Annotated in this window: 40 protein-coding genes and 1 pseudogene (2 of these 41 running past the window's edge); 16 read left to right on the top strand and 25 right to left on the bottom strand. The window is 71.2% G+C overall.

Annotated elements, in window-relative coordinates:
• The 9 genes from WMF12_RS35170 to WMF12_RS35130 form a co-directional block, all read right to left on the bottom strand.
• On the bottom strand, positions 1-726 hold the 5' portion of the coding sequence (locus WMF12_RS35170) for a hypothetical protein (RefSeq protein WP_437852365.1). The gene continues 240 nt to the left of window position 1, outside the view; the window shows 726 of its 966 coding nt (coding positions 1-726); the start codon lies at positions 724-726; the stop codon falls past the left edge of the window.
• A gap of 129 nt (positions 727-855) precedes the next feature.
• A complete protein-coding gene (locus tag WMF12_RS35165) occupies positions 856-1,866 on the bottom strand; it encodes a UDP-glucuronic acid decarboxylase family protein (RefSeq protein WP_437741054.1) in 1,011 nt (336 codons plus the stop codon).
• Positions 1,863-3,026, bottom strand: coding sequence for a CgeB family protein (locus tag WMF12_RS35160; RefSeq protein WP_437852364.1), 1,164 nt, complete (start codon positions 3,024-3,026; stop codon positions 1,863-1,865). Before WMF12_RS35160 ends, WMF12_RS35165 begins: the two co-directional genes overlap by 4 nt.
• The gene (locus tag WMF12_RS35155) at positions 3,023-4,156 is read right to left on the bottom strand and encodes a CgeB family protein (protein ID WP_437852363.1); all 1,134 of its coding nucleotides are present in this window, start codon (positions 4,154-4,156) and stop codon (positions 3,023-3,025) included. Before WMF12_RS35155 ends, WMF12_RS35160 begins: the two co-directional genes overlap by 4 nt.
• The gene (locus WMF12_RS35150) at positions 4,153-5,289 is read right to left on the bottom strand and encodes a CgeB family protein (RefSeq protein WP_437852362.1); all 1,137 of its coding nucleotides are present in this window, start codon (positions 5,287-5,289) and stop codon (positions 4,153-4,155) included. Before WMF12_RS35150 ends, WMF12_RS35155 begins: the two co-directional genes overlap by 4 nt.
• Complete coding sequence (locus tag WMF12_RS35145; RefSeq protein ID WP_437852361.1) at positions 5,280-6,533, bottom strand: glycosyltransferase family 4 protein; 1,254 nt, start codon at positions 6,531-6,533, stop codon at positions 5,280-5,282. The genes WMF12_RS35150 and WMF12_RS35145 overlap by 10 nt, the downstream gene beginning before the upstream one ends.
• The gene (locus tag WMF12_RS35140; RefSeq protein ID WP_437873921.1) at positions 6,526-7,827 is read right to left on the bottom strand and encodes a TIGR04295 family B12-binding domain-containing radical SAM protein; all 1,302 of its coding nucleotides are present in this window, start codon (positions 7,825-7,827) and stop codon (positions 6,526-6,528) included. Before WMF12_RS35140 ends, WMF12_RS35145 begins: the two co-directional genes overlap by 8 nt.
• Entirely contained in the window at positions 7,824-8,957 is a 1,134-nt protein-coding gene (locus WMF12_RS35135; protein WP_437852360.1) for an SDR family NAD(P)-dependent oxidoreductase, read from the bottom strand. The genes WMF12_RS35140 and WMF12_RS35135 overlap by 4 nt, the downstream gene beginning before the upstream one ends.
• Positions 8,954-10,072 (bottom strand): NAD-dependent epimerase/dehydratase family protein, encoded by a 1,119-nt coding sequence (locus WMF12_RS35130; protein WP_437741047.1) that lies wholly within the window; start codon positions 10,070-10,072, stop codon positions 8,954-8,956. Before WMF12_RS35130 ends, WMF12_RS35135 begins: the two co-directional genes overlap by 4 nt.
• A gap of 619 nt (positions 10,073-10,691) precedes the next feature.
• Here WMF12_RS35130 and WMF12_RS35125 point away from each other — a divergent pair.
• From WMF12_RS35125 to pssA, 4 genes are all read left to right on the top strand, one after another.
• Positions 10,692-11,048, top strand: a complete 357-nt coding sequence (locus WMF12_RS35125; protein WP_437710456.1) for an antibiotic biosynthesis monooxygenase family protein — start codon at positions 10,692-10,694, stop codon at positions 11,046-11,048.
• Between the two features lie 75 nt (positions 11,049-11,123).
• Positions 11,124-12,527 carry a selenium-binding protein SBP56-related protein gene (locus tag WMF12_RS35120; protein WP_437852359.1) on the top strand — a complete coding sequence of 468 codons (1,404 nt, stop codon included), beginning with the start codon at positions 11,124-11,126 and terminating at the stop codon, positions 12,525-12,527.
• Positions 12,528-12,533: 6 nt separating this feature from the next.
• On the top strand, positions 12,534-13,172 hold the full coding sequence (locus WMF12_RS35115) for a hypothetical protein (RefSeq protein WP_437852358.1): 639 nt from the start codon (positions 12,534-12,536) through the stop codon (positions 13,170-13,172).
• 219 nt (positions 13,173-13,391) lie between these two features.
• On the top strand, positions 13,392-14,327 hold the full coding sequence (gene pssA / locus WMF12_RS35110; RefSeq protein ID WP_437852357.1) for a CDP-diacylglycerol--serine O-phosphatidyltransferase: 936 nt from the start codon (positions 13,392-13,394) through the stop codon (positions 14,325-14,327).
• Between the two features lie 13 nt (positions 14,328-14,340).
• Here the strand turns inward: pssA and WMF12_RS35105 are convergent, their stop codons facing one another.
• The 3 genes from WMF12_RS35105 to WMF12_RS35095 form a co-directional block, all read right to left on the bottom strand.
• Entirely contained in the window at positions 14,341-14,526 is a 186-nt protein-coding gene (locus WMF12_RS35105; protein WP_157907114.1) for a hypothetical protein, read from the bottom strand.
• 580 nt (positions 14,527-15,106) lie between these two features.
• Positions 15,107-16,636: a lamin tail domain-containing protein gene (locus WMF12_RS35100; protein ID WP_437852356.1), complete on the bottom strand. Its 1,530-nt coding sequence runs from the start codon at positions 16,634-16,636 to the stop codon at positions 15,107-15,109.
• 304 nt (positions 16,637-16,940) lie between these two features.
• Positions 16,941-18,278: an STAS domain-containing protein gene (locus WMF12_RS35095; protein ID WP_437852355.1), complete on the bottom strand. Its 1,338-nt coding sequence runs from the start codon at positions 18,276-18,278 to the stop codon at positions 16,941-16,943.
• 480 nt (positions 18,279-18,758) lie between these two features.
• Here WMF12_RS35095 and WMF12_RS35090 point away from each other — a divergent pair, with 480 nt between their 5' ends.
• Both WMF12_RS35090 and WMF12_RS35085 read left to right on the top strand, forming a co-directional pair.
• Positions 18,759-19,550: a tetratricopeptide repeat protein gene (locus WMF12_RS35090; protein WP_437852354.1), complete on the top strand. Its 792-nt coding sequence runs from the start codon at positions 18,759-18,761 to the stop codon at positions 19,548-19,550.
• Entirely contained in the window at positions 19,550-20,515 is a 966-nt protein-coding gene (locus WMF12_RS35085) for a glycoside hydrolase family 75 protein (RefSeq protein ID WP_437852353.1), read from the top strand. The genes WMF12_RS35090 and WMF12_RS35085 overlap by 1 nt, the downstream gene beginning before the upstream one ends.
• Positions 20,516-20,588: 73 nt before the next feature.
• Here WMF12_RS35085 and WMF12_RS35080 read toward each other — a convergent pair whose 3' ends face one another.
• Positions 20,589-21,839: a hypothetical protein gene (locus tag WMF12_RS35080; RefSeq protein ID WP_437852352.1), complete on the bottom strand. Its 1,251-nt coding sequence runs from the start codon at positions 21,837-21,839 to the stop codon at positions 20,589-20,591.
• 1,148 nt (positions 21,840-22,987) lie between these two features.
• On the opposite strand from WMF12_RS35080, the gene WMF12_RS35075 reads away from it, so the two are divergent.
• Together WMF12_RS35075 and WMF12_RS35070 are read left to right on the top strand one after the other, a co-directional pair.
• Positions 22,988-24,445 (top strand): formylglycine-generating enzyme family protein, encoded by a 1,458-nt coding sequence (locus tag WMF12_RS35075; RefSeq protein WP_437852351.1) that lies wholly within the window; start codon positions 22,988-22,990, stop codon positions 24,443-24,445.
• Between the two features lie 29 nt (positions 24,446-24,474).
• Entirely contained in the window at positions 24,475-27,462 is a 2,988-nt protein-coding gene (locus WMF12_RS35070; RefSeq protein ID WP_437852350.1) for a glycosyltransferase, read from the top strand.
• A gap of 83 nt (positions 27,463-27,545) precedes the next feature.
• On the opposite strand, the gene WMF12_RS35065 is transcribed toward WMF12_RS35070, so the two are convergent.
• The 7 genes from WMF12_RS35065 to WMF12_RS35035 all read right to left on the bottom strand — a co-directional run bounded on the left by WMF12_RS35065 (position 27,546) and on the right by WMF12_RS35035 (position 45,253).
• Complete coding sequence (locus WMF12_RS35065) at positions 27,546-30,284, bottom strand: Kelch repeat-containing protein (protein ID WP_437852349.1); 2,739 nt, start codon at positions 30,282-30,284, stop codon at positions 27,546-27,548.
• Between the two features lie 658 nt (positions 30,285-30,942).
• A complete protein-coding gene (locus WMF12_RS35060) occupies positions 30,943-31,716 on the bottom strand; it encodes a DUF6748 domain-containing protein (protein ID WP_437852348.1) in 774 nt (257 codons plus the stop codon).
• Between the two features lie 508 nt (positions 31,717-32,224).
• A complete protein-coding gene (locus WMF12_RS35055; protein WP_437852347.1) occupies positions 32,225-32,854 on the bottom strand; it encodes a class I SAM-dependent methyltransferase in 630 nt (209 codons plus the stop codon).
• Between the two features lie 14 nt (positions 32,855-32,868).
• Positions 32,869-33,822 (bottom strand): LysR family transcriptional regulator, encoded by a 954-nt coding sequence (locus WMF12_RS35050; RefSeq protein WP_437852346.1) that lies wholly within the window; start codon positions 33,820-33,822, stop codon positions 32,869-32,871.
• 109 nt (positions 33,823-33,931) lie between these two features.
• Positions 33,932-39,928 (bottom strand): AAA family ATPase, encoded by a 5,997-nt coding sequence (locus WMF12_RS35045; RefSeq protein ID WP_437852345.1) that lies wholly within the window; start codon positions 39,926-39,928, stop codon positions 33,932-33,934.
• 580 nt (positions 39,929-40,508) lie between these two features.
• Positions 40,509-41,747: a glycosyl hydrolase 53 family protein gene (locus tag WMF12_RS35040; protein WP_437852344.1), complete on the bottom strand. Its 1,239-nt coding sequence runs from the start codon at positions 41,745-41,747 to the stop codon at positions 40,509-40,511.
• Positions 41,748-41,968: 221 nt separating this feature from the next.
• On the bottom strand, positions 41,969-45,253 hold the full coding sequence (locus tag WMF12_RS35035; protein WP_437852343.1) for a glycosyl hydrolase 115 family protein: 3,285 nt from the start codon (positions 45,251-45,253) through the stop codon (positions 41,969-41,971).
• A 1,265-nt stretch (positions 45,254-46,518) separates the two neighbouring features.
• Here WMF12_RS35035 and WMF12_RS35030 point away from each other — a divergent pair.
• Positions 46,519-47,160, top strand: a complete 642-nt coding sequence (locus WMF12_RS35030) for a hypothetical protein (protein ID WP_437852342.1) — start codon at positions 46,519-46,521, stop codon at positions 47,158-47,160.
• Between the two features lie 41 nt (positions 47,161-47,201).
• Here the strand turns inward: WMF12_RS35030 and WMF12_RS35025 are convergent, their stop codons facing one another.
• Positions 47,202-48,185, bottom strand: coding sequence for a phosphotransferase family protein (locus tag WMF12_RS35025; RefSeq protein WP_437852341.1), 984 nt, complete (start codon positions 48,183-48,185; stop codon positions 47,202-47,204).
• A gap of 197 nt (positions 48,186-48,382) precedes the next feature.
• Here WMF12_RS35025 and WMF12_RS35020 point away from each other — a divergent pair, with 197 nt between their 5' ends.
• From WMF12_RS35020 to WMF12_RS34995, 6 genes are all read left to right on the top strand, one after another.
• Positions 48,383-48,514, top strand: a complete 132-nt coding sequence (locus WMF12_RS35020; RefSeq protein WP_437852340.1) for a hypothetical protein — start codon at positions 48,383-48,385, stop codon at positions 48,512-48,514.
• Positions 48,511-48,969 (top strand): hypothetical protein, encoded by a 459-nt coding sequence (locus tag WMF12_RS35015; RefSeq protein ID WP_437852339.1) that lies wholly within the window; start codon positions 48,511-48,513, stop codon positions 48,967-48,969. Before WMF12_RS35020 ends, WMF12_RS35015 begins: the two co-directional genes overlap by 4 nt.
• 124 nt (positions 48,970-49,093) lie before the next feature.
• Complete coding sequence (locus tag WMF12_RS35010) at positions 49,094-49,894, top strand: NmrA family NAD(P)-binding protein (protein WP_437852338.1); 801 nt, start codon at positions 49,094-49,096, stop codon at positions 49,892-49,894.
• An 82-nt stretch (positions 49,895-49,976) separates the two neighbouring features.
• A complete protein-coding gene (locus tag WMF12_RS35005; protein ID WP_437741025.1) occupies positions 49,977-50,975 on the top strand; it encodes an ABC transporter ATP-binding protein in 999 nt (332 codons plus the stop codon).
• Positions 50,972-51,808, top strand: a complete 837-nt coding sequence (locus WMF12_RS35000) for an ABC transporter permease (RefSeq protein ID WP_437852337.1) — start codon at positions 50,972-50,974, stop codon at positions 51,806-51,808. Before WMF12_RS35005 ends, WMF12_RS35000 begins: the two co-directional genes overlap by 4 nt.
• Before the next feature lie 38 nt (positions 51,809-51,846).
• On the top strand, positions 51,847-52,653 hold the full coding sequence (locus WMF12_RS34995) for an ABC transporter permease (RefSeq protein WP_437852336.1): 807 nt from the start codon (positions 51,847-51,849) through the stop codon (positions 52,651-52,653).
• A gap of 88 nt (positions 52,654-52,741) precedes the next feature.
• Here WMF12_RS34995 and WMF12_RS34990 read toward each other — a convergent pair.
• The 4 genes and pseudogenes from WMF12_RS34990 to WMF12_RS34975 form a co-directional block, all read right to left on the bottom strand.
• Positions 52,742-52,990, bottom strand: a pseudogene (locus tag WMF12_RS34990) (serine/threonine-protein kinase); the annotation flags it as partial.
• 142 nt (positions 52,991-53,132) lie between these two features.
• Complete coding sequence (locus tag WMF12_RS34985) at positions 53,133-55,292, bottom strand: RICIN domain-containing protein (RefSeq protein ID WP_437852335.1); 2,160 nt, start codon at positions 55,290-55,292, stop codon at positions 53,133-53,135.
• A gap of 189 nt (positions 55,293-55,481) precedes the next feature.
• The gene (locus WMF12_RS34980) at positions 55,482-56,111 is read right to left on the bottom strand and encodes a response regulator (protein WP_437852334.1); all 630 of its coding nucleotides are present in this window, start codon (positions 56,109-56,111) and stop codon (positions 55,482-55,484) included.
• The gene (locus tag WMF12_RS34975) at positions 56,108-57,307 is read right to left on the bottom strand and encodes a sensor histidine kinase (protein WP_437852333.1); all 1,200 of its coding nucleotides are present in this window, start codon (positions 57,305-57,307) and stop codon (positions 56,108-56,110) included. The genes WMF12_RS34980 and WMF12_RS34975 overlap by 4 nt, the downstream gene beginning before the upstream one ends.
• Positions 57,308-57,561: 254 nt before the next feature.
• On the opposite strand from WMF12_RS34975, the gene WMF12_RS34970 reads away from it, so the two are divergent.
• Positions 57,562-57,671: the beginning of a pseudouridine-5'-phosphate glycosidase gene (locus WMF12_RS34970; RefSeq protein WP_437852332.1), read on the top strand. The gene runs 886 nt beyond the window's last position; 110 of the gene's 996 nt are visible here — the first part of the coding sequence; the start codon lies at positions 57,562-57,564; the stop codon falls past the right edge of the window.

Here is a 57,671-nt window from a genome sequence, read left to right as displayed (position 1 = left end):
CAGCCGATCGTGGATCTGCTGCGGCGTCTGGCGCGGGACGGGCTGCTCGTCCTCGTCGGTGATCGCCACCACCACGAGCAGGGCGTCGTCGCGGAGGAACCCCGCGTTCTCGGCGGTCGAGAACGGCGGCTCCAGCGCGGCGGCGACGGCGGACGCGGGCTGCTCGTCGTCGCTGTCGCCGGTGCACTCGACGTCGTCCCCATAGAGATCTGCAGCGCACTGGAACTCGCTCGTGAGCGCGGTGCTCGTGCTCTCCATCCACGCCTTGCCGCTCTGGAACGAGCACTCGCCCGCGGCGCCGCGCGTGTGGAAGGTGGCGGGAAGGGGGCAGGCGTCCATCACGGCCGCGCGGAAGTCGAGGATGCTATCGATATTGAGCAACGCCTGCGCGAACGCCGGGAACACGACGTCGCGCATCGTTGCCTTCTCCTCATCCATGCTCGAGGAGTTGTCGAGCGCGAACACGACATCGACGTGCTCGCACCCCGAGGAGGCCGCGCCGCTGCCTCCTCCCCCGCTGGTCCCGCTGCCGGACCCGCTGCCGGAGCCGACCCCCTCGCCGAAGGAACCCCCTTGGCCGCTCGAGCCACTCCCCTGCCCGCTGCCCGCGCCCGAGCCCGAGCCGCCCGGCGAACCGCTGGTATCGCTCGTGCCCGAGTCCCCGCCGCAGCCCACGAGACCCACCGTCGCCGCGCAGAGCGCCGCGCACCATGCCCTGAGATCCATGCCGCTCTCCTTCGCTCTAAGTTAAGGGCGCAGTGCCCCTGCCGTTCGCCGCACGGCCCTGTGCGACAATCGGGCGTCAGAGAGCTGACGGTATCACGAGCGCCGCAGCGACTCCACGGTCGGCTCGGCTCAGCCGTTCGCGGCCCGGGGCAACGGTGCGTCATCGTCCGACACCGGGAGCCCAGGTGCGCGGTGGCCCAGCCCGAGCGCGCTCCGGAAACCCTCGATCGTGCGGCGCAGACCCGTGCGCAACGGCACCTTCGGCTCGAACCCGAGCACCCGCCTCGCGCGATCGATGACCGGCTGCCGCTGCCTCGGATCGTCCTCGGGCAGCGGACGGAACACCACCCGACCCCGGCTCCCGGTCAGGTGGAGCACCTCCTCGGCGAGCTCCAGCACCGTGAACTCCTCGGGATTGCCCAGGTTCACCGGGCCCGTCTCGGCCGGGTGCTCCATCAGCCGGACGATCCCGTCGATGAGGTCCTCCACGTAGCAGAAGCTCCGTGTCTGGGAGCCATCGCCGTACACTGTGAGATCCTCACCCCGGAGCGCCTGCACGATGAAGTTCGACACCACCCGACCGTCATCGAGCGCCATCCGCGGACCGTACGTGTTGAAGATCCGCGCCAGGCGTACTTCGACCCCGCGACGGCGGTGGAAGTCCATCATCAGCGACTCGGCGCAGCGCTTCCCCTCGTCATAACAGGAGCGGATCCCGATCGGGTTCACCGCGCCTCGGTAGCCCTCCGGCTGCGGGTGGACCTCGGGATCGCCGTAGACCTCGCTGGTCGACGCCTGGAAGACCCGCGCCCCGCAGCCCTCGGCGAGCTCCAGCGCGTGGAGCGCGCCGAGCACGTTGACCATCGTGGTCCGGACCGGATCGCGCTGGTAATGCGGCGGGCTCGCCGGCGAGGCGAGGTTGTAGATGCGGTCGACCTCCCGCTCGTACGGCTGCATGACGTCGTGCTCCACCAGCCGGAAGCGCCGGTGAGAGAGGAGATGGGCGACGTTGTCCCGGGAGCCCGTCGAGAGATCGTCGAGCGCGACGACCTCGTGGCCCTCCCGGATCAGCCGATCGCACAGGTGGGAGCCGACGAATCCGGCGCCCCCGGTCACCAGGATGCGGAGCGCTGCGCTCATGTCTCTCTGACCTCCTCTCCAGGTCGACTCCCCACGTCGACGTCATCGTCCCCGGTCTCTCGGGCGCTCCGGCGCTCCGGCGCGCCCTGCTCGTCGAGCAGCTCCCGGGTGTATCTCTCCAGCGCCTCGGCGCGGTGCGCCGCGGTGTGTCGGGCGAGCACGCGCTCGCGCGCCCGCTGGCCGATCGCGATCCGCTCCCGCTCGGGGAGCTCGCGGATCAGGTGGAGGACCTCCTCCGGGGAGCGGGCGACCAGGATCTCCTTGCCCGGCTCGAAGAGCTCGTCGAGGCCCGGCCAGTCGTCGCTGATCACCGGCACGCCGCACGCCGCCGCCTCGAAGAGGCGCACGCTCGGCGAGTACCCCGCCTCGATCATGTCCCGGCGGGTGACGTTGAGCGTGAAGCGCTGCGCGCCGTAAAAGCCGCGGTGCGCGCCCGGCGGGACGTGATCCGTGCGCTCGACGTTGGTGGGCCAGCCGATGTCCGCCGGGTACTGCGGGCCGGCGACCACGAAGCGGCCTCGCCCCCAGCGGCGCGCCGGCGCGACCAGGAGCCGGTCCAGCGTGGGCTGGCGATCGGCGCTGTACGTGCCGAGGTAGCCGAGATCCCACCGGAGCGGCGCGCGCTCCGGGAAATACTCGTCCGGATCCACCGCGCAGTAGAGCGGTCGCGCGCGCTTCGCCCCGTGGCGGCGCTCGAGCCGCTCGAGCGTCGGGCCGCCGGTGAACGAGAGGTACAGGTCGTACCGCGGGATCAGCGCCGGAGACAGGTACCCGGCGCCGCCCCGCTCGATCTGCTTGAGCGTCACCGGCGTGTCGATGTCGTAGAACGCGGTCTTCCCGCGCGCCGTCTCCGTCACCCAGGCGCCGACCTCGGCGCCGTCGGGCACGTAGGACCCGACGACCACCAGGTCCGCGTCGCGCACCGCGCCCCCGAAGCGCGCGCGGAGATCGTCGAGATCCCGGTAGAGCTCGGTCCGGCCGTAGGGCGGGCTCGGGAGATCGCGGTTCTCGGCGTAAAACGAGAGGTCCCGCTCCAGGAACAGCACGCTGTGCCCCCGCTGGGCCAGCCGCCTGAGCAGCCCGCGGTACGTCGTCGCGTGGCCGTTGCCCCACGACGAGGTGATCGACAGGCCCAGGAAGACGAAGGAGATGGGCTTCACGGCGGCGCGATCGCGGTGAGGGTTGCGCCGTCGGGGCGGGCCAGCAGGGCCTCGACCTGCCTCGCGCGCTCGGCGTAGGTGTGCCCCGCGAGCACGCGCTGCTTCGCCGCCCTGCCGATGGCGCGGGCCCGCTCGGGCGTGAGCGCCCGGAGGATCTCCGCGACGTCGTCGCCGCTCCTCGCGACCAGCACCTCGCGCCCGGGCTCGAGGAAGAGCTCGATCCCCTCCCACGCGTCCGTGACGAGGCACGCGGCCGCGCCCGCGGCCTCGAAGACCCGGGTCGCCGGGGAGAAGCCGACCGACGCCATGCTGTCGCGGGCCACGTTCAGCACCGCGCGGGCGCTGGCGTTGAAGGCGTTGTGATCCGCCGTGTAGACGTGCCCGACGTACCGGACGTTCGGGGGCATCCCCTTGTCCTGCCAGCCGCTGCCGCCAAGGAGGAACCGGAGCCCGGGGAGCGCGGCCGCGGGCCGCAGGAAGAACTCCTCCACGCGCCGCTCCCGGTCCGGCAGGCGGTTGGCGAGCAGCGCAAAATCACAATGAAATCGAGGGTCTGGCGCGACCTCGAAGTGGGTCTCGGGGTCGAGCGCGTTGTAGATCGGCGCGCAGCGCCGCGCGCCGAGCGCCTCGTAGCCGCGCACCACCGGGTCGCCGCCGCCGTAGGTGAAGACCAGGTTGTAGCGCGGGATCTGCGCGCGGAAGGGATCCGACGGCGCGGCGCGGACCCGCTCCAGCGTGGCCGGGGCGTCGACGTCCCAGAAGATCGTGGTGAGCCCCGGCCGATCGAGCGCGGCGACCTCGGCCTCGAGCAGCTCGTCGAAGACGCCGACGCCGCTGGCCTTGACGACCACGTCGGCGCTCCGGGCCTGCTCGACGAGCCGCCTGGGCTCCGCGGGGTCGGCGCCGGAGTAGACGACGACGCGGGCCCACGGCGGGTCCTCGATGTCGCGGTGCTTCTGGCGATCGTAGGCGTCCGGCTCGTGGAAGGTGATGCGGTGCCCTCGCGCCGCGAGCGCGCGGAGGATGCCGCGGTAGTAGGTGGCGGCTCCGTTCCAGTAGGCGGAGACGAGGCTCGATCCGAAGAAGGCGATGTCGAGCGATCGGCTCGGGGTCGGGCGTCGGTTCGTCATGACGTGGCTCGCTGGGGTGTGGCGGCGGGCGCGGGGCGGTCGACCTCGACGCCGAGCTCGGCGGCGATGGCGAGGAGCTCGTCGACCCGGTGGGCGCACGTGTGGCGCGCGAGGATCGTCGCGCGCCCCCGCTCCGCCAGCTCGGTGGCCATGGCGGGCTCGGCGAGGAGGGCCGCGAGGCGCCGCTTCATCTCGTCGCCGTCCCGGGCGACGAGGTAGTCGCGGCCGGGCGAGAACAGCCCCTCCGCGTCGCTCCACGGCGAGCAGACGAGCGGGATGGCGCAGGCCATGGCCTCGAACGGCCGGATGGTCGGGATCCCCGGGAGCGAGGCGACGTAGGGCCTCCTCGGGACGTGGACTGTCACCCTGGCCCGCGCGAACGCCTCGGGAGCGCGGTAGTTGGGGAGCCAGCCCCGGTGCTCGATCCCGGCCGCGTCGAGCGCGGCGCGGGCGTGGTCGGGGTAACGCACCCCGTGCACGCGGGCGGAGAGGCCGAGATCGCGCGCCGGGCCGATCAGGAACGCGTCGAGCTCGCGGGTGCGCTCCTCGTCGCCCCAGTTGCCGATCCACACGAGATCGCGCTCCGGCCGGGCCCCGCGGCGCGGGCGGAACACGCGGACGTCCGCTGCCTCGTGCCAGACGAAGGCCCGGCGGGCCCAGCGGCGCGCGAGGTAGAGGTCGCGGATCACCCGGCCGAAGGCGAGGACGCCGTCGTAGCGGGTGAGGTCGTAGCGGGCCATGGCCCCGGGATCCGTGACCGACCGGTGGTGTGTGTCGTGGAAGAGCAGCCGGTACGACGCGCGTGCCCGATGCGCGCCGACGCGGGCGACCAGCTCGGGCTCGCTCCACTCGTGGACGATGACGAGCGAGGTGCCCTCGAGCGCCTCGTCCAGGTCGAGCGAGGCAAGGTCGTACCGGATCGGATCGACGCGCGGGTAGACCTCCCTCACCTCGCGCAGGGGCGCCTCGCCGTGATCGGCGACGAGGTTCTGGAGGCTCCAGGCGTCCCTCGGCTCGAAGGCGCGGACCTCGTGCCCGCGCTCGGCGAGCTCGGTGACCACGCCGCGGAGGAAGTGCGCGTTCCCGTGGTTCCAGTCGGAGAGCAGGGAGTGGCAGAACAGGGCTATGCGCATGGCGCGCTCGCCTTCTTCACGGGGGGCGCGGCCGCCATGCCCGAGGTTTCGCGCAGCTCGAGCCTCTCGGCCGCCCCGCGCGCCGGCGCGTGCTCCCCCCTCGACGGCGGGCGCTCTTCGCTGGGCCCGCGACCGAGGAGCTCGCCGTAGAGGCGCAGGTAGCCCCGGGCCATCCGCCGCGGCGAGAAGCCGAGGGCGCGGGCGCGGGCGCGCGTGGCCATCTCGCGCCGCGCGCCGGGCGCGTCGATGAGCGCCCGGAGCGCGCGCCGGAGGGCCTCCGTGTCGCCGGGATCCACGTAGAGGGCCGCGTCCCCCCAGACCTCGCGCAGGCTGGGGATGTCGCCCAGGACGAGGGCGCACCCGGAGAGCGCCGCCTCCAGGACCGACAGGCCGAACGGCTCGTAGCGGGCCGGGTGAGCGTAGATCGACGCGCGGCCGAGCGCGGCGGCGACGGCGGACGGCGAGAGCACGCCGAGGTGTCCGAGCGAGGGGAGGGGCGAGGGGAGGGGTGTCGCGCCCGCGCCCCCGCCGGGGCGGACGTCGCTCCCGGCCACCTGGATCGGCCAGGGCAGGTGAGGGGCCACCTCGCCGAGCGCCTCGATGTTCTTGGCCTGGTCCCAGAGCCGCCCCACCGCGAGGACGAGCTCCTCCTTGGGGCGCGGGGCGAACCGCGCGGGGTCGGCGGCGTTGGGGATCACCTCCGCCCGCGCGCCCCCGGGGAGCGGGCCGTGGTGGCGCAGGAGGGCGTCGAGCATCGCCCGGGTCGGGGCCACCACCGCCGGCGCGGCGGCGAGCCCCCGGGCCACCTCGCGCCGGTAGCGATCGTACCGCGGCGGCGCCTCCCCGCCGAGGACCGCGGCCCACCAGGAGAGGACGCACGAGTGGGCCACCACGAGCTTCGGAGCGCGGAAGCCGAGGGCGCCGTGCGCATAGCCGTTCAGGTGGATGAGCGCCGGGCGGACGCGCTCCTCGAGCTCGAGGAGCCAGTCCCCGGCGCGCGCGACGTCGTCCCAGGGGTCCTCCATCCACTCGAGCCGGAAGGAGCTCTCGAAGACGGCGAGCCCGGGCACGCGGCCCGCGGCCTCGCGCTGGGGCGCGGAGAGCGGCCCCCCCAGGGTGGCGAGCGACGTCCGGATCCCGCGCGCCGCGAGCGCGCGCGCGAGCTCGATCGCGTAGGAGAAGACGCCCCCCACCGTGTCGGCGGTCATCAGGACGGAGCCGGGGGCGCGCGCGGCGTCAGCCATGGCCGGGGGGCGCGATCTCCAGCGCGGAGAGCGGTAGAGGGCGGCTGTCCTGGAGGTCGCTGAAGCGATCGAACCGATCGAGGTAGTGCGCGACCGAGCGCTCCCATGCCTCGTCGTCGGGGGTGCCCCAGCGCATCGTGTACTCGGGCGAGCCCGGGTAAGGGAACATCGGCACCGGCTCGTTCGCCCACACGCCGTGCTGCTGGAGCCGCTCCCGGAAGGCGGCGACGTCCGCGGGATCGTCGGTCGGCGACTGGATCAGGTTCGCCTGGACGAAGGGGACGCTCTTCTTGGCGTGGATCAGGAGATCGCCGAGCTGCTCGGTCGAGAGCCTGCAGCGCTTGGCCAGGAGGCTCCTGCCCTCCCGGGTGATGCTCTCCACCCCTGCCTCGATCGAGACGCACCCCGCTCTCCCGAGCAGGTCGAGCATCTCCCGGCTCCAGTTGTCGACGCGCATCTGGACGCCGAACGACACCGGGCGATCGACGAGCGCCTCGAGCAGCGGGCGATCCGGCAGGAAGATCTCGTCGATGAAATAGACGTAACGAACCCCCTGGGCGACGAGCCCGTCGAGCTCGTCGAGGAGCACCTCGAGGGGGCGCTTGCGGTAGCCGTCGCGGAAGTTGTCCTTCGCGCAGAAGGTGCAGTGGTAGGGGCACCCTCTCGACGCCTCGACCTCGGCGCCGGGGCCGATCGGCGTGGTGTCGAAGCGGTGGTGGTGGTGGGCGTGGCGCGCCACCGTGGCGTCGTCCCAGCGGAGGGCCGGCAGCCGGGCCATGTCCGACGCGCGCGGGCCGCCCTGCACGCGCGCCTCGTCGCCTTCCAGCCAGGCGATCGCATCGATCTCGCCCCAGCGCGATCGCGGGCGATCGGCGAGCTCCACCAGCACGTCCTCGCACTCGCCCATCACCACGGCGTCGACCCCGAGCTTGCGCAGGGTGGCGCGGGGGGTGGTGGAGGCGTGGGGGCCCACCGCGAGCCGGAGCCCTGGCAGCCCGTGGAGCGCGTGGAGCGCCTGCTGCGGGACGCGGAGCTCGGGCGGGGCGCAGCGCCAGAAGAGGTAGCTCGGCGCGGTGGTCACCACGATCGCGTCGGCGCGGAGCGCGGCGACCTCGTCGCGGAGGGCGCCGTCGGCGAGGCCCCGGGCCTGGGCGTCGACGAGGGTCGCCTCGTGCCCCGCGGCCTCGAGCAGCGCCCTGGCATAACCGTATTCGAGGGGCAGGTGAGGCTCGCGGCAGCCGAAATAGATGCTCCCCTCGAAGCTCCAGGCCGGGTTGACGAGCGCGAACCTCACCGGACGCCCCCCGCGCACGGCTCCTTCGCGGGCTGGCCGACGCCGGCGGCCTTCGCGGCGCCGGTCGCCTCCGTCATCTCCCGCAGCCAGCCGTGCAGCCTGCGCACCCCCTCGCGGACCCGGACGCGCGGCCACCACCCCGTGGCCGCGGAGAGCCGGCGGCAGTCGGAGACGTAGTACCGCTGATCGCCCGGCCGCCACCCCTCGAAGCCGATCAGGGGGCGCTTGCCGTCGAGCTCCTCGATGAGATCGAGCAGCTCGAGCAGGCTGAGGGTGTTCTCCGGGCCCCCGCCGACGTTGAACGCCGACGCCGAGATCTGCCGGATGTCCCTGCGGGCGAGGAGGAGCGCGTCGACGAGGTCGTCGATGAAGAGCACGTCCCGGACCTGCATCCCGTCGCCATAAAGGGTGATCGGCTCCCGCCGGAGCGCCTGGAGGAGGAAATGCGCGACCCACCCCTGGTCCTCGGTCCCGAACTGGCGAGGACCGTAGATACAGCTCATCCGGAACACCGCCGCGGGGAGCCCGAAGGTGCGGGCATAATCGATGACGTACTGGTCCGCCGCGCCCTTGGAGCAGCCGTAGGGGCTGTGGAAATCGAGCGGGCGGGCCTCGGAGACGCCGGAGGCCCGGAGCTCCGGATCCGAGGGCTCGTAGCGCCGGCCGCTGCACGAGAGCGGGACGTCGGGGAGGCCGCCGTACACCTTGTTGGTGGACGTGAGCAGGAGCGGCGGCGGGGCGCTCTCGGCGCGGATCGCCTCGAGCACATTGAGCGTCCCGCGGGCGTTGATCTCGAAGTCTTCCACCGGCTGGACGAGGCTCGTCGTCACGGCCACCTGGGCGGCGAAGTGGAAGACGCTGGAGGCGCGCCGGACTGCGGCCGCGACCGCGCGGGCGTCCCTCACGTCGCCGGTGATCAGCGTGACGCGGTCGCCGTGGGTGCGCCTCAACCACTCGACGTTGCGCGCCACCGAGGGGCGGGAGAGGTTGTCGAAGAGGATCACCGTCTCTCCCGCCTGGAGCAGGCGGTGGGCCAGGTTGGCCCCGATGAAGCCGGCGCCGCCGGTGATCAGCGCCGGGCGCCCCGGCGCTGCGGTCGCGCCGCCCGGGCCATCCGCCGCGGCGCTCATACCGTCAGCCCCCTGGATTCCAGCTCGGCGCGGGCCTGGGCGACAGCGTCCTTCGCCACCTGCCCCTCGAGCCAGTCGGCGAGATCGCGGAGCCCCTCCTCGAGCGAGACCCGGGGCGCATACCCGATCTTCTGCTGCGCCGCGCCGATGTCGGCGAAGCAGTGCCGGACGTCGCCCAGCCGGGATTTCCCGACGATCTCGGGCTCGATACCGCTCTTCCCCATCACCTCGCGGACGCGCTCGGCGACCTCGCGCACGGTGTACGACCGCCCGCTGCCGATGTTGAGCACCTGGCCCACCGCGGCGTCGGCGCCGAGGGCCCGGACGCAGGCGCGGGCGACGTCGGTGACGCTCACGAGATCGCGCCGCTGCAGCCCGTCCTCGAAGATCACGGGCGGACGGTCGTTGAGGAGCCTCGCGGCGAAGATGGCGAGGACGCCGGTGTACGGGTTGGAGAGGGCCTGGCGGCGGCCGTAGACGTTGAAGAAGCGGAGGGCGACGGTCGGGATCTGGTACGCGCGCCCGATCATCAGGCAGAGCCGCTCCTGGTCGTACTTGGAGAGCGCATAGACCGACTCGAGCGACGGGGGCTTGGACTCGGGCGTCGGGATGGGCACGAGCGCCTCGCCCGCCTCGCTCCGGACCTCCCAGTCGCCGCGCTTGAGCTGCTCGAGCGGCCGGCTCGCGCCGGGGACCACCGCGCCGGAGGCCGCCCGGTAGAGCCCCTCGCCATACACGCTCATGCTGGAGGCGACGAGCAGCCTCGAGACCGGCTTCGCGGCGAGCTCCTCGAGGAGCACGGCGGTGCCGACGTTGTTGATCGAGGTGTACTCCGCGATCTTGTACATGCTCTGTCCGACCCCGACCGCGGACGCGAAGTGGACAACCGCGTCCACGCCGCGGAGCGCCGATTTCACCGCGTCCCGGTCGCGGACATCGCCGACGATGAGCTCGACCTCCGGGTCGAGGTAGGCCGGGCGGCCGCGGTCGGGGCCGTGCACCTGAGGGACCAGGCTGTCGAGCGCCCGGACGCGGACCCCCTGGCGCAGGAGCTCGTCGGCCACGTGAGATCCGATAAACCCCGCTCCACCGGTGATGAGGACGTGACTCGTCATATCCCTCTGGTTCGATGATCAGCGCGCGGCGGAGGCGCCGCGAGCCCGGGCGGAACAGGCGAAGCGAGCGAAGCCAGATGAGGCCGGAGGACGAGGTTCCCTTGTGATGACATCGTGCTCCGGCGGATCGCTGCGCGTCGTGTTCGGCTCCGTTCGTTGCAAACAGGGCATGATCGTTGCCCCGGACGCCATCCGAGTACCATGCGACTCACGATCACGCAACACGGTTTGTGAGGTATTCAACAAGGGCCCGCTCCGTGCGATTCTCCGTGCTCCGCTGAGGAATGCTCGAGTCTGGCGAGCCCATAAGGGCTTTCCCGTCTGTCTTCCGGGCCAGTCTGTACCGTTCGAGTGCGAGAGATCCGCTGACGTCGGAGCGGTTAGGGTGAATCCGTAGCGATGGTTCTGATCGGTTGCGTGTCGCCAGCGGCATTGCGTTGAGCTCCGAGGGATTCTCAGGCATTCTGCCGGCGTGCGAGCGGCGCCAGCGCGGGAGCGCGCGAGCGGCGCCAGCGCCGCGCGGCCCCGGCCGGGCACAGGCGCTGCCAAGCTTGCCGCCGCCCGCAGGCCTCCCGTACGATCAAGAAGCAAGAAGCAAGAAGCAAGAAGGAGAGGAGCGATGATCGTCGTTACCAACCGCATCCCCGTCGCCGAGGGCCACGAGGCCGATTTCGAGGATCGCTTCAAGAACAGGGTCCACCTGGTCGATCAGGCGCCCGGCTTCATCCGGAACGAGGTCCACAGGCCGAAGCCGATGAAGCTGGACCACGCGACCGGCGCGTGGAGCCCGGACCCGGACGCGCAGGGGTTCTACGAGGTGAAGACCTGGTGGCGGTCCATGGACGATTTCATCGCCTGGACGAGGAGCCCCGCGTTCGCGGAGGCGCACCGGAACCGCGCGCCGAAGGAGATGTTCGCGGGCCCGAGCAAGCTCGATATCCACGAGGTGTTCCTCAGCACCGATCTGCCGGGGTAGGCTCGGAGCGCGCCGGTCCTCGCCGGCGGCGCCTGGAACAACACGCGAACGCCCAGAACCAAGGAGACGCAGCGCATGCGGTTTCGTCCGGATCCCACCTTTTACCCGTCGCCGCGCCTGGCGATGGAGGCGCCGCCCGAGCGGCTGGCCTACGTGACCGCGCTCGACGCGGGCGCCGCGCTGAAGCGCCCGGGCGAGCTGCGCCATGACGCGCTCACGGTCGTCGATCTCGATCCGAGGTCGCCGGCGTATGGCACCCTGGTCTCGGTCAACGAGCTGCCGACCTACGGCGACGAGCTGCACCATTCCGGCTGGAACGCGTGCAGCGCCGCCCTGTGCCCCTACGCGCCGCACCCCCACGTCGAGCGCCGCTTCCTCCTGCTCCCGGCGCTCCGCTCATCGAACATCTTCGTCTTCGACGTCAAGCCGGACCCGCGCCGCCCCGAGCTCGTCCACACGGTGCGCGCCGAGGAGATCGCGAAGCGGGCCGGCTACTCTCGCCCGCACACGCTGCACTGCGGCCCCGACGGCATCTACGTGAGCGCGCTCGGCGGCCCGGACGGCGACGGGCCCGGGGGCATCTTCGTGCTCGACTGCGAGAGCTTCGATGTGCTCGGCCGATGGGAGATCGATCGCGGGCCGCAGTTCCTCCACTACGACTTCTGGTGGCACCTCGGCCACGACACCCTCCTCACGAGCGAGTGGGGGACGCCGAAGATGATCGAGGACGGCGTGAATCCGGAGCTCCTGCTCGGCAAGAAGTACGGTCACCGCGTTCATGTATGGGACCTGCGGAAGCGCAAGCACCTCCAGGCGCTGGATCTGGGCGATGAGCACCAGATGGCGCTGGAGCTCCGCCCCGCCCACGACCCGACCAAGGCCTATGGCTTCGTCGGCGTCGTCGTGAGCGTCAAGGATCTCTCCGCCTCGATCTGGCTCTGGCATCGCGACGGCGACCGGTGGGCGATCCGCAAGGTGATCGAGGTGCCGGCCGAGCCCGCGGATCCCGACCTCTTGCCGCCGCTGCTCAAGGGCTTCAAGGCGGTGCCGCCGCTGATCACCGACATCAACCTCTCCCTCGACGACCGGTTCCTCTACGTGTCGTGCTGGGGCACAGGCGAGCTCCGCCAGTACGATGTATCGGACCCGTTCCACCCGAAGCTGGTTGGCTCGGTGCACCTCGGCGGCATCGTGCGCCGGGCGGCGCATCCGCGCTCCGGGCCGCTGCGGGGCGGGCCGCAGATGGTCGAGGTGAGCCGCGACGGCCGGCGCGTTTACTTCACCAACTCGCTTTATGCGTCGTGGGACGAGCAGTTCTATCCCGAGGGAGTCGGCGGCTGGATGGCCAAGGTCGATGTGGCGGCGGGCGGGGGCATCTCGGTCGATCCCGAGTTCTTCGTCGATTTTGGCTCGCTGCGCCCTCACCAGGTGCGGCTCGAGGGGGGCGACGCGTCGTCCGACTCGTTCTGCTATCCCTAGCCGGCCATGATGCCCTGGCTCACGCTGGCGCTCCTCGGCGCCTATCACGGCATCAACCCTGGCATGGGCTGGCTGTTCGCGGTCGCCCTGGGCCTGCAGGAGAAGAGCAGCGGCGCGGTGCGGCGGGCGCTCGTCCCGATCGCGCTCGGCCACGCGGCGTCGATCGGCCTCACGGTCGCGCTGCTCGGGATCGGGCTCGCGAGCGTCCCCGCCGCGGCGCTGCGGTGGCTCACGGCGGCCGCGCTTGTCGCGTTCGGCGTGCTCAAGCTGCTGAAGCCGCGCCACCCGAGGTGGGTCGGGATGCGCGTCGGCTTCCTCGACCTGACCTGGTGGTCCTTCCTGATGGCCACCGCGCACGGCGCGGGGCTCATGCTGCTCCCGGTCTTCCTGCTCGGCGCCGAGAGCCCCGCTCCGTGCCACGGCGGCGGGTGCCACAACGCGGCTGGCCTGTCGCTCGCGAGCCCGCTGGGCTACCTCGCCGCGGTCCTCGTCCACACGGCCGCCATGATGGGGGCGGCGGCCGCGGTCGCGCTCGTTGTCTATCACAAGCTCGGCGTCGCCATCCTTCGCACCGCCTGGTTCAACCTCGATCGGGCCTGGGCCGTCGCGCTCATCGGGGCCGGCGTCATCGCGGTGCTGCTCTGACGTCCAGGCCGTTGTGACAGGCGGCGGCCTGGCTGCCGAGCTCGCCCGCGCCCACCTCGACACCCCCGAGGGTCGACGGCGGCCCGCCTGCGCACCGCTGCGCCGCCGAGGGGTCTGCCGCTTGAACGCGAGCCGCCTCGTGTACTACGAGGCCGGCCGGGCGCGCTCATCGGTCAGCGGCCTTCAGCCGCGGCGCCCCTATCCCGCGGGATCGCCACCATGTCAGAACATCCTCCAGCAGCGTGGGACACCGGCGTCGGGCCGTGGTGTCCCGCGGGCCCGGGGCAGGCGACGAGCGCGCGCCCCGAGCGCCCTCGCGGCGAGGTGGCGCTGGAGCGGCCGCGGCCCGCGCCAAGGCGGGCCCTGTACCTCCTTCCCAACCTGATCACGCTGTCCTCGGTCTTCTGCGGCTTCGACGCGATACGGCTCTCGGCCTCCGCGCGGTCCGACGGCGACCACCAGCGCGCCGCGCTCCTCATCCTCGTCGCGATGCTCGCCGACACGCTCGACGGCCGCGTCGCGCGGATGACCCGGACCGAGAGCGCGTTCGGGGTCCAGCTCGACTCGCTGGCCGATCTCGTCTCCTTCGGCGTGGCCCCGGCGCTGCTCGTGTATCAGTGGTCGCTCCACCGCCTCGGTCTCGCCGGCGTGCTCGGCGGGTCCGTGTTCGCCGCGTGCGGCGCGATCCGGCTCGCCCGCTTCAACGTCCTCTCCATGGGCGAGGCGGGCGGGCCGCCGTCGCCCGCGAGGTACATCGTGGGCCTCCCTGTCACGGGCGCCGCGGGGATCCTGATAGCGATCGTCATGACCCGCCACGGCGCGGGCGGGCAACTGGGCGGCGCCGGCGTCGCGCCGGCGGTCCTCGCGACGACGCTGCTCCTCTCGATGCTGATGGTGTCGACCCTCCGGTTCCGCTCGTTCAAGGATCTCCGGCCGGGCCCCCGCACGCTGCTGGCCATCGCGCTCGCGCTCGGATCGAGCGCGCTCCTCTCCGTCCGCTGGGGGCCCGCGCTCGTCCTCGCCGGGGGGCTCGGCGTCTATGTCCTGCTCGGCGTCGTCGAGTCGCTCTGGCGGCTCCCGGCGCTGCGGCGCGGCGCTCCGGCTGCGCTCGAGGCGCGCGCCGCGCGCGCCGGGGGAGGCGAGGAGCGGCCGTAGCGCGGCCCGCCGATCACGGCCTCCCCGACTGCCAGTACCCGTTCCCCTGCTGCTTCCACCACTTCACCTCGGCGCTCGGGGACCCCGGCCACGCGCGATAGGTGTAGATCCCGTCGTCCAGGAGACAGATCGGGTCCTGGTGCTCGTGGCTCAAGCAGACCTTCCCGGGCCCTCTGTCGTACTCGAGGTAGTAATCCACCTGTTCGGGATCCTGTAGCCCATCACTCCAGATATTTTTCGTTCGTGCCTCCCATCTGCCCATCGACACATAGGTGAACGTTCGATGGGTGGTCCCGGTGACCCCTCCGGCCCTGGTGGTCGGCCCGGAATACGCATAGATCATCATCTGCGCATAGGCGGCCGCCGACGTGAGCGACACGACGGCCAGGGTAGCGAGACCGCGGCGTAGCCTGCTCATGGATCACCCCTCCTGCCATTGAGAGAACGATGCTCGTCTCGAACGATCGGCTGTACGTCAGGCCTCTCTCCGGCCTTGACGCGGTTCACCATCTAGAGCCCTGGCGCTGACCGTCAACCCTGTGTACCGGCCTCCGGGGTATACCCCTCGCGCGGCCGCGAGCAGGCTCGTGCTGGCGGCGCACGCGGCGCTTCAGCGCTCGACCTCGATGGGCTGTCGCGGAGATCTGGAGCGAAGGAGCTGGTTGGCCGCTCGGCGGGACCAGCCCGATCGACTCCTCTGCAAACGCTGGTTCAGGGGCGGCCATGGGTCACGACGACCTGGGGCCAGCGGGGCAATCCACGCTCGTCCGGGCGGCGCCTCAGAACGCCGAGCCGTTCGCGCGACGGCCCGGAGAGGCGCTCGCGCCAAGGGTGCTGTGCAGGGCGAAGGGCGCTCCCGGGGAGGCGTCGGGGCTGCGGTTCATCGAGACGCCGTCCTGCGCCGCGAGCCCGCTCGCGTAGGTGACGGTGTCCACGGTCGCGCCCGAGGCGTTTCGCAGCCTGACCGTGTCCCCGCTGTTGCCGAAGTTCAACGACCCCGTGGACGCCGCGACGGCCCCGCTGCCGCTCGGCACGGCGGAGGCGCCGCCATACACCACGATGGCCGTCGAGGGCGCGAGCGACGCGCCGGTCGGGAAGGTGTGGCGCGTCGACGTGCCGTCGGAGAGCGTCCACCCGGCGATGGCCGCCGCCGCCGTGCCGACATTGACGATCTCCACGAACTCGCCGGCCGTGTTGCTGCCCGGCTCGTTCGCGAGGACCTCGTTGATGATCACGGCGGCGGTGCCCGTGCCCCCGCCGCCGCCCGCCGCGCCGCCGCCGCCCGCCCCGCCGCTGCCGCCCGCCCCGCCGCTGCCGCCGGCCCCGCCGCTGCCGCCGGCCCCGCCGCTGCCGCCCGCCCCGCCGCCGCCGTCGGGGACCAGGAAGTCGCGCACGACGCCCATGTGCTGCATGTTCGAGGCGCCGCTGTCCGACGAGAGCGCGGGGCTGATCTCGGAGAGCGGCGAGTAGACGCGCGTGTCCGCCACCAGGCCGTTCGCGAAGCTGCTCCCGCCGATCACGACGGCCGTCTCGTACGCCTCCAGGTCGCCGTCGACGAGCACCCAGTCGTAGGGCTTCGTCCTGCCGGCGTTGGTGTTCGCGTTCCCGTTCCGGTCGGCGGGATAGGGCCCGGCCGTGACGACGACGTCCGAGAGGCTCGAGACGCACGCCTCGGTCCGGCTCCCCGTGTTGAAGTCGCCGCCGATCACCAGGTAATCGCCCTGGGCCACGTTCGCCTCGATGAACGAGACGAGGTTCTGCGCCTCCGTGTCGCGCGCCGCCGCGCTGGACGTCAGGAGGTGGACGCTGATCGCGAACACGTGGCCAGGGCCGGGGATATCGATGCGCGCCCACGCGAAGTCCCGGTTGCTCACCGACGTGTCGTCCCACTCGCCGGACGCCACGATCGGCCACCGGCTCACGATCCCGTTCGGGATCTGCGCCCCGCTCTCGCGGTAGTAGCTGAACCCGGCGCCGAACGTCGTGTCGACGAAGGCGCGGAGCTCGGAGGTGGTGTTGCCGCCGTAGTTGAACTCTTGCAGCAGGGTGATATCTGGCTTGATTCCCTGCAGGATGCGCTTGCCGTGCCCGGGATCGTAGCTCTGGTTGTTGCCGCTCGTGATGTTGGCGGCCATGAGCCGGACGCGCGTCGACAGCGCATCGCTGTGCTCGCCGAGGAGCTCCGCCTCCGCGCCCTCGTCCACGTCGAGCGGCGGATAGGCCGCGCACGCGGCCATGGCGAGCGCCGAGGCGAGCAGAGGCAGCCGAACCCATAAGCATCGCTTCAAGAGGGAAGACGTCGATCGCATGGCGCTGCACCGGACCTTTCTGGGGATCGTCTCCTGAAGCATCCCCTCGAATTTCCCGGGAAGATTCACAGGGAGTCGGGGAGACGGGGAGTGAAATACCACCGATCTCCCCGTCTCCCCGCCTCCCTGTTGAATTCTTCTCTGAAAATGCCAGCAAAACGAGGGGTTTGTCAGGAGCGCCTCATTACAGCACGGAACGAGGGCGCGGCGGTGTCGCGTTCGTCCCTGTTCCATGCAGTGATGATGCCGTTCCGGTCACGGACGGACGACACCCGACGTCGGGCGCGCTGGTCGGCTCAGCGGCTCAGCGGCTCGCCATCGCGAACGCGATCCCGCTCTGGAGGGAGCTCTTCACCGCGCAGCGGCCCATGTCCGCGCCGCGCTCGGCGAGGCGCTGGGCGACCTCGGGGCGGATCCCCGTGAGGACCACCCGCGCGCCGAGGAGGCCCGCGACCCGCACCGCCTCGAGCAGCGCCTCCATCGCCGGCGGATCGATCTCGTCCACGCCGGTCAGGTCGATGATGGCGATCCGCGTGCGGCGGTTCGCGATGCCGCGCGACAGCGCCTCGATCATGCGGCGCACCCGCCCGGCCTCGAGCGGGCCGATGAGCGGCACGACCACCACGTCGTCGCGGATGGGGATGAGCGGCACGGACAGCTTCGCCAGCGCGGCGTCCTGGGCCTTGATCACCTCCTCCTGCAGCCGCGCGCGCTCCTCCTCGGCGCGCTTGCGCTCCGTCAGATCGATGCCGGTCATGATGACGAACCGGCCCCTCTCGTCCCTGCCGCGCAGGACGGCGCCCGACCACGCCGTCACCCGGCGGGCGCCGTCTGCAGCCGTCCACGGCACCTCCACCTGCTTCTTCGACCCGCCCGCGCCGAGCTGCTCGAAGAGGCCTTTGAGCTGCGCCGACGCGCGCGGATCGGGCGTGAGATCCCAGAGGAACCGGGCCTCCCGGAGCCCCCGCGCGCTCCCCAGCGCCTGCTCGGCGGCGCTGTTCATGCGGACGATGCGGCCCCGCGCGTCGAGCACCACGATGAGGCCGTCGACGAGATCCATGACGGCCGCCATGAAGTCCCGCTCCCTGCTCAGCATCTCCTGCCCGTGCTTGCGCTCGAAGATGCGGCCGAGCTGCCGCGCGATTCGGCCGATGGTCGCCGTGAACTTCCCGTCGTCCGCGTGCTCGGCGTCGGAGAAGAACTCCAGCACGGCCACGACGTCCGCGCCGACCACCACGGGGAACGCGAACCCCGCCTTCACGCCCAGGTTCCTCGCGAGCCTGGCGCGCGGGAAATTGGCGTCCACCGTGACGTTGCGCACCCACGCCGGCTGCTTCGAGGCGAGCACCCTCCCGGGGAGACCGAGCCCCGCGGTGAACTGTGTCGCTTCCGTGACAGCCTTGAACGTCGCGAACTTTGCTTCATCGTTCAGGTGCCAGAGCGCCGTGGGAAGGAGCAGAGACGGATCGTCCGCGGCCGGCACGTACGCATGCCCGACCGGCCAGCCGAGGTGATTGCAGATGTGCGTGATGGTGCGATGCAGCGCCTCTTCGACGCTCGCTGCCTCGTGGACGTCGACGGTGACCACCCGGAGCAGGTCCACGAGCGACCGCTCATCCGTCAGGACATTGTCGAGCCTCAATCGAGCTCGCGCCGCCAGTTCATCCGAGCGTTTGAGGGGGCAAGTCATGCATGAAGCCGTACCATGCGCCATGTATCGAATCCGTTTCGACGCGGCGTCGTCGGCGGTCCGCTCGTTTCGCTCGTTCGCCATGGACCGGCGCGGCGCGCGCGGCCCCTGGCCAGCGCCGCGGCGCCGCGGTGACCTCGCCGGGCGGGCGGCGGGCGCGCCGGGGATGCTGGGAGATCACGGCGCTCGTCATCCGAGTCGTCGCTGGACGGTGGTGCGCTCTTCCCCTTAAGGTGTCGGCCGCCGCGGCGAGGCGGCGCGCGCGGGCGCGCGGGGCCGTGAAGCAGGCGACGGCCATGGCGCCCTCTCCGGCTTCTACTCCGGTTTCTGACCGCTTCTGACCGCTTCTGACCGCTTCTGACCGCTTCTGACCGCTTCTGACGGACAAGGATGATGATGCTCTCGAACTGTCTTCGCCGGTGTGCGTTCGTTGTGACGTTGCTGGCTGGCGTGCCGGCGCTCGGGGCGCCTCCGCCGGACGGCGCCGCGGCCGAGGCGCAGCAGGCCGCCCGGACCAAGGCGCACGAGGGGCTCAAGCTGTACGGCGCGGACCGCTGGCAGGAGGCGTTCGACGTCTTCCAGGAGGCGGATCGCCTCTTTCATGCGCCGACGCTGGTGCTCTACATGGCGCGGTGCCAGCGCAAGCTCGGCCGCCTGGAGGCCGCGCGCGACCTGTACGAGCAGGTCCTCGGCGAGCCGCTCCCGGAGGATCCGCCGACGGCGTTCCTCGAGGCGCGGAAGGACGCCGAGACCGAGCTCGCCGGCGTGCGCGCCGCGCTGGACGCGGCGGCGGTGAAGGCGCCCCCTCGCGCCGAGCCCGCGGCGCCGGCCGGGGCGGAGGGCGGCGGCTCGCTGGTCCCCGCCGGCGTCGCGTTCGGGCTCGGGGCGGTGGGCATCGGCGTCGGCGCCGTGACCGGCCTCATGTCGCTGTCGCAGGTCTCGGACATCAGGTCGCGCTGCGAGGGCCGGCGCTGCCCGGCCGAGCTGCAAGGCGACGCGGACGCAGCGGCCACGCTGGGCCATGTGTCCACCGTGGGCTTCGCCGTGGGCGCGGCGGCGGCCGCAGCGGGCGTCGTGCTGCTCGTGGTCCGGCCCGGCGGCGGCAGCGCGTCCGAGGCCGCGGGCGCGCCTGCGGCTGCGGGCGCGCCGCCGCGAGCGCCGCGCGGCGTGGTCTGGAGCGCCGGGGTGGGCCTCGGGCGGATCGAGCTCCAGGGGACGTTCTGATGCGAGCGCTGGCGCCAGGCGCGAGGAGGGCGTGGCTCGGGGGAGTGCTCGCGGCCTTGGCGCTCTCCGGCGGCGGCGCGTGTACGAGCCTCTCCGGGGTCGGCGATCTCGAGTTCGGCGCCGGCCAGGGCGGGGGAGGCGCAGGTCAGGGAGGCGTCGGCCAGGGAGGTGTCGGCCAGGGAGGCGCAGGCGGGAGCGGCGCCGGCGGCGGCAGCACAGGCGGGAGCGGCGCAAGCGAGGGAGGCGCTGGCGCCGGCGAGGGGGGCGCTGGCGAGGGCGGAGCCGGCGGGGGAGGCGACGGGGGCAGCGGCGGCGCCGGCGAGGGTGGCGCCGGCGAGGGCGGAGCCGGCGGGGGTCAGGCGCCGGGCCCTCCGACGGCGGCGGAGCTGCTCGCGCTCACGGCGTCGTGCCGCCCGGCCTCGTCGGGGCTCTTCAGGAACGCGTTTGACGGTAACGCGGAGCCCGGCATCCCTGTCTGCGGGCTGAACGGGGCGTACTTCTGGCAAGCCGGGATGGGGATCGACTGCGACGGTCTATCCCATGAGTCCTCCGAGTGTCCCTCGTCGACTGCTCACACGGCGCTGGCCGACTCGCAGGGAAACGCGCTCGACTCGGTCCATCTCCCGTTCGTCGTCGCCCCCAACAGCTGGCCTGACGAATGCGACGCGGTGGCGTGGAATCACAAAGACGCCGGTGTCGAGCTGGGGGCCGTGGTGGCGGTCATCCGCGGCGACACGGTCGCCTATGGCATCCTCGGCGATACCGGGGAGTGCGATACGATCGGGATGGGATCGTACGCGATGGCGCAGGCCGTAGGCATCGAGCGGCCGGGCGCCGGGGTGGAGAGCGGCGTCACCTACATCGCGTTCGCGGGGCCGCGGGCGGTCGTGGATCCTGTCGAGGACCACGCGAAGGCCGAGGAGCTGGGGATCCAGCTCGCGGCCGAGCTCCTCGCGGCTCCCTGAGCGAGCGGCACGGGAGCGGGAGGATCGCCGCGGGGTGGCGCAGGGCCGCCCCGCGGCGCCTGTCATCGCGACGTCAGTTGCACGTCGCGGTCTGGCAGACCTCCATCTCCGCGGCACACGCCTCGCCCACGCACGTGGTGCAGGCCTCGGCGTCCTCGCCGCTGCACGCCTCGATGCAGGCGCCGTTCCCCCCCGTCATCTGGCAGGCGAGCGCCGCCGAGAGCTGGGGCCCGACGCCCTCGCAGCTGTTCACCACGCAGCCGTAGACCGCGGCGTCATCCTGGGCGTTGCCGAGGCACTCGAACGCCTCGGCGCACGTGGTCTTCCCGTCGCCGAACCACGTCGCGGCGACCATGCCCTCCTCGGTGTCGCAGTTCTCGTAGGCCGGGGAGCGCGGGAAGTACGGCCCGATCAGCATGCACATCTCGTCGCGGCTGGTCAGGCCCTGCGCGATGTTGCGATCCTCGACGTTGTTGAACTCGCAGCGGTAGTCCAGGGACTCTCCCGCCTTGACCTCGAGGAACGGCGAGAACTCCTGCGACGGGACCCCCTCCCACCTATCGTGGGTATAGAGCTCCTCCATCTTGCCGTCGAGATCGACCTTGTGCGCGACGTAGCCGACGCCGCGGCGGTGCATGTGCGACTGGATCCTCACCACCGAGATGTCGTTCTCGGTGACGCAACGCATGCGCGCCGTGGACTTTCCGTGCGCTGGCACGCTGATGAAGGGGTTGTAATGGAAGAGCATGCCCGCCTCGACCTTCACCTCGTCGTCCGCGATCGTGTAGAGGTTGATGCGCGCGTCGGTCTCGATGGCCTCGGGCGACGCGTTCACGTAATGGGTGTTCATGAGGAGCACCGTGCCCGGCGCGACCTTGAGCGCCACGCCCTCCGGGAGCTCGCCCAGGAACGAGTTGCCGTCGGGCGACTGGGAGCCGGCGACCACGCCGGTGGCGTCCCAGTCAGCCTGGGGGCCGTCGTTGCAGTCGTGGACCTGGCTCGCGTCCAGGGCGACGCCCCGGCGCGTCTCGGTCGGGATCGACGTGTAGGGCGTCGCGTACAGGAGCACATGGTGGCTCCCGCCGGAGTACCGCACCATCTCCCGGTTGACGTTGAGCCCCTCCGGCGGCGCGACGAAGAGCTGGCAGCGCTCGATCTCCTGCCCCGGCTCGAGCGTGGAGACCATCCGATACTGCACGCCGGTGCCCTCGGCCGGCGGCGCCAGCAGCTCGTCCTCGGAGGGTTGAGGGCCGGAGTCCGAGGAAGAACAGCCGAAGAGCGCGGCTGCGCCGAGGAGAGCAATGAGTGAGGTCGTTGTTCGCATGCGTTGATCCCTGCCGTGTGTTGGTATCGCATCTCGCGCGCGCCGGTCGTGTCGCGCGCACATGGCTCCCGGGGGCTCGCGGAGGGGCGCACACCCGGGGAAATCGATCGACGCCGGCTGGTCCGCGCCGGCATGTCCGCGGCCGACCTCACCCCATCGAGGGCGGAGTCGGACGCATCATGAAGTCATCTCCAGGATCGAGGGCGGCCGCGCCCGCTCGTCCGGTCCCGCGAGCCCCATCTCGGAGAGCGGCCGAGCAGCGTGTCGATGGCGAGCCGCGCCTCGAGGCGAGCCAGCGTCGCCCCGATGCAATAGTGATTGCCGCCGCCAAAAGCAATGTCCTTGTCGGCGCCCCGCCGCAGATCAAACGCGGACGCGCGGGGTAGATGATCGTACCGCTCACCATGTCGACACGTACGCTCGGCGCCGCGCCGAACTCCCCACCGTCCTCGCTGCCACCCGCCGCGGCGAGGGGCGCATGTGGCGACTTGGCGGTTCCCTCATGCCGGCAGGATGGGGGAATCCCCCCACCACCCACACGTGAGTCTGCCGCGAGAGCGAGGACAGGCTGTGCTCGTGCAGCCGCTCGCAGCTCGCGGTTCAAGGCGCGCTGCGGGTCGTTCGTTGTGAGCTCCGACGCTGAACGATCGGTCGTCAGGCAGCCATCGCGCAGCAAGGATACGACGTCCTCAGCGCCGGAGGACGAGCCACGCGCCCCGCGCTCGTCCGCGTGCCATGGCACATCGAACGCTTCGGCCGACAGTGCGTACATCCTTTCGCTTCGCTGTGAGTTGTGGCCGGGGCGCGCTCGACCGCGGTTGAGCCCGGCGTCGAGCATCGCTGGATGCCATGCGGACGAGCGCCTGTCGAGCCTCGATCCCGGCCCCGATGGGTCACCCGGAGCGGCATTGGCGGGCTGTTTTGTAGCTGTTTTCGCGCTGGTGCCGGTCAGATCATGTGTTGAGTGAAGAACTGTAAAGACGTTTTGATAAGCGTGATGTCGCGAGCGCGGCGCAAGGGAGGGGGCGCCGGCGCGCCGCTCTTCCGGCGGGGCGAGGGCGATCCGGGCGCTCACCGCCGCTCGGTCGGCTGCGCCGCTCGGGTCGCTGCGAGCGCACCTCGGCCGCGCTCTCTGGTAGCGTGGGCCCGTGCAGCCTCGCGTCACCGCCTGCCGCGTCCCTCCTGCGCTCGTCCTCGGGGCGGCCGTCGCCCTCCTCGCCCCGGCCTCGGCGCGGGCCGCGGATCCGGCGCCCGCCCTCGCGATCGACCTCGGGGGGGTGCAGCTCGATCTCGTGCTGGTGAAGGCGGGGCGCTTCCGCCAGGGCTCGCCGCCCGCGGAGGCCGGGCGCGGCGACGACGAGGCGGTCCGGGACGTGACCCTCGGCCGCGACTTCTACCTGGGGAAGTTTCCGGTCACGGTCGGGCAGTTCGCGCGCTTCGCCGCGGAGACCGGCTACCGCACGGAGGCCGAGGCCGGCGCCTCCGGCGGGTTCGGGTTCGACGGCAAGGGTCTCTCGCAGCGCAAGGAGTTCACCTGGAGGACTCCCGGCTTCCCGCAGACCGACGTGCACCCGGTGACGCTGGTGACCTTCAAGGACGCGGGCGAGTTCACCCGCTGGCTGACGCAGAAGACCGGCCGCGCGTTCGACCTGCCGACCGAGGCGCAATGGGAGTACGCCGACCGCGCGGGGACCCAGACGCGGTTCTATGCGGGGGACAACGACAGCGCCGCGGCCGCCATCGGGTGGTTCAAGGGCAACGCGGGGAGCGGGACGAGGCCTGTCGGGCAGAAGCAGCCGAACGCCTTCGGCCTGCACGACATGAGCGGCAATGTCTACGAGTGGTGTCGCGACTGGTACGGGCCCTATGCGCCCGGCCCGGCGGCCGACCCCGAGCAGACGGCGCCCCCGGCCGGCGACAAGCCCCGCCGCGTGCTGCGCGGCGGGTCGTGGCTCAAGGACGCGAAGCACCTGCGCGCCGCGGCGCGGTACCGCAACGACCCCGGCAGCCGCAACGCGGACAACGGCTTCCGCGTGGTCGCCGCGCTCTCGGCGAGCGCCCCTGCCACGGCGCCTGGGCCGACCCCGGCGCCGGCGGCGACCGCGCAGGCGCCTCGCTCGAGCTCCTGGTCGACCGCGGCGACGGTGGGGTTCGTCGGCGGCGGCGTCGTCCTGGCCAGCGCCGTCATCGGCCTCATCGGCCTGCTCGTGCGCCGCGCGGTCGGCCGCAGGCCCATGGCCGGGGCGCCGCCCGGCGTGACGTTCCGGCCGCAGGGCGACGGATTCTGGCTGCACGCGCCCCCGCACCTGCACGGGTCGATGCTCCACTACCGCTGCCTCGTGAAGGGCGCGATGCGGCGCGCGTCGGTCCCGATCGAGCCGGGCCCGCGCGGGCAGTTCGTCTACACGGGCGGCGTCCCGTCCGCCGTGGAGGTGGAGCAGATCGGCGCGGCCGCGTGGGCCGCTCCGCGCGCGGCCGGGTGGGCCGCGGCGCCGTCCGCCGCGCCGCGCGCGGCCGCCGCGGGGCACAGGGCGCGGGACCGGATCTCGAGCGCGCCGGACGTGGCCGCTGCCGCGCCGTTCCGCGGCTATCCGTCGGCCTACTGAGCCGCGCCGCTCGATCTCACATGGTTCGCATGTTCCGCAGCTCCCGCATGCGCCGCCCGCTCTGCGCCGTCTTCGCCGAAGCGCCCGCGCACCGCGCCCGCGCCGGCCGCACGCTGCGCGCGCTCCGGCTCGCCGGGCTCGCGCCGGTCGATCTCACGGCGGCGCCGCTCGCGGCCGCGGCGGAGGCGCTCGCGGCGGGGCCGGTGTGGCTCGTGCGCGGGGGCGCCTGGCCTGCGCCCTCCGCGGCGATCGAGCCGGACCCGTTCCCGCCGCCGAGCGACACCGGGCTGCCGCTCTGCGCGCTCGGCGCCGTCCTTGCGCCGATCGACCTCGCCGCGCCCTCCGTGCCCGAGCCGGACGCCACGGCGTGGACCGAGCTGCTGCGCGCCACGGGCGGCGAGCTGAGCCGCGCCGCGCGCGCCCGCCGCGCTCCGGGGCTGCCCCGCGCGGCGAGCGTGTACCTCGACGGGGCGCTCGCCGCGGGCGTCGCGGCGCGGCTCGGCGCGGGCGAGCCGCTCGACGCCGCGCTCCAGGGCGAGCTCGGGGCGCGGCGGGCGCGCGTGGTGCGGCACGCGCCGCTCGACGTGTGCGACGGCGCGGCGCTGCGGGTCGCGCAGGTGGTGACCAGCCTGCAGCAGGGGGGCGCCGAGCGGATCGCGATCGACCTCGCGAGGGAGCTGCCGCGGCGCGGCGTGCGCTCGCTCGTCTGCGCGGTGTACCGGCCGACCCGCGCCACGTTCGCCGCGCCGCCGGGGGCGCTCGATCTGTCCGATGCGCGCGGAGACCGGGAGGCGCGCTTCGACGCGCTCGCCCGCGGGCTCGCCGCGTGGGGCGCGGATCTCGCGCACGCGCACCTGTTCGACGCCGAGGACCTCGCGCGGCTGTCCGCGCGCGGGTACCGCCCGCTCGTTACGGTGCACAACGTGGCCGCAGGCTGGCCGGCGGGCCTCGATCGCCTCGCTCCGGACGACGCGGCGCTGCTCGTTGCGTGCGCGCGCGCGGTCGAGGCGGAGCTCGCGGAGCGCGCGCTGCCGATCCCGGCGCGCACGGTCTGGAACGGCATCGACCTCGCGCCTGCAGAGGCGGCTCGCCGGGCCGAGGCGGCGGAGGCGCATCGGTCCGGATCCGGATCGGGGGAGGCGGTGCGCCGATCCAGGTCGGCGGAGGCCGCGGCGTGGCGGAGGCGCCTCGAGATCGCGCCGGACGACCTCGTGCTGCTCGCCGTGGCGAACCCGCGGCCGCAGAAGCGGCTGCACCTGCTGCCTGGAATCCTCGCGGCCACGCGGGCCGCGCTGGCGGCGGCCGGCGACCCGCGGGCGGCTCGGCTCGTCATCGCCGGGAGCGCATCGCCGGGCAGCGAGCAGGCGCTGGCCGCGGAAGCGGAGATCCGGCGCGAGGTCGACCGGCTCGGCCTGCGCGCCGAGGTGCGCTTCGCGGGGGCGGTCGGCGACGTCGCCGGGCTGCTCGCGGCGGCCGACGTCCTCGTGTCGCCGAGCGCCCACGAGGGGCTGAGCCTCGCGCACCTGGAGGCGCTCGCGGCGGGCCTCCCGGTCGTCGCGACCGGCGCCGGTGGGACCGCGGAGATCGCGGCCGAGACGCCGGCGATGGTCCACCTGCCGCTCGACGCCGCGCCCGAGCGGTTCGCCGGGGCGATCGTGGCGGCGGCGCGCACCGGCGCCGCGGGCGACGCGCGCGGCGGGTCGACGAGCGGCCGGGAGGTCGTGGCGGAGGCGCGCGCCGGGGTAAGGCCGCCGAGCGGCCGGGAGGTCGTGGCGCGGCACTTCAGCCTCGCGCGGATGGCCGAGGGGTATGCGCGGCTCTACCCGCGGGCGATCGCGCGGAACCGCGGTGTGCACCGGGGCGACGGGCTGCTCCTCGTCACGAACAACTTCTCGATGGGCGGGGCCCAGTCCAGCGCGCGCCGGCTGCTGCTCGGCCTCGCGGCGGCCGGCGTGCGCGGCCGGGCGGCCGTGATCGAGGAGCAGCCGGAGTACCCGACGCCGGGGCGCCGCGCGCTCGTGGCCGCGGGCATTCCGGTGCTGGCGGTGCCGCCGCCGGCCGACATCGAGCCGGCCGAGGCGGTGGAGCGCCTGCTGCGCGCGATAGAGGAGGACCCGCCGGAGGCCGTGCTGATGTGGAACGTGATCGCCGAGCACAAGGTGCTCCTGGCCGACGGGCTGCTCGACGTCCCGCTCTTCGACGTCAGCCCGGGCGAGATGTACTTCGCCTCGCTGCGCCGGTATTTCGTGTCGCCGCGCCGCGGGCTGCCGTACCGCGCGCCGCGCGACTATGGAGCTCGTCTTGCGGGGGTGATCGTCAAGTACGGGGCCGAGGCGGCGCTCGCCGCCGAGGTGCTCGGGGCGCCGGCGCATGTGGTGCCGAACGGCGTGGCGCTCGGCCCGCTCCCGTCTGCGGCGCTGCGCGCGCCGGCGCCCGAGCAGCGCGCGTCCGGCGGCGGGCACGGGCGGCTCGCGATCGGGACGGCGGCGCGCATCCACCCGCACAAGAAGCTCGACGAGCTCCTCGCCGCGCTGCGCCTCGCGGCGCCGCGCTTGCCGCCGCACGTGCTGCGCATCGCAGGAGGCGTGGAGCGCGGCGCCGAGGCGCACGCCGAGGAGCTGCGGCGGATGGCGGCGGGGCTGTCGGTCGAGTGGGTCGGCGAGCTCGCTGACACGCGCGCGTTCCTGCGCGAGCTCGACGTGTTCGCGCTGATCGCCGAGCCCGCCGGGTGCCCGAACGCGTCGCTGGAGGCGATGGCCGAGGGGCTGCCGGTGGTGGCCACGGCGGTCGGCGGCATGGCCGAGCAGGTGGACGACGGCGTGACGGGCCGGCTGGTGCCGCCGGGCGACGCCGAGGCGCTCGCCGCGGCGCTCGTGGAACTGGGCGCCGATCCGGCGCGGCGGGCGCGCGTGGGGGCGGCGGGGTGGGAGCGCGCGCGGGAGCGGTTCTCGCTGGAGAGGATGGTCGCCGATTACGTGGGCGTGTGCCTGGGCGGGCGGGACGTGCGTAGAGACTAGCCACTACAGTGTTGCCCAAGGACGAATTTGCCGTGGCGAACCGTCGCGATCCGGGCGAAGCGGACGCGATGGCCCCGCGGGCGTCAGGGGGTGTAGATCTCGACGCTCCCGTCGTAATTGCCCACGTTGATCACCCTGCCGTCCGCGAGCAGGAGCATCATGCTGTCCAACGTATAGGGCTGGTCCATCGGCCCCGTCGTGGTCCACGTGTTCGACACCGGGCTGTAGACCTGGGTGCTCCGGAGCATGCCGGCGCCGTTTCGCCCCCCCGCGATGAGCACCCTGCCGTCGTTGAGCCGCGTCGCGCCGTGCATGGAGCGGGCGATGATCGCAGGACCGGCTGACCAGGCGTTCGACGCCGGATGATATATCTCGGTGGTCGACAGATAACTCGAGGCATCGCGCCCTCCAACGACCAGCACGTCACCGCTGGCGAGCAGCGTGGCGCTATGTTCTCCGCGAGCGGCAATCATGTCGCTCGCAGCCGCCCACGCGTCGGCCGTCGGATCGTAAATTTCGGCGGTCTTGGTATAGCTATCGTTGCTATTGCGCCGGCCTCCGGTGACCAGCACCTTGCCGTTCTGGAGCAGCGTCGCGGTGTGAACCCAACGGGGAACGACCATGGGCGCGGCCGTCGACCAGATGTTGGTCGACGGGTTGAAGAGCGCGGTGGGCGCCTGACCGTTGACACTATTGGGATTTCCCCCGGCGACCAGCACCTTGCCGCTCTGAAGCAACGTCGCGGTATGGGAGGTCCGGGCGAAATCGAAGCCCGTGGGTCCCATCGACGACCACGTGTTGGTGGCGGGCGTGTAGAGCGCGGCGCTCTCCAGCGCAGAGACGTCCTCAAAGCCCCCCACGACCAGCACCTTGCCGTTCCCGAGCAGCGTCATCGTGTGCCATGTTCGGTCCACTGGCATGTCGGGCGCGGACGTCCAGGTGTTGGTCGTCGGGTTGTACAGCTCGGCAGTATTCTCGGGGTCCTCGTCGCCATCGTCGTCGTATCCGCCCGTCACGAGCACCCTGCCGTCCTGGAGCCGCACCGCGGCACCGGCGGGGTGGGCCATGGCCATCGGCGCGACGAACTTCCATGTCTCGGCGTCGAGGTCGTAGAGCTCGGCGCTCGCCAGGTACCCGGTCGTGAGGCCGTCGTGCCTGAAGCCGCCCGTGATGAGCACCTTGCTGAGGCCCAGCAGCGTCGCGGTGTGCTGGGTGCGCTTGCTGCCCATTGGCTTGATGGCGATCCAGGTGTTGGTCGCCGGGTCGTACATCTGCGCGCTGTCGGTCTCCGTGCTACTCGCGGTGGTTCCGCCCGTGACGAGCACCTTGCCGCTCAGGAATCGAGTCGCCGTGTGGGACATGCGGGGGGTGGCCATCGACGCGGCCGGGGTCCAGGTGGGCGGCGTCCCCGGGGTGTAGATCTCGGCGCTCGAGAGCTCGTGAGAGTTCGAGTCGGCGCCGCCCACCATCAGCACCCTGCCGTCCGGAAGCAGCGTCGCCGTGTGCTTGTTGCGGGCAACGCCCATCGATCCCGCCGTCGACCATGTGTTGTTGCTCGGGTCGTAGAGCGCCGCGCTCGTCAGGTAGGCGCCATTGCGCCCGCCCGCGACGAGCACCTTGCCGTCGAGGAGCCGCGTCGCCGTGTGCCCGCTGCGGCTCGTGGTCATGGGCGCGGCGGGCGACCAGCTATTGGACCCGGGCGTGTAGAGCTCGGTGCTCGCCAAGTAGGTGGAGCTGTCACTCTGGCCGCCGGTCACGAGCACCTTGCCGTCCTCGACCGACGTCGCGGTGTGCCCGGAGCGCGCCACGGTCAGGCTCCCGGCCGATGACCAGCTGTTCGTGTTCGGGTCATAGAGCTCCGCGCTCGCGAGGGACGCGTTGGAGGCGTTGCTGCCGCCCGCGATGAGCACCCAGCCGTTGCTCAGCCGCGTCGCCGTGTGGTAGCGGCGGGCGGTGGTCAGCGACCCGGCCGGCGACCAGCTATTCGTGTCCCGGTCATAGAGCTCCGCGCTCGCAACCACAGCGCCGTTGTAGCCGCCCACGATGAGCACGTCGCCGCTCGAGAGCACCGTCGCGGTATGCCCGCTGCGCGCCGTGCTCATCGCGGGCGCCCACGTCCAGACCGGGTCGACCAGCGCCGGCTCTCCACCCGCGTCGGCCCACAGCTCGATCGTCGCCCCGCGCACCGCGAGGCGCACGGCGATCGGCCGCCCGCCGCGCGCGTACGCCGCCGGCGCCGTCACGCGCAGCCGCGCCGCGCCGGCCTCGTCGACCACCTCGACCGCGTCGCGCTGCTGCCGGAGCGTCGCGCCCTCGACCTGCCACACCGCCGCGGGCGCATCCGCGCGCGCCACGCCCGCGTCGAGCAGCAGCCACTCCTCGTAGCCCGCGTCGATCGCCGACCAGAACGACGTGCCGCCCTTGCGCGGATACGCCACCGCGCGCTCGGTGAGCTCGCCCTCGCCCTCGGCGTCGAGCTCGCGCACGCGCGCCTCGAACCCGCCGGGCAGATGAAACCGGATCTCGCCCTCGCCGCGTGCCGGCAGGGCCGCGTGCAGCCCGCCGCGGCGCAGCAACGCTGCCTCGATGTCGAGCTCGCGGCTCGGATCGCTGAGCGAAGCGAGCGAGAAACCGCCGTTGACCGCGACGAACGCCTCGCTGGCCTCGAGGACCTGCGCTGCCTGATCGGGGAACTGCTGCCGCAGCTTGACGCCTGCGGGCGCTTCGGGGCCGCAGCCGGCGCCGCCGGCCAGCAGCGCCCCACCGAACAGCCATGTCGATAAGATGAATAGCCACCGTTGAAATGGTGATTGAAAATGCATCGCTGATCTCCTCTTGAACCACCGGCGCCTAGAGACGGCAGGCCCCCATGTGCGCGTACGCGAATGCAGAAGGCGTTCCAGCCGATGCACGTGGAGAGGCGCGCCGATCTCTCGCCATCCCGCGCTACAATGCTCGTCGGCGCGGTCGCGTGGCCCGTCGCAGGCTGCTGCCCGCTGCCGTCACGTGGCTGGCGCGCGCCCGCGCGCAGCGCCGCCCCCTCGGGCCGGCGCTGCCGCCTCCAGGGCCTCCACGTGACATGTCACGCCGCGATCGTGACATGTCGCGTGACATGTCACGCTGCCCTGGCGGTCGGTGAAGCACCTCGCTCGCAGGCTGCCGAGCGAACACGGCCCCTTCGAGCCATGGATAAGTCGTTGCGCTCGTTCAGCTCCCGGCCGTGCGGGCGAGCCCGTTCTGGGTCGCGTAGGCGATCCCGGACTTAGCGTGTGCTGCGCATGGCGAGGTTGCCCCGGGTGATGTCGAGCCCGACGAGCGGAGGCTCTCGTTCAACATGGAACGAACCGGTCGGACTCGGCTCCGCAAGCTCACCACCGGAGCAAAAGCGCTTGCCACGGGTGTCATCGCCTTCGCGGCGTTGGCCATGATCTGGTTTGTTGTGAACGCGGCGCGCAAGAAGCACGAGCCGCCCAGCCGGCGTCACTTCAGGCGCAGGTAGAACTCCGCCGCGTCGAGGCGGTTCATCGAGCCGGCCGGGCCGGTGATGACCGTGTGTTGACCGGCGACCAGCAGACCGGGCGTGGAGAGCGCCGTCATGCCGCCTTCGACCTGCTTTACCGTGGCCCCGGACGCGGACAGATCGACGCCGTCGAGTGGACCGCTCAGGTTGGTGTTCAGGCTATGCTCGGAGAAGGAGGGGCAGGGATACGTCACGCACACGATCCCGGCGCTGTCGACCCGAGAAAAGTGGCCCTTCGGCGCATTGCCCGTCGCCCCGAGCCAGATTTCGCTGGCGACGAGGACGTCAGCCGGCCGCGACCGCAGGTCGCCGAGCTGGACCTGCTTCAGGCCGCCGCGGACCAGCGCCTGCCCGGCACCGAACGCCTCTCTGGCTTTGGCCTCGGTCGAGCGATCGAGCCCGAGCCCGGACAGATCCAGCTCGAACATGTGGCATTCTTCTTGCCAAGTTCCATCGGCGCAGCGGGTCACGCTCGTGTTGACGCGGGCGACGAAATGGCCGCCGCACATCGGCGCGGCGCATCTGCGGTAGTCAGGATGGGTCGCGATGAAATAGTCCGCCACGGCGACCTCGGCCGCGGCCAGCGCGCCGACATCGTCCTCGACGTCGAGCTCGGCCTGGGCGAGGTCCCCTGCGACACCGCCCTCGCGCGGGGCTTCGCAGGCGAGCGCTGGCGCGGCCAGCACGCCGAGCAGGGCGAGCAGCGAGAGGCGATGATGGGTGAGGTTGAACATCGATGTTCTCCAGGAGCGGACACGGGTCAACGTGGATGCGAGCGCCTCGGCCGGTCCGCAGGCTCGAGGCGCCTTCATGGGCTTCCACGCGTCGAGGGGGCGAGCTGTCGCGAGCACGTACGCCCCTGCCGCCCTGCCACCTGCTCGCCGTGCTTCGCCCGGAGACGATCGCCACCAACGAATGAATGTAGTGTGCTACCAGACCTGCCGAGTGAAAAGCTGGCCGGAGCAAGAATTCGACGAGCAACGAGGCGTCGCGAAATCGACCTGAAGTGACGTGGATTGTGCGGGACTGTCCCCCAAGCTCATCGGTGCTTTACGGAGAGCTTGACGAACTATGCTGGCACGGGATCGCGCCGACTCCGGCCGCGGTTCTGACTCGGATTTTGCCGCTATTGTTGCTCGCGCATCCCCGTCCCCCGGGGCCGAGTGCCGCGGGGAGCATCCGATCTCGGATCGGAACCAGGGTTGGCTGGTCGCATGAGGGTCGGTCGCAGCGAGCTGCGCGTTATCCCGGCTTCTTCGCCACGAGGAACGCAACCATCCTCCCGCCACCGACCTCCCGCTCCTCGATCTCGACGAACCCTGCCTCGCGCATCTCGCGGAGGATCGTCTCGCGATCGTAGGTGTGGACGACCGGCGCCTTCCCGAACCAGCGCAGCACCGTGATGATCGCGCCGTAAGGTACCCAGGTGTCGCCGAGGCAGACGTTGGACGAGATGAACGAGCCGCCGGGCTTGAGGAGGTCGAAGATCGTCTTGAGGGTGCGCCGCCGATCGGGGACGAGGTGGAGGATGGAGTAAGCCCAGGCGCTGTCGAAGTGTTCGGGCTCGTACGGAGTAGGTCCGTCCAGCGTGCCCTGGCGAAAGGTGACGTTGGTCGCGCCTCGGGCCTGCTTCTTCTGGTTGGCGATGCGGATCATCTCGCCCGAGACGTCCATCGCGTGGATGTGGCCGGCGCACGGCGACATCTCCAGGGCGAGCGAGCCGGTGCCGCAGCCGATCTCGAGGACCGTCGAGCCCGGGCGCAGGCGCTCGCGGGTGATGGCCTTCTTGCGCTCGAAGGCGGTGACGTTCTCCACCGGCTTGGCGGCGTACTTCTCGGCGATGTCGTCCCAGAACTTGGCGTCGGTGGTCATCGTGGTCGAAGAATCTACGCACGCGGCGCGTCCGCGCCCGGTGCAAGTTCGTGACGCAGGGGCGCAGTTTCGCGCCACCCCTCGGCCTCGCCGCGAAACAGCGCCGCGCGCTCCGTCATCGCCGCGGTGATGCCCTCGCGCGCGGCCCGCAGGCGCGCGTTGTCCCGGAGATCGCGGTGGCTGAGGAGCCAGAAATCGGCGACGTGGCGCAGGTCCGGCCTGGCGAGGCGCTGCAGCCCGGGCTCCGGATCGCCGGCGTACGTGGGTAACATCACGAAGCCGAGGCCCGCGTGTGCGGCCTCCATCATGATCGCCATCGACTCGAACGTGCCCCAGATGGGAACCTCGGGATAGCTCGACGACGCGACGAGCTCCTTGACGATCCTGAGCACGCTGGATCCGAGCCAGCGCGCGGGGCGCGCGCCGCGCTCGGGGTCGAGCTGGGCAGCGTGCGCGGTCGCGACGTAGTTGCAGAGGGTGATGGGGGCGAGCCGCCGCCCGATCAGGTGCTCCGGCGGGGACGCGCCGGGCAAGAGCGCGCGCACCGCGACGTCGGCCTCGCGCTTCGACAGATCCAGGTTCTTGGCGTCGGCATCCAGCTCGAGCTCGATGCCGGGATGCTGCTCGCAGAGGCCGGCCAGGGCGCGGAGGAGGATCTTCGCGATGAACGGGTCGGTGCAGGTCACCCGCACGGGCCCCTCGAGCCGCGCGTCTTGCCCGGCGAGGCCGCGCTCCAGCGCGGCCATCTCCCGCTCGACGCGCTCCGCCCCCGAGACCATCTCGTTGCCCGCGTCCGTCAGCTGGTACCCGTCGCGGTGCCGGTCGAACAGCTTCACGCAGAGCCGCGCCTCGAGGGCCTCGACCCGCCGCGCCACGGTCGAGTGGCTCACGCCGAGCATCGAGCCCGCCGCGCGGACGGAGCCCGTTCGAGCGAGCGCGAGAAAATGGCGCACGTCATCCCAGTCCACGACGCCCGCCAGCATACCCCTCGCGGGCGCGCGCGACAGATGCAGATGCGAGCCGCCGTGACCGAGGGCGCCGAGGCGCCGCGGGTCGACGTGGCGGCCGAGGCGCGCGTCAGGAGGTCTGCGAGGAAGAGGGCCGAACGACCGGGGGCTCGCAGGAGCGGGAGGCGAGCGCGCTCTTCGGCATGAGGAGGACCAGCATGAACGGCCGGTGGCCATCGCGCTCCTCCCCGGTGAAGCGCACCAGGGCGTCACCGCCGCGAGCCCGGAGGCTCGCGCGCACGATGTCGAGCCCGACACCTCGACCGGCTACTTGACCGATCGTCTCTGCGGTCGAGACGCCGGACAGGAAGATCTGGTCGGCCAGGGCTTCGTCGGGCAGCGCATGAACGCCCTCCCGCCGACGCAGCTTCTCGAGTGAAAGTCCGCTGCCATCGTCGAAGATCTGCAGCTCGAGCCCGCCCGGTCCGCTCCGCACGCGAACCTCGATGCGGCCCTGCGCCGGCTTGCCGGCGAGCTCTCGCACGTCGGGCCTCTCGATGCCGTGATAGAGGGAGTTGCGAAAGCACTGAACCAGGATGTCTTTCACGAGTCCCGTCCAGTCGCTGGCCAGCTGCGCCTCGGCCTGCTCCGTGAGCACCGCGGGCGCGGGCTTCCCGAGCTCCGCGGCCAAGCTCGGCAACATCTCGCGCGTCTCGTCGACCACGCGCGCCACCGACGTCGGGTCGAGGCGCGCGAGGACTCCACGCAGCTTGCGCGCCAGCTCCTCGGCCGCGTCGGTGGAAGCGGCCGTCGCGACCAGGCCCCGGATGTCGTGAAGGACACCCTCGCTCCGTTCATCCAGCCCCTTGATCACGGCCGTCAGCCTCTCCTGGCAAACCGACTCGTATTCCGCGATCGTTCGCTCGACGGCGTCCAATTGTTCCAGCAGTTCGCGCCTGTCGACGGGCTGCTCTGGCTCCCGGCGCAACGCCTGGCAGGCGTGCTCCGCAGAGTGCAGGCAGTCCACCAGGTGCGTGAAGCCGTGCAGGCGAGCGTTGCCTTTCAGGGTGTGCAGGTCGCGCAAGGCGGCATCACAGAGCTGCTCGGAGCTCTCGACGTCCGGCCCGAGCGCCGCGCGATTTGCGGCTAGCAGCTCGCGACAGTTGACGCAGAACGCTCGTGTGGCCTCGACGCCGCAATCGAGCGCCTGCACGATGATGTCGACCTCGCGCTCCTTGTTGCGCGCCGCTTGCCGCAAGCTACGCAGCAAGGTCACGTCGCGAACCGTGACCAGCAGGCGCTCCACCTGGCCTGCTTCCGACTCGATGAAGTTCCAAGTGATCTCCAAGAACTGGGGTTTGCCGCCGGGACCCGTACGCTCCACTTCACGGATCAGGTGGTGGGTATTCAGCGCCGCCAGCCACGGCTCTTGATCGAAGGCGCAGCTGAGCGCTGCCTCTGCCGCGCTCCACGCGTCCGGTCGCACGCTGGAGCCATCGAACAGCAGCGCGAGGCAGTCGCGACCGACCAGCTCTGCACCGCCGAGGATCTCCGCCAATCGTCGAGAGTATCCCGGTTCGACGCGGCGGTTCCGGTCGATGGTGAAGACGCCCTCGTCCAGATTGTCGAGCATCGAAGCGATTTGACGGTTCTTGAGCGCCAGCTCCTCGGTGCGCTGGGCCACTCGTCGCTCCAGGCTCTCGTAGAGCTGTGCGTTGTAGATCGAGATCGCCGCCTGGCTGGCAATCACCTGCAACGCAGCCAATCGATCGAGCGTGAAAGCATACGCGCTGACGTTGTTCTCCACGTACAGCGCGCCCAGGACGTCGCCCTTGCGCATGATGGGAGCGCACAGCACCGAACGCACGCTCCGCTTTCGAATCTGCGGGTCCGCCTGGAAGGCGCCGGCCTTCGATGCGTCGTCCAGCGTGACGGCCTCTCCCGTGCGCAGCACGTAGCTGACGACGGTGGGGCACAAAAACTCGGCTTCCGAGTACTCCACGCGCTGCGAAAGGCTCGTGATCGGGCGCTCCACGTGGGCGCGCGCCTCCACGTAGTACGTGCGATCGGTGTCGTCTTGCAAGACGAGGCAGCCGTGCTCCGCCCCGGCGTTCTCGATCAACGTGGCCATCAGCGCTGCGAACAGCCGCTCGGTCTCGACCTCGACGAAGATGCTCTGCGTTGCCTTGAGCAGGGACGCGCTGTCGAAACCCTGGCCGGCCGCCATCGCGCCGCGCGGCGTCGCGATGTCTCCTCTGGCGGCATCCGCGAGCAAAGCGGGGTGCTCACGCGCCAGCAATTCGAGCTTCGCCGTGGCGCCCCAGTCAGCGTAGAGCCGGTAAGCCGTCTCCAGGCATGTCCTGGCGTGAAGGGGCTCGTCCAGCGATAGCCACATCTCAGCCTGGTGCTCGTGGACGAGCGCCCGCAAATGGATGAACCCGTCTCCGGCCGTTCTGATCGCGTCGCGGTAGCGGGCGAGCACGGCTTGCAGCGGCTGCCCCGTCAGGCGCGCGTGCTCGGCGGCCAGGAAGTGGGCCTTGTGAGCGAAGTTCTCCGAGCACAGACGGGACCAAGCCTCGAGCTGCTTCAGGTTCTCCTCGATGACAGCGAGCAGGGCATCCCGCGCCTCCGGGCCTCCTTCGCGGCACGCCCTCGCCGCCAGCAGCCCCTCGAAGAGCTTGTAATCGGGAAGCGAGAACTGCCCCGCCGCGATGATCAAGAACTCCCGGGTGAACTCCGTCCACTGACGCGCCGAAGCGAAGTCGCCCAGGATGAAGCTCGTCATCATCTGGGCTTGCCCGTAGGCGTAGCAGTACTGGGTGCTCTTCTCGGCAACCACCACGGCGGTCGCCTCGTGGTCGGCCGCGGCGACGGCCTGCTTCTCCGATTCGCGCGCCGTCAATCGAGCGACGGCTCGCTCGACGACCAGCGCATTGACCAGCTGACCTGCCGCCGAAATGTGCGTCAAATACCGCCGCAGCTCCGCTACCTGCTCGCGACAGGCCCGCAGCCGCGCGCCGACCAAGAACGAGCGCTGGGCGCGATCGCTCTTGGCGTAGGCGACGTGCTGTAGGTCGCCGAGCATGAGCCCGCTCTTCTCCCCTCGGTCGTAAACCGCGAACAGATCTCGGTAAGTCCCCTTCCAGTGCGCAAGAAAGCCCACGAACACGAAGCACACGCCCGATTCGACCGGGGTCGGCGAGAAGCGCTTCAAGAGCTCGAAGGCAGCCAGGCCGATGCGATAGGCGGCATCGTAGTCGCCCAGCATCGCGAGGAGGATGATGCCGCAGTCAGCGAAGTTCTTGCACGAGACCGCGTCGACGCCGCGGCATAGCGCCAGGTCGAACATGATGAGCTCCGCCAGGAAGAACAAGGGCGGATAGGTTTGAAACGCCGGAGGAATCACCTGCGCCAGCAACTCGAGGACCAAGCGCGCCCCTGCGTCCTCTGCCGTCGGAAGAGCCGGCAGGCCCTCGATCGTCACGCGCGCCAGGTGCGCCTGCAGCTTGCCGATACCCTCACCGATGCCCTGGTTGATCTCGTCGGGCGCCTCCGGCAAGCGCACGCCGAACTCGGCCAGGGCCGCGCGCACCTGGACCACGGCGTCCAGCATTCGCCCGCCGTGCTCGAGGATCCGGGTCTTCAAGACATGAACTCGGCCGCGCGCCAGGCGGTCGGGGGCGAGCCTGAACGCCTCCTCGCAGAACGCTTCGACATGCGGGTCAGCCAGCACGAACGCTGTCTCGGCGCGCGCGAAGATCGCTCGAAAGGCCAGATCCGACGAACGTTCGCCCTCGCAGCTGGCCAGCAGCTCGACGGCGATCTCGGCGTGGGTTCCCGCGATGCTCCACGCGCCGCTCTGAAGCGCCTGGTGACTCGCGGTCAGGTTGAGCTCCACGAGGTCGAGGCGCTCTTCTCGGTCATGGATCGCGCGGCGAGCGGCGTTCAGATGATGAAGCACCTCGAAGATTCGACTCGGCGCGCGATCGCCCCGCAGGCGCTCGCGCAGGATCCGTCCGATGCGACCATGAGCTGCGACGCGCTCCGCGTCGCTGGCGCGTGAGAGCGCCGCCTGCTGCACACGCGAGTGTTCGAAGGCGTACGATGCAGGCTCGTGGCTCCGGCCAGGCGCTGACGGCTCCGCTCGAGCCTCGACGGAGACCTCGGACAGGAGACGATGGGACAGCCCCTCGCGAACGAGCTCGAGACAGGCCGCGAGCGGTCTGTCCACGGCCTCCGACAGGGTCTGCAGATCGAAACGCATGCCGAAGCACGCTGCGGCAGACAGCAGCCTCGCCGCCTCGGGACAGAGGTTCTCGAGGCGCTCCGCCATCAACGCGCCGACATTGTCGCAAGCGGGGTGCGCCTCCGCGCGCTGCAAGTCAGCGGACCATCGGCCGCGCTCGACCTCCAGGCGCAGGATGCCCTGTCGATGCAAGGAAACGAGCAGCTGACCGATGAAGAACGGGTTACCGTCGGTCTTGCGCCTCACGATCTCCGCGAGCCCGCGGGCTTCAGCGACAGGCGCGCGCAGCGAGCGAGCCACGATCGCCGCGACCGCCTCGGAGGACAGCGGCCCGAGCGGCAACGTCAGCACGACCTCCTTCGCCCGGTGCAACGTTCTCTGCAGGCTCAGGAGCGTCGGTGCGTCACTGACATCACCGCCGCGGAGCGCGGCCAGCACCATCACGTGACTCGAGTCGGGATTCGTCAGGATGGCAGACAGCACCTCGGCAGAGGCGGCGTCGAGCCACTGAGAATCGTCGAGCACGAAGGCGAGGGGACGCTCCGGCGTGGCGAAGATACGGATGAAGGAGAGGAAGACATGCTGCAACCGGCGCCGCGCCTCGATGGGGTTCAACGCGACGATGGACGTGGAGGGACCGGTGACGCAGTGGAGCGCCGGCACCAGCTCGGTCATGATGCCTGCGTTGTGCCCCAGAGCTGCGGTCACGCGCTGCCGCAGCTCCGTCAGCTCGGCTTCGGAGAGCGACAGCAGGTCCCCTGCCAGGCGTCGTAGCACCTGCGCCAAACCAGACAGCGGCACTGCCTGAGCTCGCTCTTCGAACGCCGTCGACAAGAGGCGCGCCGGCGCTCCGCTGTGCTGTTGCAGGAACTCCGCGAGTACGGCGGACTTTCCGGCGCCCGCGGCTCCTGGCATGAGCACGAGCAGCCTCTTGCCGGAGCACACGTCGTGGAGGGCGCCTGCCAGCGCGGACAGCTCGGCGTCGCGTCCTTGGACGTCTCGACTGACGATGAATTGACTGGAAACGTCATTCTCCCCCAGGACCACGGCAGGGAGGGTCTGCGTTCGCCGGAAGCTCTCACAGAGCGTGGTCAGGTCGCTCAGCAGCCCGTGATCACTCTGGTAGCGCTCGTCAGGATTCTTCGCGAGCAGCTTGGACACGAGCTGTGCGAGGAGCGGCGGTATGTCGGGCGACAGCTCGGTGACGAGCGGAGCGCGCTTGGACACGTGCGCGTGAGCCCAGCCGATGGCGTCGGTCGCCGCGAACGGCAGCTGGCCCGTCAACATTTGGAAGAGCGTGACGCCCAGAGAATAGTAGTCTGCTCGGTGATCGGGGCGACGGTTGAGGCGGCCCGTCCGCTCTGGCGCGATGTGGGCGAGTGAGGGCGCGGATTCGCAAGCGGCGCCGCCTGCCGCGTCTTCGGAGACTGCCAGGAGATCGGCAAACTCGACACGTCGAGTCTCGAGATTGACCAGAAAGCTGCCATGGCTCATGTCCTCATGAAGCAGCCCCTGCTCGTGCGAGCGATGCAGCAAGCGAGACATGCCGAGCGCGAGCTCCAGGCACGTTCCGACCTCCAGACCCTTCGCGGGAATCTCGAGCGGTGCGCCTCCGAAGTCCTCCATGATGAGCGAAAGCTCGCCGTCTACCTCGCGCACGTCGCCGTCGATCGCGAGCGTGCCGATTCGACGCCACATCTGCAGCTCGAGCTCCAGGACCCGGCGCGGCTGAGCGACCTCGTTCCGGAGCGAGTGCAGCAGCACGCTCGCGCCGGAGGTCGCGCGGCGCGCGCGCCGCCAGATGCTGCGCGGCAATACGGCCACGGTTTCCGTGATCTGATAAGCGTCGTCACCGAGGTGCGCTTGACTGTTTCGGTTCATTGATTTGCGTCCCGCTCGCTTTCGTCGCCCGACGCTGGTTCTGCCGTGTGCTCGAGAACTGCGCTCCCCCTGATGGCTGAAGGAGACACAGCGCCTCGCGACCCCCTGCCGGGAGCCGCTCACCCGCTGCGCCGCCGTCGCCTCCCGCTCTCGTCCTGGCGCCCGGTGCCGGCCCTGGCGCCTCCCGTGGGAGCAGGGTCGGCGGCGCGCTCTGGCCTAACGACGAGAAATCGACGAACCAACGCAGAGAGAAGGAAATCCAAAGCCTTCCGAAACGTCAAGCCCCAACTGCGGGACCTTGCCCCGGTCGGCAGCGCATTCGTCGCTGCGAGCTGGCACACTCCCATGAAAAAAGCGACGCTATATCAACGACTTAACCCATGCGTCGAAGGACGCCGCCGTCACTCCACAGCCTGCGGGAGCTCGTGCCTGCCGTGCGCTCGGGCTCAGCGCACGCACGGTGGCCCGCTGGTGCGACGGGCGGGCGCCCTGGGATCGCGACGGGCTCAGCGCCAGGGGATACGTGCCACGGTGATCGTGAAACGGGGCCCTCGGGAGCGCCACGAACCTGCTCCCCGCTTCAGAAGTCCCGGTAGTCGACCTTCATCTGATCATAAGGCGCGATCATGCTCTCGATGACATCTCCGTTCGGCGAGAAGATGCGCTCGTGCCACTCGGTCGGCTCCCAGATGAAGGTGCCGAGCCCGCGCTTGTCCGGGATGTTGAACATCAGGTCGTTGGCCGCGCGCTTCTCCCACGAGTACTCCGCCACCACGAACTTCAGGTCGGGATAGCGCTTCACGAGATCATCGAAGTTCGCCTTCCACCCCGAGGGCGGCCCCTGGTACTCGGTGTAACAGGACTGGCCGAGCACATCGAACTCGACGCCCTGCCCGAGCACCCCGTCGACCCACCAGCGCGTCGCCGCGTTGTCGTCGCAGCGGTCGAGGTGCAGCATGACGGTGATCGTGTCGTCGGCGTCCTTGACGCCCTGGATCCCGGCCTTCAGGAGCGAGCCCAGCCCCTGGAACGCCTGCCCGGTGACGAAGCCGTCAGGCCACAGCAGCCCCTGCGGGATCTCGTTGCCGATCTGGACCATGTCCGGGCGCGCGCCGGCGGCGCTCAGCTGCTCGATCGCGTCCCGCGTGAACTCGCGCATGGCGCTCGCCAGCGCGCCGCCCTCGAGATCGGTCCAGGCGACGGGCTTGTGTTGATCGTCGGGGTCGGCCCATACGTCGCTGTAGTGAAAGTCGAGCAGGAACCCCATGTTCGCTCGCTTCACGCGCCGCGCCATCTCGATCGTGTGCTCGAGATCGCAGAAGCCCTCGCGCGAGTAGGGGTCGTCGTCGACGGCCGCGTCGGCGTACACCGCGGTCGGGTCGTTGAACAGGCGCAAGCGGATCCAGTTGAACCCGTGCGCCTTCAAGATCTCGAGGATGTCCTTCTCGACGAGCTCCCCCGTCCGCGGATCGATGTCGCGGAACACCTTGCCTCCGGCCTCGCGCTCCTGCACCCACGAGATGTCCGCGCCGAGGATGAAGCCCTGGGGCGCGCCCGGCGTCCCGTCGCCTCCGCTCCCGCCCGTGCCCGCGCCGCCCGCGCCGCCGGCGCTCGCGGACGTTCCACCCGCGCCGCCGGTGCTCGCGGACGTTCCACCCGCGCCGGCTCCGCTGCCGCTCGTGCTGCCGCTCGCGCCGCCCGCTCCGCTCCCCGTGGACGCCTCGGCGCCCGTCGACGTGGCCTGACCGGCGCCGCCCCCGCCGGCCGCCCCGGCCCCCGAGCTCTCACCGCACGCGGCGAGCGCCGGAAGCAGCGTCACCACACCCATCCATCCCAGCGTCTGTCGCAGCATCCCTGATCCCGGCGAGGATCCTACCATTGGCCATTCGCGCGATCACGGCGCACGAAGAGGGCGCGTCCACGATCGCGGCGCCGCCGGTAGAAAGATCCGCTGTTGGTAGGCGCCCGGGCGCAGAAATGACGAGGGCCCGCCGCACAGCGTGTGCGCGGCGGGCCCTCGGACTGCTCACAGACGATGGTTTACTGCTGCTCCGGCCCCTTGCCCATCCAGTAGCTCTCGGGCGGGCCCAGGAGGCTCTCCTTCACGCCACCGGCGTCCACCACGATCTTCTGGACGATCACGCCCGGATGGACCATCCACACCTTCAGCGTGTGGTCACCCGCCGCGGCGATCGTGTGCTTGGTGCGCATGATGTTGGCGTTGTCCGAGGTGTGCCGCTCCCAGATCTTGTTGCCGTTGCCGTTGAGCTCGACGGCGTGGCTCGTGTTGACCTTCTGGATCGGACCGTCGTCGAACGACACGGCGTACTGCAGGCCCTCGGCCCAGTTCTGGAAGTTGTTCCTCGGCGACACGTAGACATACACGTTCACCGGGCCGCTGCTCGTGAGGTGCATGTCGTACTCGAGGCGAGGCGACGCGCCGCCGGGCTCCTGGGCCTCGGCCGTCACAGGGAACGGCGTCACACCCGACCCGGTGCGCCCGATGTCCGGGAGCAGCTTCCACTCGACGTCATCCGTGCTGACCGCGCGGCTGTAGTGATCGGCTTCCATCGAGACATAGCCGTTCGCCTCGATGAAGCGGTTCGGCTTCCACGCGACCTGCCGCGGGTCCTCGACGCGGGCCGTGACCACCACCGAGCTCCCGTCCGAGCCCGTGACCGTGATCGGGACATCGACCGGGAACGTCTGGTTCGTGGGGATCATGACCCAGTCCACCCTCACCGTCGCGCGCACCTCCTTGTCGACGACACCATGGCTCGGGTAAACGTTCAGCCACGGCGGGCACGGCGTGTTCGCAGCCCAGCCGGTGGGGCACTCGACCGGGAGAGCGACGTCGATCGTGTACTCGAGCGGCTCGCTGCCGCGGTTGAACACCTCGATGTACTGCTCGGGCTGCGTCTGATACCGGCTGAACGCGGGCAGCACGGGGGTCGCGGTTGTCCCGTCGCCTGCCCCGGTGCCCGTCCAGAAGTTGCTCGATCCGTCGATCGCCACACCGAGCTCCGCCGCTTCGGGGACCTCGATCGAGACGAGCTCAGGCCAGATGAACTCCTGGATGTTGTTGTACTGGTGCTCCGGCTGCTGCCAGGACGGGTTCCCCGGCGCGCCGTAGCCGATGTGAGGCTGCGTCTGGAAGCCTTCCCACTTCCCGTCGGCGAGATCGTGATTGTAGTAGTAGGAGAGCGCCAGATCGTCCTGGAGCCGCGCCTCAGCGATGGCCGCCAGGTCGTTCGTGGCCGCGCGCCCCTGCGCCGCGTAGAGCTTGTTCTTGAACCCTGCCAGGCGCAGCGCGTACAGGTTGGCGGTCGCCTTCACCTGGTAGAGCACGAGCTGGAAGTAGGCATCCTGCACCTCCTCCGGCAGGAGCCTGGCCGCGAACTCCGCCTGCGAGGCCAGCGCCTCCCACTCCTCCGTGACGCTCTCGAGCTCGCGGTAGTTCGTGAGGCTGAACGGGCTCGCGCCGTCGTCGTACGTGATCGCGGCCGTGTCGGGATCCGGGACGTCGGTCGTGGGCGCGCTGACCATGAGATCGTAATCGACGGTGATCTTCCGGTTGGTCAGCTCCGGCTTGCGATCCGACTGCAGCAGCGCGTAGCTGCGCAGGATGTCGGCGATGATGTCCGCGTGCTCGGAGCCGAACTGCTGCTCGGTCCACCGCCGCTCCCAGTCGCCGATGCGCTCGACCGGCCAGCGGTCCGGGTTCCACGCGTAGTCGAGGAAGAACTGGAGCGGGAGCTCCTCGTTCTTGAAGTCTCCGACGTTGACGACCCAGAGCCGGTCCACGCCGTAGTTGTAGGCGAGGTGGAGCTGCTCCCAGACGTTGGGCAGGAGGATCGTGTCGACCCACTTGTAGTTACGGCCGCCGCCGACGTAATCGAAGTGGTAGTAGAGGCCGAAGCCGCCGGCCCGCTCCTTGCCGAGCTCCGGCAGGCGCTTCATGTTGGACCAGTTGTCGTCGCAATAGACCACCGTGACGTCGTCCGGCACGGTGATGCCGGCGTCCCAGTAACCCTGGATCTCCTTGTACAGCGTCCAGACCTGGGGGATGGTCGTCACGTCCTGCCCCGTCACGTCCTCGAGGATCTTCCGCTGGGACGCGACGATCTCCTGCATGAGCGGGATGCCGTCGTCCGGGGGCAGGCTGACGTCGCCGGGGCCGCGCATGCCGAGCGTGACGACGCCCTCGATCTTCTCGTCGACCATCCGCTGGATGCCCTTGGTCCAGTGCTTCTTCAGCGCCTCGGAGTTCACCGAGAAGCGCCAGTCGCCCGTGCCGCCGTACGGATCGGTCTTCGGCTTGGTGACGGTGCCGGCCGCGTCCTTCACCTCCGGGATCACGTGGCGATTCCACTCCTCGATACCCTGCATCATCGGGGCCTCGTGCGAGGTCCCCATCACGACGCCGTACCGCGTGGCCGTCGCGTGGTTCTCCGGGTCGTCCTCGCCGAACGCCCGGCCCCAGACGGCCGGCCAGATGTAGTTCGCCTTCATGCGGAGCGCGACCTCGAAGATCTTCTCCCAGTAAAGGTGGTTGAGCCCTCCGGGGAAGCCCTCCGCCTTGCCCGGCCCGAACATCTTGGCCGCCCAGTTGCCCGTCGCGGGGTTCTCGTCGTTGATGAAGAACCCGCGGTACTTCACCTTCGGCTCGCCCTGGGTGTGCTGCCCGGGGAGCACGAACAGCGCCTGCTTCTTCTGGGCCGGGACGTCGTCCCACCAGTACAGGGGCGACACGCCGATCTGCGAGGAGAGGTCGTACGCGCCGAAGATGGTGCCGCGCTGGTCGCTGCCGGCGATGACGAGCGCACGGTCCACGCCCTCCACCGGCTGCTCGACGATCTGCGTGACGAACGTCTCCCACTTCCCCGTCAAGCCGGAGACGTCGAGCCGCTCGTCCGCCACCAGCTGATCGATGATCGGGCTATTGCCCACCGTCCCGACGAGGACCACTTCCTTCGCCGACGCCGGGATCTCGTGGTTGACGGCCGCGGCAGTGCCGGTCACCCGCTGGATGTCCGCCGCGAGGTCGTCCACGACGCGGTTCACGCCCGCATAATCGCTCTCGCTGACGACCAGCGGAGCGACCTTGCCGCTCACGGCGAGGGGGAAGCGATCCGCTCCACCTTCGGTTGAAACGTACTTCTCCAGGGAGCCCGTCACCGGGTCGACCGGCGACACCGGCGTCTCGCCGGGCGGGCCCTCGGGCCCCGGCTCTCCGGGCGCGCCGGGCGCGCCCGGCGCGCCCGGCTCTCCCGGATCGCCCTTCGCTCCATCCGACCCGCAGGCGGTCAACGAAGCGAGCGACATGGGGAGCAGCAAGCAGAGTAGCGAGGATCCGATTCGACCCTTCCTGATGACCATGCGTGCGTAACTCATAACGGTGTTTCCCTCGTTGATGCGGCTGACCGGCGTCGTCGACGCGCCCGCGCTGGACACGGGCCGTGACCTCCGGCGCTGAGGCCGGGCGCTCCTATGCAATCGTCCAAATCCCTGCGGCGATCCGCGCGATCGTGATCGTGATCACGAGGCGCTATTCCGAGCGAACACGCCGTGGCGATCCCGGTGATCACCACGGCGTGACATGCACACCGACGGTCCCGAGGCCCGCAGGCTCGACCCGCACCGGCCGCGCCGGACAGGACGCGCCCGCTTCGGGCCGCCGGAGGCGCGTGGAAGCGAGGCGCCCTTGACGCGCGGACACGGTCCGGCGCGGAAGGCCCCTCGCTGCACGCCGCGTCGCCTGCGGTCGGGCTGGGTTCCGTGGTCGATAGTTGTTGACAGATGAAGCTCGGAGGCAGAGTACGCCTTCTCTGCACAAGCTGGCTGGGTGTGACCCAGGTTGCACCTCGCTGGTGTGGCCCGGGAGAATTCCCGCAGCAAGCCGATCTGATCACGAATCGCCTCGATTTTTCGGGTCGGCATCCGTTTTGGTGATCGTGGCGCACGGGGGGATGCCGCCATGCGTCGAGGTGGCTGTGGCCTGGTGCGCGCGTTTCTTGGCTTACCGCAGCGGTGATGAGTGACAGTGCTTATGAAGTTCCGCTCGTCGATGGGGAAGAAGGCGTTGTCCTGGTAAACGATGTTTCCCTGAGCATCTGCAACCGTCGAGAGCGACGCCGCAACGACCTTCAAAACGCCAAGATGCTGCGTCAGTCACGTGCCTCGAGGCGAACAAGGATAAGTAAGGCTCATTACAAATAAACCAAGAGGGGGTACAGTCAGGCTGGCCCGTTCCGCCGCGATACTGCTTCGAGAACAGCGCCATTACAAGAGGAGGCTTTCGGGCGCTCCAACAGAGTTTCGAGGCACGGGGGTTGCGTCAGTGTGTGCCGGGTGGTGAGTCCGATGGCTCGTTTGTGCCATCATGGGTCATCGGCAAGCGCTGAGGGCGGCGCGTCAATTTCGCGGCGCTTCGCGTTGCGACGTCGCCCCGGTGCTGTCCGCCTGCGGATGGAGGCTGGAAGCCGCGGAGCGCAACGGCGCCGCCGCGACGTGAGGACGGTGTGGCGCGCCGCTTGCTGTGCGCCATGCCTGGCACAACCTCCACAGGCTCGTTAAGAAAGGGCAACACCATGAGAGCACATCGCATCATCCAGGGAGCGCTCCTGCTGGCAGCGGCGCAGCTTCCTTTCGTCATCGCTTGCGCGCGCGTCGTCGAGGGCTCGGACGGCGCCGAGTCCGAGGCGGAGCCGGACAGGGGCGACGACGCGGATCCCGGGCCGGAGTCGTCGGACACCACGTCGGGCGGCGGCGCGGACGCGCCCGATCCGGCTCTCGATCTGTTCGCTTGCGGCTTCGAGCCGAGCTGTCAGCCGGTCACCATGCACGCCTATCCGATCCCGCCAGAGGCGCTCCCGTGCGCGGCCAAGCTGGTGACCGGAGGCGGCACGGGCGTCCTCAGCTCGCTGCTCACGCCTGGCCCGTACATCGACGAGACCGAATCGCTGATCTTCGTGCTGGGCGACGGCACCGCGCTGGTGCAGACCCGCGAGAGGCACTGCGGGCGCGAAGGGATGGAGTGCGGGCCGACGCTCGTGTGGGAGGCGCCGTCGCCGCATCAGATCTGCGACCTGGTTGTCTCTCCGGACGTCGAAGCAGCGTGCGAGGAGGACGCCGAGGGGTGCGGCTGGAGGCCGTGGGCTGACGTGGCGAACTGCCGGGCCGTCGAGGAGCACTCCTGCGAGGACGTCACCGCCCTGCTCGCGGCCATGTGATCGCGGCGGGGCGCGCCGGCCGCGAGCGGCCAGATCTCCCCTCAGAACGGCCAGATCGTCTGTTCCAGCTCGGGCAGCGAGGAGACCTGGGACTCCCATCCTTCGAGCCTGAGCTGGAACCTGAGATTGCTGTACCTGTGCAGCAGCGCGAGGGCCATCAGCTTGCGGCTCAGCGCTGGGCCCAGGTCGGCAGGCGGGTATCCGTAGGCGCCGAGAAAGGCGCGCTGGAGGTCCGCGCTGCCGGCCGACAGGAAGAGGCACGGGCCCAGGAGATCGTACTCGGGTGCTCCGAGGCACGCGTCCGCGAAGTCGATCACGCCGGTGACGGTCCACCTCCCGCCCGCTCGGGTCACGAGGAGGTTCTCCGGCGTGTACTCGCCGGTCAGCAGGACCGGGACGACGGATGTCGGCAGGAGAGCGCGGGCAGACTCGAGGTAAGCCGGGATCTGCGAGACGAGGCGCTCGGGCAGGCCCATCCGCCGGTGCCGGCTCTCGCATTCGGCGATCTGGCGCTCCAGGAACGCAGCCCAGCCGAGATCGATGCTCTCCAGTCCAGAGGTGGGCAGCGCGTGGGCGGCCCTCATGATCTCGCCGATGCGGGCGAGCGCCTCGGCGCGCTCCGCGCCGCTCATCGCGGGCCAGGCCTCTTCGAGCGTGCGCCCCGGGAGGCGCGAGATCACGAGATAGGGCCAGCCTTCGAGCTCCGCTTGCCAGAGGAGCTCCGGCGTGGCCACGGGGACGTTCCCGTGGAAGCGCGCCAGTGAGAGGCGCTCGGCCTCGAACTGGTGCCGGAGGAAGGGCGGGAACAGCTTGATGATCTGGCCTGCGTCGTTCGAGACGACCACGTTGGTCCCGTGCGCGAAGGCGGAGAGCCCGCCCGACGAGAGCCCGTGGCGCTCGCACACCGCGCGGATCGCCGGGAGAAAGGCCGGGAGGTCGGCGCGGATCCGGTCGAAGCCGCCGGGGCCATCGAACGACGGGAACAGGGATCGATCGCCGGGGGGCGCGCAGGGATCGGGCGGCATCGAGGCGGCGGGTACCGTAACCCGCGCGCGCCGGCGCGGCCATCGCGGAATCGGGGCGCGCGCGCTCCTGGTGAGCATGGGCCGCGGGCCCGGCGCGAGCAGGGAGACCTGGTGGCGGGGCCCGAGCCGTCGGATAATCCACCGCGGGAGACGTCGCTCCCCGAGCTCACCCGGTCCGCCTGAGAGGAGCATTCCGCATGCAGATACCCGACGCCTCGGAAACCTTTATCGAGCAGGTCGTCGCGAGCTGCTCCTCGGCGCCCGGCGTGCCCGGTGCGGTCGCCGCGTGCTTCTGGGGGCGCGACCTCCTCGAGGAGGCCGGCGGGTGAGCGCGCTCCTATTGCGGACCGCAGCGAACCGGGACCGGGCGCGCGCCGCCGTGGCGGCGCTCGGGGCGTTCGTGCTCCTGAGCTGCCTGGGCCCGACGGCGGGTCAGGTCGATCTGCCGGGCTTCGACACCCCCGTCGAGAAGGCGCTCTCGTTTCCGGCGGGAAAGGCGCTCGAGTTCCCGGTGCACGCCGAAAGCTACGAGCACAGCGGCGCAAACCACGTGCGCATCGAGGTGACCCTGCTCCGCGGAGGCGCGCCGGTCGGCACGATGGCGTGCGACGGCTTCGAGCTGGAAGGCGGCGCCGGGTGCGGATCGAGCGCGACCCACCTGAACGGCAGCTGCGCGATGACGGTCCCCGCCGGCGGGAGCGAGGCCATCCGGGTCGTGGCGAGGCTCGCGAACAGGGACAATTCGGCCAGATTCGACGGGCTCAGCGTCTATATCCGGGATTGAAGGCCGGCCGCGCGGCGAAGGCGGGCAGGGCATAGACGTTAACCAAGCTTCGCGTCGCGTTCTCCTGCCTCCGAACGTTCACGTTCACGTTCATGTAAACGTTGACGTTGGTGACCGATGGTGGGTGGAGGGGGCGGGCGGCCCCGTCCGCGACGCGGCGAAGGGGCAGGCGTGGAAGGCGAAGGGGGCCGACGTCGCGGTCGCGCAGCTCGGCGACGTGGCGGCGGTCGCGCGGGCGCTCGAGGGCGTGAAGGGGGCTTATCTGCTGAGCCCGCCGTCGGTCGCCTCGGACGATCCCCTCGGGGAGAGCAGGGCGCAGGTCGACGCCATGGCGCAGGCGATCGCGGCCAGCGCGGTCCCCCACGTCGTGTTCCTCTCGTCGATCGCCGCGCACCACGCCGAGGGGACAGGGCCGATCGTGACGGTGCACCACGCCGAGGAGAGGCTCTCCGCCGTGGCGCGCGGCGTGACGTTCGTCCGGCCTGCGTACTTCCTCGAGAACTGGCGCTCGGTGTTCGCGGCGGTGAAGGGCGACGGCGTGCTCCCGAGCTTCCTCCAGCCGGGGCGCGCCTTCCCGATGGTCGCGACGGAGGACATCGGCCGGGTCGCGGCGGAGCGCCTCCTCGTCGGGCCGGCGGGCCGGCGGGTCATCGAGCTCGCCGGGCCGGAGGACTACACCCCCGAGGCGATCGCGCGCGCGCTCGGCGAGGTCCTCATCGGCAGGGAGGCGCGCGTGGTGCATCTGCCGCTCGAGCAGGTGGCGCCGGTCTTGACGTCGTTCGGCGTGTCCGCGCCCATGGCGGCGCTCTACCGCGAGCTGTACGCGTCGCTCCACAGCGGCCACGTCGACTTCGAGCGGCGCGACGGCGCGGTGGTGCGCGGCAAGGTCGGCGCGCAGGCCGCGTTCGCGGCGCTGGCGGCTTGACCGAGGTCGGGGCCCGCGGCGCTGGCCGCTCGACCGAGGTCAAGTATGCTCCCGGGCCGCCCGTGAGACCCTGGCCGCCGTCATGCCGCTGATCGTCGTCGAGGACCTGCGCAAGGCGTACCGGGTGGCCGAGCGCCGGCCGGGCGCCCTGGGCGCGCTCGCCGGGCTCGTGCGCCCGCGCTACCGCGCCGTCGACGCGCTCGCGGGCGTCTCGTTCTCGCTCGATCGGGGCGAGCTCGTCGGGTACATCGGGCCGAACGGCGCCGGCAAGTCGACGACGGTCAAGATCCTGGCGGGCATCCTCGTGCCGGACTCGGGGCGATGCGAGGTGGCCGGCCGCGTCCCGTGGCGCGAGCGCGTCGCGCACGTGGGGCGCCTCGGCGTCGTGTTCGGCCAGCGCACCCAGCTCCTGTGGGATCTGCCGGTGATCGACTCGTTCGAGCTCCTCCGGGACATCTACCGCGTCGCCGCGGCCGATCACGCCCGCGCGCGCGACGAGCTCGTCGCGATGCTCGATCTCGGGCCGCTGCTCGACACGCCGGTGCGGCAGCTCAGCCTCGGCCAGCGCATGCGGTGCGATCTCGCGGCCGCGCTGCTCCACGCGCCCGACCTGCTCTTCCTCGACGAGCCCACGATAGGCCTCGACGCCGTCTCGAAGCTCGCGGTGCGGCGCTTCGTGCAGCGGCTCAACCGCGAGCGCGGCGTCACGGTGATCCTGACGACGCACGACATGGACGACATCGAGGCCCTCTGCTCGCGGGTCATCCTCATCGCCGGGGGGCGGGTGCTCTCGGACGGCTCGCTCGAGGCGCTGCGGGCGCAGGTCACCGCGGAGCGCTGGCTCATCGTGGACCTGGCGGACCCGGCGGCGGAGATCGCCGAGCCACGCGCCGAGGTGATCCGCCGCGAGGGCGCCCGCGTGACGCTGCGCTTCGACCCCGCCGCGATCTCGACGGCGGAGCTGGTCGGGCGCGTGACGGCCCGCACCCCGGTGCGCGACCTCCTGGTGCAGAACCCGCCCATCGACGAGATCGTGGCGCGGCTCTACGGCGAGGGCGGCGAGGCGGGGGCGCCGCCGTGAGCGCGCCGTTCGCGGGCTTTGCGGCCAATTTCGCCGCCTGTGCCGCCGTGTTCCGGGCGCGCTGCCGCGCGCTCCTGCAGTACCGCGCCGCCGCCGCGGCCGGGTTCGGCACGCAGCTGTTCTGGGGGTTCATCAAGGTCATGGTGCTCGAGGCGTTCTACGGGAACGCCCTGTCGGGCGCGCCGCCGCCGATGGCGCTCGGGCAGGCGATCACGTACACGTGGCTCGGACAGGCGTTCTTCCAGCTGCTGCCGTTCTCGACGAACCCCGACCCCGAGGTGCGCGAGCTGATCCGCACCGGCGCGGTGGGCTACGAGCTGGCGCGCCCGCTCGATCTGCACGCGCTCTGGCTCGCCCGCGCGCTCGCCGCGCGCGTCGCGCCGACGCTGCTGCGCGCGGTCCCGATGTTCGCGGTCGCGGTGCCGCTCCTCGGGATGGGGCTGCCGCCGTCGCTGGCCGCCGCGGGCGCGTGGGCGGCGGCGATGGTCGGCGCGGCGGCGCTCGTGGCCGCGTTCGCGACGGCGGTGACGTCGACGATGCTGTGGACGACGTCCGGCGACGGCATCGCGCGGATCGTGCCGTCGCTCGTCCTCGTCGCCTCCGGCATGATCGTGCCGCTGCCGCTGTTTCCGGCGTGGATGCTCCAGTGGCTCGACGCGCTGCCGTTCCGGGGCATGGTCGACGCGCCGTTCCGGCTCTACCTCGGGCACCTGCCCGCGGGGGCGCTCCCCGGCGTGCTGCTGCACCAGGCGCTGTGGACCGCCGCGTTCGTGGCGCTCGGCAGGGCGATGGTCGCGCGCGGCCTGCGCCGGCTCGTGGTGCAGGGCGGCTGAGGGACGAGGAACGGGCGAGGAGACGAGGAACAGGCGAGATGTCGCTCGATGCAACGAGGCTTTACCTCCGGCTCGCCGCCGCGTCGCTGCGGGCGCAGATGCAGTATCGCGCGTCGTTCGTGATGTGGTCTGTGGGGCAGTTCATCACGGTGGGCATCGAGCTGCTCGGGGCGTGGGCGCTGTTCGACAGGTTCGGCGCGGTCCGGGGGTGGCGCTTCGCGGAGGTGGCGCTGCTGTTCGGCCTCGTCAACGTCTCGTTCGCGCTCGCCGAGTCGTTCGGCCGCGGGTTCGACACCTTCTCCGCGATGGTGAGATCGGGCGATTTCGACCGGCTCCTCCTGCGCCCGCGCTCCACGGCGTTCCAGGTCGCCACCGGGGAGTTCCAGTTCCTGCGCGCAGGGCGGCTCGCGGTCGGCCTCGTCATGCTCCTGTGGGCCGGGAGCGCGCTCGGCGTCGGGTGGACGGCGGCCAAGCTTGCGTTGCTCGTCGGCGCGATCGTCGGCGGCGCCTGCGTGTTCTACGGGCTCCTCGTGCTCCAGGCGACGCTGTGCTTCTGGACGATCGAGTCGCTGGAGATCATGAACGCGTTGACGTACGGCGGCACGGAGGCCGCGCAGTACCCGCTGACCCTGTACCGCGACTGGTTCCGGCGCTTCTTCACGTTCGTCGTGCCGCTCGCGTTCGTGAGCTACATCCCCGCGGGCGCGCTGCTCGATCGCCCCACGGTCCCCGCGCTGCCCGAGGCCGCGCGCTGGGCGTCGCCGCTCGTGGGGGTGGCGTTCCTGCTCGTGTCGCTGCGCATCTGGCGCTTCGGGGAGCGGCGATACCAGTCCACCGGGTCGTAGTACTACAGCCGCGGTTAGCGAGCCGGGGCGCGTGCGCCTCGGCCAGCCCCTCGCACGCCTGCAGCACGTACCCCACGGCGACCTCGATCGGCGGCGGCCCGTGCGCCCGCAGCAGCGCGCCGAGATCGCAGCCCTCGAGCAGCTCGAAGACCAGGAATGGATCCCCGGTGTCGAGGAAGCCCAGATCGAAGATGCGGGCGACATGCTCGCCGCGCAGCGCCGCCGCCGCCCGCCCCTCGCGCAGGAAGCGCTCCCGCGCCGCGGCGTCGACCAGCGCGTCTCGGCGCAGCAGCTTGAGCGCGACCTGGTTCCCGAGGTGCAGGTGGCGGGCGGCCATCACCACGCCCATCCCGCCCTGGCCGAGCAGGCGCTCGACGCGGTATCTGCCGGCGATGACGTCTCCGAGGCTCACCGGGGCGCTCATGGGCTTCGCGGCGCCCGAGTATAACGCCGAGCGAGCGCGCCTGGTCGCCCGGCGTTCAAGGCCGCTGCGCGACGGCGAAGAGCTGGTTGTCCGAGCCCGCGCAAGGCCACTGGATGATCCGGGCGCCGGCCTCGGTGCTCGCGTACTCGACGTCGAGGCACTTGCCGCTGTGCTTGGCGACGAGCATCGCATACCCGCCGCCGGCGTCGACGACGCTGAACCGCTGGTTGTCGCCGCCATTGCAAGACCACTGGATGACGGGCGCGCCGTTCGCGGTGCTTGCATCGTAGACATCGATGCACTTGCGGCTGTGACGGGCGACGATGTTGACATCGCCGGCGCCTGCGGGGGTCAGATCGAACTGCTGGTTGTCGTTCCCGAGCTCGCTCCACTGGATGAGCGCGGCGCCGTCCGCCGTGCTGCCGTCCTCGACGTCGAGCAAGAGGCCGGAGTGCTTCACCGAGACGCTCGTGCGGGCGGCGAACACCTCGACCTCGGTGAGGCTGAAGGGCCTCGTGCTGCCGATGTCGTTGAGCTGCACTCGAACGAAGCGGCCCTGGTGGTTCACCGTCATCGAGAGGCGCGGGGGCGCTGTGCCGGAATAGGGGAGCGCCGTCCAGCTCGCGCCGTCCTCCGAGACCATGACGCTGAAGTTGGTGAGGCGCTCGGAGCAGCAGTCGGTCCGGTTGTAGACAACGACCTCGCCGATGGCGGTCGAGCCCCCGAGGTCCACCTGCCACCACGGCGTCCGCTCCCATTCCGTGTGCGTGACCGAGCCCTCCCAGAACGCGCCGTTGAGGTCGCCGTCGACCGCGAGGGCCGGCACGCCGCCCACGGCGACGGTCGACTGCGTGGCCGGCCTCCCGAGCGCCAGATTGCGCCGGATCGGGACGACCGCGCGGTGGTGCTCGGCGCCGGTCTGATCCTTGCGGATCGCGACGAGCTGCCGCTCCTTCATCAGCACGTCGAGGAACGCCCCGGCCTCGGCGCCTCCCGCGACGAACGTGGGAATGCGGTCGGGCCCGAGGTAGCGCCCCGCGGGGCGGGTGAAGGGGACGACCCAGTCGGCGCTTTCGGGATCAAGGTGGTAGTGGCCCGTGAAGATCGCGGCCACATTGTACGTGGCAATCACGTCCCAGTACGCCGCCCGCTGCGCGGCCGTCCACCAGGCCGGGCCCGCGCCGTCGTTGCCGGTGGAGAGCGGGTCGAAGCCATAGTGGTGCATCAGCACCACGGGCCTGCCGGAGGGGCCGACGTGGGCGGCGAGATCGCTCCTCAGGAACTCGAGGCTCCCCATCGGATCGAGCGAGCTGTCGTACTGATCCGCGGTCGTGCCGTTGCCGGGGAACAGGTTGAGCTGGACGAAGTGGACGTCTTGCCAGTCCCACGAGTAGTGCGGGTCTCCGACGCGGGTCGCAGAGGTCGAGCGCTTCCGGGTGCGGATGTCCCTGCGGATCGCCTCCGGGTCGACGCAGGTGTCGAACCCGAAGCCGCAGGCGAGGTGCTGGTCCCACGTCGGGCGGCTCAGGTCGTGGTTGCCCATGCCGTCGTACACGAAGCGTGACATGCCGCGGATTCTGTCCTTGTAGTCCGCGAACTCGTCGAGCGGGCGCGCGTTCTGGGTCAGGTCCCCGGCGATGAGCAGGCCGCGGACGCTGCGATCGGCCCTCAGGATCCCCAGCATCGCGCCGAGCACCGCGTCGGACGTGCCGTTCTCGGACGAGGTGTTGTGGTACTGCGGATCGCCGGTGGCGAGGAAGTGGATCCCGCGCTCCGAGGGGTCCAGGCTCATGCTCTGCCCGAGCACCGACGCGTCGATGAAGTTGTCGTTCCAGTCGTAGGACGTGCAGTAATAGTTCGGCGGCAGGCCGAGGGAGAACCGGTCCTGCGCGTCGATGAGCGCGACGCCGCCTGCTGGCATCGTGATCACGCAGTTGAAATTGCTGGTCTCGATCTGCGCGGTGAGGAGGGCGCCGCGCGCGCCCGAGGGGTTGCAGTCGGTGTTGCTGTAATGGCAGGCGCCGGAGTCGTGCGCGGAGATGGCGCTGTCGTAATCTCCCTCCAGGACGCGGGCGCGGACGCTCTCTCCCGTGTTGTTGTATACCTCGAACGCGCGCGCGCCGCGCGGTGACGCGAGGCCGATGGACACCAGGGTCGCTGCCTGCAGGGCCCGGACGGCGCCGCGGAGTCGGGACGATCGGTACGTGGGCTTCATGCTCATGTCCTCCTCTCGGGCGAGCCTCGCCGGCCGCGCGCCGCTCCCTGGCCTGGGCGGCGCGCCGCGCATGCCGGCTCGCTCCGTTCGAGGGAGAGGTTGCGCCTCGGCGCGCGCTCCCACCACGGAGCGAGTTTGGGCCGGGCCCCTAAAAAGTTTGGATCCGGGCGCGGGCGCCTCCGGGCCGGCTCAGTCGATGATCCCCATCCGGTGCGCGTAGCTCACCACGTCGGCGACCGAGTGCGCGCCCAGCTTGGCCTTGATCTTCTGGAGGTGCCCGCTCACCGTCCCCGCGGTCAGATCGAGCTCGGCGGCGATCTCGGACACGGTGCGGCCGTGGATGATGAGCGTGAAGATCTGGTATTCGCGCGCGGTCAAGGTCTCGTGCGGGAGCTTCTCCGCGCGCGCCGCGCCGCGGAGGACCTGCTCGGCGACCGTGCCGGTCAGGTACGTGCCCCCGCGCGCCGCGCGGCGGATCGCGTCGAGGAGCTCGTCGCCCGAGCGGTCCTTGGAGAGGTACGCCGCCGCGCCGGCGCGCATCGCGGGCACGGCGTACTGCTCCTCGGCGTACATCGACAGGACGACGATGGCGAGCTTCGGCCGCGCCGCGCGCAGCCTCCGCATCGCCTCGAGCCCGCTCACCTTCGGCAGGGAGAGGTCGAGGACGAGCACGTCCCACGCCCCCGCCTCCGCCGCCGCGAGCAGCTCCCGCCCGTCGCTCGCCTCTCCGACGAGGCGCATGTCGGAGGCGCCCTCGACGAGCTGCCGGAGGCCGTGCCGGACGATGGCGTGGTCGTCGGCGATGAAGACGCGGATCACGGGGCGACCTCCTCCCGCGCGCGGCGGCTCGGGGCGGGGAGGCGCACGCGGATCGTGGTCCCCTCGCCGCGCCGGCTCTCGACGCGGAGCTCTCCGCCGAGCGCATCGGCGCGCTCGCGCATGCCGACGAGGCCCATGCCCCGGCGCTCGCCCGCGCCGGCCGCAGCGCCCTTGGCCCCCTCGACGCCGATGCCGTCGTCGCGGACGACGAGCTCGAGCGCTTCGTCGCGGAGGGTCAGCTCGACGTCCACGCGCGAGGCGCCGGCGTGGCGGGCCACGTTGGTGAGCGATTCCTGCAGGATGCGATAGGCGGCCGTCGCGACGTCGGCGTCGAGCCCCTGCATCGATCCCGACGCGGCGAGCTCGCAGCGGAGGCCGGTTTTCTCGCGCGTCTGCTCGAGGAGCCACGCGACGCCGGCGTCGAGCCCGAGCTCGTCGAGGGCGCGCGGGCGCAGCTCGGAGAGCAGCTGGCGCGTCGTCGTCGCCGTGCGGGCGAGGAGGGACTCGAGCTCGTCGATGTTGCCGCGGACGCTCCTCGGATCGCGCTCGAAGCGCTGCTTGAGGAAGCCCAGCGTGTAGCGCATCGCGGTGAGCTCTTGCCCGAGCTCGTCGTGGAGCTCGCGCGCGATGCGCGAGCGCTCCTCCTCGCGGGCGCGCTCGAGGTGCGCGGCGAGGAGGCGCAGCTCCCGGATCTGGGCGCGGACCCGCTCCTCGAGCTGCCCGACGGGGAGGAGCGCGCGGATCAGGATCCACCACGGCAGCGAGAGCATCAGCACGAGGAGGGCGACGGTCGCGAGGCGGGTGACCCCGCGGAGCGGCGTGTCCACGCCGGCGCGGAGCGCGAGGAGGACGCCGAGCGAGAGCCCGGAGCAGACGCCCATGAAGAGCCCTGCGAGGAGCGGGCGCCGCGCGACGAACGGGTGCAGGAGGACGAGGTACGCACCGAGCGCGGCGAACGCCTGGCCGAGCGGCACCCAGGCGCTCAGCCGATCGGCGCCCCACGCCCCGGGGGCGGCGAGGAGCTCCGGGAGCGAGGCGAAGAGGCCGAGCGCGAAGAACGAGAGCGCCGCCGTCCTGAGCGCGCGCGCGATGCGTGGCCGCTCGCGGTCGCGGTATGTGGCCTCGGCCGAAGGATCACTCGACAGGAGGGGAGCGGGGGCGATCTCGAGGATTTGCTTGAGCTGGATCCAGACCATGGCGCTCCGATGGACCGCGAGGCTACCGCAAACCCGCGGTGTTGGTCGTGGGGTACGGCCACGCTCGTGGCGAAGCCCCACGGTTCCAGAGCCCACCCCCGGATGCTCGATACGCAAGATCGACTCATCAACACCGCTGTTCTACTCCTGGACAAAATGGACAAGAGATTGCGGCAGCCAGATTGGCGACCGCTTGACGCTCGCGCCTGGTGCCTCTAGGAGGCGCCAAACCCTCCCTACCGAAGGATCTCAGCGTGCCAGTCAAGGACCACCTCTCCATCTCGCCCGAGGTCAGGAAAGCGCTCGCTGGCGGCCGGCCGGTGGTCGCGCTGGAGTCGACCATCATCACGCACGGCATGCCGTA

The sequence above is a fragment of the Sorangium sp. So ce363 genome (assembly GCF_051520435.1).
GTDB classification, from domain to species: domain Bacteria; phylum Myxococcota_A; class Polyangia; order Polyangiales; family Polyangiaceae; genus Sorangium; species Sorangium cellulosum_B.
Note: the sequence above shows the minus strand (reverse complement) of the source record. Positions and strands in the feature narration are given on the sequence as shown.

Bases quoted from the DNA above. Each gene is read 5' to 3' on its own strand.
- WMF12_RS35165 (WP_437741054.1), bottom strand. From the start codon at position 1,866: ATGAGCGCAGCGCTCCGCATCCTGGTGACCGGGGGCGCCGGATTCGTC.
- WMF12_RS35155 (WP_437852363.1), bottom strand. From the start codon at position 4,156: ATGACGAACCGACGCCCGACCCCGAGCCGATCGCTCGACATCGCCTTC.
- WMF12_RS35150 (WP_437852362.1), bottom strand. From the start codon at position 5,289: ATGCGCATAGCCCTGTTCTGCCACTCCCTGCTCTCCGACTGGAACCAC.
- WMF12_RS35145 (WP_437852361.1), bottom strand. From the start codon at position 6,533: ATGGCTGACGCCGCGCGCGCCCCCGGCTCCGTCCTGATGACCGCCGAC.
- WMF12_RS35135 (WP_437852360.1), bottom strand. From the start codon at position 8,957: ATGAGCGCCGCGGCGGATGGCCCGGGCGGCGCGACCGCAGCGCCGGGG.
- WMF12_RS35130 (WP_437741047.1), bottom strand. From the start codon at position 10,072: ATGACGAGTCACGTCCTCATCACCGGTGGAGCGGGGTTTATCGGATCT.
- WMF12_RS35125 (WP_437710456.1), top strand. From the start codon at position 10,692: ATGATCGTCGTTACCAACCGCATCCCCGTCGCCGAGGGCCACGAGGCC.
- WMF12_RS35120 (WP_437852359.1), top strand. From the start codon at position 11,124: ATGCGGTTTCGTCCGGATCCCACCTTTTACCCGTCGCCGCGCCTGGCG.
- WMF12_RS35115 (WP_437852358.1), top strand. From the start codon at position 12,534: ATGATGCCCTGGCTCACGCTGGCGCTCCTCGGCGCCTATCACGGCATC.
- pssA (WP_437852357.1), top strand. From the start codon at position 13,392: ATGTCAGAACATCCTCCAGCAGCGTGGGACACCGGCGTCGGGCCGTGG.
- WMF12_RS35100 (WP_437852356.1), bottom strand. From the start codon at position 16,636: ATGCGATCGACGTCTTCCCTCTTGAAGCGATGCTTATGGGTTCGGCTG.
- WMF12_RS35085 (WP_437852353.1), top strand. From the start codon at position 19,550: ATGCGAGCGCTGGCGCCAGGCGCGAGGAGGGCGTGGCTCGGGGGAGTG.
- WMF12_RS35080 (WP_437852352.1), bottom strand. From the start codon at position 21,839: ATGCGAACAACGACCTCACTCATTGCTCTCCTCGGCGCAGCCGCGCTC.
- WMF12_RS35070 (WP_437852350.1), top strand. From the start codon at position 24,475: ATGTTCCGCAGCTCCCGCATGCGCCGCCCGCTCTGCGCCGTCTTCGCC.
- WMF12_RS35065 (WP_437852349.1), bottom strand. From the start codon at position 30,284: ATGCATTTTCAATCACCATTTCAACGGTGGCTATTCATCTTATCGACA.
- WMF12_RS35060 (WP_437852348.1), bottom strand. From the start codon at position 31,716: ATGTTCAACCTCACCCATCATCGCCTCTCGCTGCTCGCCCTGCTCGGC.
- WMF12_RS35055 (WP_437852347.1), bottom strand. From the start codon at position 32,854: ATGACCACCGACGCCAAGTTCTGGGACGACATCGCCGAGAAGTACGCC.
- WMF12_RS35045 (WP_437852345.1), bottom strand. From the start codon at position 39,928: ATGAACCGAAACAGTCAAGCGCACCTCGGTGACGACGCTTATCAGATC.
- WMF12_RS35035 (WP_437852343.1), bottom strand. From the start codon at position 45,253: ATGTCGCTCGCTTCGTTGACCGCCTGCGGGTCGGATGGAGCGAAGGGC.
- WMF12_RS35030 (WP_437852342.1), top strand. From the start codon at position 46,519: ATGAGAGCACATCGCATCATCCAGGGAGCGCTCCTGCTGGCAGCGGCG.
- WMF12_RS35025 (WP_437852341.1), bottom strand. From the start codon at position 48,185: ATGCCGCCCGATCCCTGCGCGCCCCCCGGCGATCGATCCCTGTTCCCG.
- WMF12_RS35020 (WP_437852340.1), top strand. From the start codon at position 48,383: ATGCAGATACCCGACGCCTCGGAAACCTTTATCGAGCAGGTCGTCGCG.
- WMF12_RS35005 (WP_437741025.1), top strand. From the start codon at position 49,977: ATGCCGCTGATCGTCGTCGAGGACCTGCGCAAGGCGTACCGGGTGGCC.
- WMF12_RS34995 (WP_437852336.1), top strand. From the start codon at position 51,847: ATGTCGCTCGATGCAACGAGGCTTTACCTCCGGCTCGCCGCCGCGTCG.
- WMF12_RS34985 (WP_437852335.1), bottom strand. From the start codon at position 55,292: ATGAAGCCCACGTACCGATCGTCCCGACTCCGCGGCGCCGTCCGGGCC.
- WMF12_RS34975 (WP_437852333.1), bottom strand. From the start codon at position 57,307: ATGGTCTGGATCCAGCTCAAGCAAATCCTCGAGATCGCCCCCGCTCCC.